The following is a 56743-nucleotide window of genomic DNA, read 5'->3' on the forward strand; positions in this document are numbered from 1 at the left end:
ATTGAGTTAAAAGATAAAAATAACCATGTTCCGGAACTGGAAGTTTCCCATGAAAAATACATGCACTTTATTGTCGTAAGTTCAGATTTACAAGAGTACCATCATTTACATCCAGAGAAAATGGGAGATGGAATCTACAAACAGAAAGTAAGTTTAGAGGATAATTCATATAAAGCGTTCGTTGATATAAAACCAAAAGGTCTTCGATATTCAGTAATGCCTATTGAATTCCATGCTGGTGAAGCGCATCATGAACACGGTAATAACGATCTCGCTGCCGATAGGGATTTTACAAAGACAATCAATGGTAAAACGGTTGAATTAACTGCTGAATCCTTTGAGGTCAACAAAGAGGTAACTCTTAATTTTGATTTGAAGGATGCAAAACCTGAGCCTCATTTAGGCGCCTTAGGCCATGTTGTTGTCTTGGATGAAGATGGAGAAAAATATATCCATGTTCACCCTGTGGCAGATGATAAAACAGTATTTGACACGAAATTTGATAAGCCGGGCATTTATAAGATTTGGGCTGAATTCAAATTTGAAGGACAAGTGAATGTCTACCCATTCGTTATAGAAGTTAAATAAACAAAAAAGGAGAAGTGATTATTATGACAAAAGTTCAGCTTGAGCTTTATACAAGACCTACCTGAACAGACTGTCAGGCGGGGAAAGAGTTTCTTTCCCAAAATAAAATATCCTATATTGAATACAATTTAACAAAACAACCGCATAAAGAGGAAGATCTAATTAAAATTACGGGTACTAGAATTGTTCCAGCTTTTGTGTTTAAAAATAAATCCTTATTAGGATGGATGAGTAAGCCTAAGGTCCTTATTGGGTTTGAACAAAATATAGGTAAAATAAAGAAGATACTAAACATATAAAATTAGATATTTCCTGCAGCTAGATACTGAGAAGGTTATACTTTTAACCATTTATTATACCCTCCTTGGTAGGGTAAATAAAGGAGTGTAAAGGGGAGAAAAAATGGAGAATGATTCAAAAAAAATAAAACTAGCTATAAACGGAGGAATTGGATTTGGTGCAAAACTCTCCTCTAAACAACTATTGATGATTTCAAAGTATATGGATGAAGATGAGGAACTTGAGTTAACAACTTTTCAACAACTCTATATAGAGATTCCAGAAAATAAAAAGGAAGAGATTATAGCGGAATTCCAGCATGTCGGATTAGCATGTTATCCAGTTGGATCCTTTGTTAAAAGCTTGAGGACCTGTAATTTTTGCAAAGGGGAAGAGGAAGAGGGAATGCCAGTAGCAAAAGAGATAAATCGCCGTATAGCCGGCAAGCCTGTTCCCTTTACCTTAAAGGTTGCGTATACTGGCTGCCCTATTGGCTGCGGTGAGCCCCTGTTAAGCGATATAGGTATTATGAAAATTAGAGAGCATTACAATTTATATGTTGGAGGCAAAGCAAAAGGCAAGGACGCTGAGGTTGGTTCCTTGTTGGTGGAGAATCTTACGCCAGAAGAACTGTACGCTGTTGTAGAAAAGATTATATCTGTCTACTCACAAATGGGTAAAAAGCGGGAGACATTCTATAAATTTTTGAAACGGATTGGCAGAGGTCAATTAATCAGTTAATAAAAACTGAATATAGCTGTCAATTAACCTAACAGGAATTTTCATTCAATCTCTATAGTGATGAAAGATCAAAAGTATCCTGCTTTTGCTCAAGATGGAATTTCTTTTGGAGAAGAGTACCCCTTTGTATTTCAATTAAGTTCTGATGAAAAGGCCCATTTCAACATTGCAGATAGTGGCAGTTTCTAATTTTTTTATAATCAAGAAAAACATGACTGGATTGTGTACTGTGATTTTTATTAGCCCTTTTTAAGTTAAAAAGAAAGCCATCTGTATTAAATACAGGCGGCTTTCTGTCAGCTATTAATCTCTATTTTATCTTCTTTATGAATATCTTCCGTTCCGGCTTCCAGTGCAGTCTTGTAATATAGGCATTTATGCTCGATGACTTCCATTGTTTTTCTTAGTTCTTCCATTTGTGCTTCTACATTTGCTCTTCGCTCCAGAAACATGTCATATCTTTGCTGCAGTGTGGCATCCCCTTCAGAACACCAATCAATGAAATTTTTAATCTCCTTTATAGGCATCCCGGTGGCTTTCAGGCATTCTATTACTTTTAGAGCGCTAAGGTCGGATTCTTTAAACAAGCGGTTTCCGCTGGGGGTCCGTTCTACAAAAGGCATCAGACCTTCCTTATCGTAGTAGCGGAGGGTATATACTGTCAGATTCAATTCCTTTGCCACTTCACTGATCGTGTATGTCTTCATTATTTATCTCCTATTCTTATAGATATAGACCTAGAGTTAACTATAAGGTTTGACGTGAGATTACCATGGTATTTTGTAAATGTCAAAGTCACTTTAATGAGCATGAAAAAAATTTTAAATTTATCGCTTGACCTAGAGTTAACTATAAGCCTTAACATGGTTGTGAAAAGAGATAAATGATGGGACATAATTGAGTACTATTTTAAATCTATCATTCTCTTAAAAAATACAGGAGGTCTTATTTATGATAACTGCTAAAGCGCGGGCTGTTGATGGTCCCGACAAGCCGTTTAGAGCGGCTGAAATTAAAAGGCGTGATCTGGATTTGCATGATGTTCTGATTGAAATTAAATATGCCGGCATTTGCCACTCCGATATTCATACTGCTCACGGGGAGTGGGGGCCTGTGAACTATCCACTCGTACCCGGGCATGAGATTGCAGGAATTGTTGCGGAAGTAGGAGCTGAGGTGACAAAGTACAAGGCAGGAGACCGGGTAGGAGTCGGATGTATGGTTGACTCCTGCGGTGAGTGTGAAAACTGCCGTAAAGGAGAAGAACAATACTGCCTCAAAGGAAATATCCAAACCTATGCGGGTGTGGACAAATACGGCGAGCCTACTCAAGGCGGCTATTCTACGCACATTGTAGTACAGGAAGAGTTCGTACTCAGAATTCCTGATAGCATTGAGCTTGATGCGGCAGCCCCGCTGCTTTGTGCGGGTATTACTACTTATTCGCCGTTAAATCATTGGGAAGCTGGGCCGGGCAAGAAAGTAGCGGTTGTCGGTATGGGCGGCCTTGGCCATATGGCTGTCAAAATTGCACATGCCATGGGTGCAGAAGTGACAGTCCTTTCGCAAACATTGAATAAAAAAGAAGACGGCCTGAAATTCGGAGCAGATCATTACTTTGCCACAAGCGACCCGGAAACTTTCAAAAAACTTGCCGGAACGTTTGACTTAATTATTAACACGGTAAGTGCGAAAATCGACATAGATGCTTACTTCTCACTGCTCACGCTTGACGGAACATTGGTTAACGTGGGTGCTCCTGCAGAGCCATTGTCAGTCAATGTGTTCTCACTCATCGGCCATCGCCGTTCCTTTGCGGGTTCAATGATTGGAGGCATCCGTGAGACTCAGGAAATGCTGAATTTCTGTGCAAAACATAACATCGTTCCAAAGATTGAAGTCATTACAGCTGATCAAATAGATTATGCTTACGAACGAGTATTAGCTTCAGATGTGAAGTATCGATTTGTAATTGATATTAGTACAATGTGATGTGTGAATGATAAGTTAATCATTGTAAGGTGTCTTGAAAGGCTGGCTTTCAAGACACTTTTTTTTTCGAATGATCGTACAAAAAGTAGCGTTGAAGCCATTCTCCAATAATCCCCCAAACTACAGATAGATCCCATATGAATAAAGTGCTGACAAAAGCAGGTCAAAGTTTCGCTGTCCTTTTTTATTTATAAGTCTTTTAAATTAGATCCTAAATCTATGAAAATGAGAATCTTTTTAACGCCTATTTCAAGATCCTAACCAGTTCATCAATGAAAAATTAATCGATATTTTTAATAGGTTTTTACTAAAGCCTTACATATATTTAATATTCATTTAAGAATAGTCTGATAACTTATGATAGTGGACACGGAAGCAAAGGATCATAAGTCATCAAATTATTTATCAGGAGGCGGATGAGATTGAACAATAGCGGCATGAACAGACGGGACTTTTTAAAAGCTGGAGGAGCAGGTACGTTAGCAGTTGCTTTAGGAGCGTCGGGTGTCTATTCTTTAGGCGGCATCACAAAGACATTAGCTGCAGCACCAGGCAACAATCCAACTAGTGGTTTTGGCGGATATGGCCCATTAGTAAAAGATCCAAACGGAATATTAGATCTTCCTAGAGGGTTCCATTACAAAATTATATCCAAAACGGGCGATAAAATGTCAAACGGGGACCTCGTGCCTGCCATGCTAGATGGAATGGCTGCTTATAGAGGAGAGAAAAACACGACCATTCTTGTACGGAATCATGAAAACAGCACAAATTCTCAATACCCTGTAAACGGAAAAAATCCTTGGAGCAAAGGTGCTGCAGGAGGTACAACTGCATTAGTCGTTGGTTCGAACCGAGAGGTTATTCAGGAGTATGTGACAAGTTCTGGTACAATCCGCAACTGTGCCGGTGGCTCCACAACCTGGGGGACTTGGTTAACATGTGAAGAGACACGGGAATTGGGACATGGCTTTGTTTTTGAAGTCAACCCGCTTGATCCGGAAAACGAAATGTCGAAAACCCCAATCCGTGATATGGGTTACTTCTCTCATGAAGCCTGTGCAGTCGACCCTGCAACAGGGATATGGTATCTGACAGAAGATGCGAGCCCAAGCTTCCTTTATCGGTTTACTCCAAATGACCGTACCCGGACTCTCGGCTCCCTTCAAAAAGGAGGGAAATTGGAGGCATTGGCAATCGATGAACTTCCGGCATCTAAAGCAAGTTCGTTTGAAAAAGGACAAAAATTTGGCGTCGTGTGGAAGGAAATCAATCCAGAACGCGCACAGCAGGATGCCAAAGACAAAGGCTGTATTCAGTTTAGCCGCTTAGAAGGTGCGTTCTTTTCTGCTGGTGTGTTCTGGTTTGACGATACGAGTGCCGGGGATGGCAGCCTTGGCCGTGTTTACCGCTACATTCCTGCTACAAATACATTAGAACTTTTTTATGAATCCACTGATAAAAATGATTTGGAAATGCCAGACAATATTTGTATGAGTCCCTGGGGTGACCTTTGGATTGCTGAAGATGGCGGCGGGAATGACAGAATCATTGGCCTGACACCTGAGGGAAAGGTTTATACCTTTGCTGAGAACACATTGAATGGCTCTGAATTTGCCGGACCGGCATTCTCCCCTGATGGAAATACGTTCTTTGTAAATATTCAAACCCCAGGTATCACATTTGCGATTTGGGGACCATTTGCGAGGCGAAACTCTGCCCGCCAAAGGGCCATGGGACATGCTGCTCCGCCTGCCGGCCTCGGCCCGATTGTGTCCGGCAAAGTCGCATCACTTGCCGAAGAGCAAGGAATGAGCATACTGGAAGCAGCTGCATTAGAGCGTCATGGAATGCCAATTCTATAAGTGCTAAATTTATATGAGTTTTAATGGGAATTCTCTGGAGGATAATAGCCATCCAGATTACGGAGGTGCAGGATGCTGCAGAATATCGGGATACCCGGGCTCATTTTAATCCTGGTGATTGCGTTAATTATATTTGGACCTTCAAAGCTTCCGGAAATTGGACGAGCTTTTGGCAATACGTTGAAGGAATTCAAGAAAGCGACCCGTGACTTAGCAAATGGTGCTGAAGAGAATGAAGAAACGAAAAATGTGAAAGAGAAAGCCCATCTAAAGGCAATAGAGACAAAGGAAAGTAAGACTGTGAATTAAAGCCTGCTTTTTACCGGAATTCTCGCTTTTTTTAAAGAACAGGGAGGGGGATAGAGACAATTTCTCTCCCTGTTTATCAAATGAATTGAAAAATTTCAACCTGTGTCCAATAGAAAGGGTGTTCTTTTAATGACTGCCACTAGTCCACTCAAATTAAAAGAAGAAAGCAAGGAGACTTCCGTAAAAGAGATTCATTGCAATAAGTGCTTCACCTGCCGTCTTTGTTCCAAAACAGGAAAGAATATAGCAAAAGTGATGGAGGCTGTCCCTGAAGATCGTTAAGTTACGATCTTTTATGGACAGCCTTTAATTTTTTTTAAAACCTATACGATATAGAACCAAAATCATTTGAATATTCGATGGAGAACCAATAGTTGTTTTCGGGCCTGTACGAAAGATAGAAAAGGCAGGACTTATTCAACTTCCCTTAGTCCCTTCCCTTCAAGTATCATTTGACCTGCCTTCTTCACAAATCCATATACGCCAGGAACAACTTTTACATTGGCAATCAGAGAGTTCGACATACTCTTGAAGGTGCGATTTAATGTCCATAACAGAATGGCCATTGCGGCCTCTTTCCTTTGTTCGAACCAGAATGAGAAACAAGTACTAAGAGGGGATTATGCGGGTGTAATATTATCTTAAATAGTTCTTATATTGGGCGCTGCCGTGAAGGCGGCTTTTCTTTTGGACTAATGAATATAAAAATTGAAAAATATGGAACCCTCGACAATGAAATTCGTAATAGTAATAAAGAAATGTATAAGGGGGGATTACATGGTCTGGTTACTCATGCTTCCAGTGGTTATCTGGTTTATTTTATTTTTGCGAAAAAAGGTCTCATTTAAATTTGGTTTATCTCCAAAATCATTAGATATAAAGCCGATTAAAGGGTTAAAAAAGCTAAGTGATCACCTGGAGAGATCTCTTAGTAAAACTTATATGGGGAACGTAGAAGAGAGGGTAATGAAAGAAATTAAACTAAAAGAAAATGAGTACAGCTGGCGTTTGCTGGATTTAAAACGCTACTTTATTTTGACTTCTCTTTTAAAAGAGTCCCCTATGTTCAGCGAAAAGGTTGATGATTTGTGGCATCAGATGCTCATGTTTACCCGTGAATATGATGATTTTTCAAAAGAATATTTAGGAAGCACTCTTCATCATAGTCCGAATCTAAAAAAGTCGCCTGAACCTGATTTACGCGGATTTTTTGATTGGGTGTATGGTGAGCTCTTTTTCATAAGAAATGAAAATATCCATCTTTATAAGGGATTTTACAGATTCCCTGTACCTCCAAATATAATTGATGAGTTTAAACGTTTGCCGGAAAATGAACTAATAGAGCTCTATTTTAAGAGTGATAGCAAGTATATGGCTACTGTGATCTCACTTATTTCTGCCATGAAAAAAACAGCAAAGAAAGTAAAAAATTACGAAAAAAGCGCTATACAAGAAATGATGAGAAAAAGAAAAAATCAGCAAAATTATAACGCAATGCTTGTTCCTTTTTTATCTGTGTCCTATTTTCATTATGATGATTTTTCCAGTTACATGAAAATCAGCAGCAAGCTTTTATCAAGCAGTACAAGCTGCGGGTCGGGCAGCTCCTGCAGTTCCTGCTCATCCTGCAGTTCCTGTTCAAGCTGCGGCGGGGGCGGAGATTAATAAAAAGAGAGCCGAGCTGGTCGAAAGGTCAAGCCCGGCTCAGCTGCCGGTAAAACATTGACTGGGGGAACATCGCTCACACAAATGAGGGGGAAAACTTATTTATCCTGAGCAAGCTCTTTTCTATTGGGAGCAAGTGGCGGCTGTTCAAACCACTTGTTTTTCGCCATGATACCGAACCATTTTCTGGTGATTCCCAATGTCTTTAGATTGGCTTCTTCATAAGCTAAGGCCAAGTCTGTTCGCTTGGATTCGGCTAGGCCTGTTCCGTAATATCCTTGAGCCGTTTGAGCCAGAAAACCCATATGGTACAACATTGGTGCTTACCGTCGAGTTTGATACGGCACCACCATTACGCAACCCTTAAGTTGCTTGTGTTGACAAGTAACCACAAGGTTGCTTATAATCGAAATATGAATTGGGACAAAGACGCTATATTCAAAGCACTTGGTGATTCGACTCGGCGGCTTATATTGGACGAACTGTCCGAACGTAAAGAGATGACGCTGTATGAATTAACGGCTCGTCTCATTATGAAGCACGATCTTTCCATTTCGCGGCAGGCAATAGCTAAACATCTTTCTGTATTGGAAGATGCAGAGCTTATAAAATCCGAACGAAAGGGAAAATATCGCGTAATTATTTTCAATAACCAGCCACTTAAAAATTTGCTGAAAGGATGGCTAGAGTAATTTACTAAAGGCGGAATAGGTATTCTAACTAATGTGCGGGCTTGTTTTGCTGGGGCTCAGATGGTTAGTACAGAATCATCCGTCACAAATATCAAAGGAGGCAAAAACATGATGAAAGTAATTGTTACCAGTATTTTCGTCCAGGATCAGGATAAGGCATTAAAATTTTATACAGAAACGCTGGGGTTTGTAAAAAAGCATGACATTCCAGTCGGGGAACACAGGTGGATCGCCCTTGTTTCTCCAGAAGATCAAGAAGGTACGGAACTATTGCTGGAACCGAATGCACATCCGGCCGCCAAAGAATACCAAAAGAAGATATTTGCAGAAGGAATTCCGGCAACAATGTTTGGCGTTGCTGATGTTCACGAAGAATATAACCGATTAATAAAACTGGGAGTGAAGTTTACGATTGAGCCGACAGTAATGGGCGATGTCACATTGGCTGTCTTCGATGATACATGCGGCAACCTTATTCAAATAGCGCAGAATTAGCTTGAAAAAAAGGCACTTTTTGTGATCTTTTTTCTCATTATGTCGCGTAATATTTACTCAGACAAAATAGAACACATTATTTCAAATTAATGGATTATACAGGGCCGAACGTTGTGATTCTGCTTTCTATACACGAATAATGTCATTTCCTCCCGAATTCTTTTATGTAAAAAGAAATTGGGGAGGATTTTTTATGTTAAAGAGATGTAGAAACATGCTAATGGTTCTTGCGGCTGGAGTTCTCATGCTTGCCGCTCCTTCCTTTACAGAAGCGGCACTTGGAGATCGGACACTTGCCAATGGATCATCAGGGTCAGATGTTGCCGAATTGCAGGATTACCTGATGACAAAAGGGGTTTTCCCGTACCATACATCGACAGGATACTATGGATCTATCACAGTGGAAGCCGTCAAGGATTTTCAGCGTAAGCGGCATCTGAAGGTTGATGGAATTGCAGGATCGCAAACAAGCCATGCGTTAAAAGTGCTGAGATATGGAGACATTGGGAAGCAGGTCATCCAAATTCAATATCAATTGAAACAAACAGGTCACTATGAATCTAATTTAGATGGAATTTATGGAAATGGCACAGTGAGCGCCGTCAAGAGCTTTCAAAAACAGCGAGGTCTAACTGCAGACGGAATTGCCGGCCCGAGAACAAGAGCAGAGCTGGACCGAAAGGCCAAGCGCGGTTCAGCAGCCGGTAAAACATTGACTGTGGAAAGCACAGCGTACACGGCAGATTGTGAGGGCTGTTCAGGTGTGACACGGATGGGTCTGGATTTAAATAAGTACCCTGATGCGAAAGTGATTGCTGTCGATCCCAGTGTCATTCCGCTAGGATCTATCGTAAAAGTTGAAGGCTATGGAGTTGCGATAGCAGCGGACATAGGCGGCGGCATAAATGGAAGTTCAATAGATGTGTTTATTCCTAATCGCAGCGATGCCCTCCAATGGGGGCGAAAAAGCGTGCGTGTGGAAGTAATCGAATAGGTATGGGCTGTCCCGCACAATCATGCGGGGCAGCTTTTTTGTTTTGGAAAGTCCTTAAGAGGTCAATACGTTTAAAGCAGTAGAAAATATCATCCATATTGTGGACGAAATATGGATCCGTTACTGGTATATTAATGCTAAGAAAATGAAGGACAGGAGTGAAAAAATGATTAAAGGACTGTACGAAGCACATTTACCGGTAAGTAATATCAGCAAGACAATTGAGTTTTACAGGGGCTTGGGAATGGAATTAGCCATAAAATATGAGAAAACTGCATTTTTTTGGATCGTTAAGAATGAAAGCTGGCTTGGGTTATGGGAATGTGAACAAGTACAATTTTCTTATCATCCATCCATCAGACATATTGCATTTAGAGTAGATTTAGAAGATCTAAAGAATGCCAAAACGTGGCTGGAAAAGCGCGGCATTGAAATGCGTGAAGAATTCGGCTTTAAACCTCTTGAACCCATTGTAATGCCAGACCAGACACATGCAATGGTTTATTTTCATGACCCAGATGGAAACTCATTGGAGTTTATCTGTAAATTACCATCTAAGCCTGAAGATAAATCTATGATGTATCTAAGCGATTGGGAAAGGTATTTGAAGAATAAAAACTAAAATTTTTCTTTTTTAAATGAAATGGGCAGTGGAGTGGAACAAGGGTTATAATTGGAGAAACAGCTCATTGAAAACTTGTACAAAAAAGGGTGCGTTCCATGCCGACTAATTCTTTTGAAAACTATCCTATGACGTGGAAGCCATTCATTGATAAAACAGAAAAGCCCATTTATCAAGCGCTGGCAGGGCAATTGGAACAGGATATTTTAAACGGAGTGCTATTGCCCGGAACCAAGCTCCCTCCACAGCGGGAATTGGCTGATTATTTAGATTTAAATTTGAGCACTATTTCAAAAGCATTTAAAGTTTGTGAGTTAAAGGGCTTATTAAGTGCAACGGTCGGAAGCGGCACTTTTGTATCGTATGGTGCGTTATCGAATGCGTATTTACTAGAAGATACAAAGCCGAAGCACTTAATTGAAATGGGGGCAACACTTCCGGATAATGCTTCTTTCGAGCCGCTGATGCTCCAGCTGAAAAGTATGCTGCAGGAGACAGATTATGAAAAATGGTTTGGTTATGGCAGGGGAGGAGAAAGCCATTGGCAAAAGGATGCAGCGGTAAAGCTAATCCGCAGAGGCGGGTTAGAAACTACCGCTGATCACATTTTATTTGCGAATGGGGGTCAAAATGCCATTGCTGCTGCACTGGCAAGTCTATGTATGCCCGGAGACCGCATTGGAGTAGACCAGCATACATACCCTGGCTTAAAAACGGCTGCAGCAATGCTTAGTGTGCAGCTGGTGCCAATAAAAACAGAGAACTATGAAATGTGTCCAGCGTCTTTTGAATATGCGTGTAAAACTGAAAATATTAAAGGCATTTACTTGATTCCGGATTATCATAATCCAACAGCTTCCTTTATGTCGGTTGAGACTCGAAAAATGATCGCAGCCATTGCCAAAAAGTATAATCAGTTCATTATCGAAGATGCTTCATACCATCTTCTCAGCAAAGAACCACTGCCGGCAGTCGCATCATTTGCACCAGAACAGGTCATCTATATTGCAAGTTTATCCAAATCGTTTGCACCGGGTCTGCGGCTGGCCTATGCTGCAGTGCCGAGTCAATTCAAGGAGCCAATTTCAAGGGCACTTTATAATTTGAATGTTTCCGTTTCGCCATTATTGGCAGAACTGGCAGCACGTACAATTGTATCAAATCAATTTGAAGCCTTGATTGAGGGCCATCAGGAGCAGACGATTCGCAGAAATCAACTTGTAAACAGGTACCTGGCAGACTTTACGTGCTTAGGTGCTGAAACAGGCATCTTTCGCTGGCTGCTATTGCCAGGCAAGATTACAGGGGCTGAATTTGAAGCGTTAGCTAAACAGCAAGGAATTCAGGTATTTGCAGCAGAACGGTTTGTAGTAGGAAACAGTTGTCCGGAGAGGGCAGTAAGAGTTTCTGTTTGTGCCCCGGAAACGCTTGAAGAGCTTGAGAGAGGATTGATTATCCTTAAACGACTGTTAGACAGTCTTATCTAATATTGTTTGCCATACAATTATAATATTGTATGGCTTTTTTGCACGTGTTAAGATGATTGAAATCTAGTTGGAATATTATGAAAATAAGGGAGGTTAGATTTTGCCGGTTAAAAATAGTGAAAAAGTTTTAGCCCCCCAATCTGCTTGGCTGCAGAGCTGCATAAATTCTTCAGAAAAACAGCAGCAACTATACAAAAGAACATTAATTGTCATTGTCATATCCCAGATTTTTGGTGGAGCAGGACTTGCAGCCGGGATAACAGTAGGGGCACTTCTGGCGCAAAACATGATGGGGACAGATAGTGTAACGGGAATTCCAACAGCGTTATTTACTTTAGGGTCAGCAGGGGCTGCGCTGCTGGTAGGACGGCTTTCTCAGCGGTTTGGCCGCCGGCCTGGACTTGCCGCCGGATTTTTGGCTGGAGGCATCGGTGCCATTGGGGTAGTGGTTTCATCATTAACAAATAGCATTCTGCTATTATTTATTTCACTGCTCATCTACGGGGCTGGAACGGCTACAAACTTACAAGCACGCTACGCTGGAACTGACATGGCAAACCCGGCACAAAGGGCAAAGGCTATTAGCCTGGCCATGGTCTCCACCACATTCGGAGCTGTTGCCGGGCCAAACCTGGTGGATGTAATGGGGGATTTTGCTATATCCATAGGAGTTCCTGCTTTAGCAGGTCCCTTTATATTAGCGGCTGCAGCGTATATACTTGCTGGTTTCGTTCTATTTATGTTCCTCCGTCCTGATCCCTTTATTGTGGCAAAAGCAATATCAGATGCACGAAATAAAACGAATCATTTAGAGAAAAGTTCTAATTTGGCATCGATAAAAAGGCGAGGCATTTTTGCAGGAGCTGCCGTAATGGTTTTAACTCAATTTGTGATGATGGCCATTATGACGATGACACCCATTCATATGGGACACCATGGCCATGCTTTGAATGAAGTTGGGCTTGTCATTGGATTTCATATAGGTGCGATGTTTTTGCCTTCGTTACTTACTGGTTTCCTTGTTGATAAAATTGGCCGTGCTCCTATGGCTATTGCTTCTGCTATTACGCTGCTTGCTTCTGGCATTCTGGCTGCAGCGGGACCTGCTGATTCAATGGCCGCACTCAATTTAGCCCTTGTTTTACTCGGACTTGGCTGGAATTTTGGCTTAATTAGCGGAACGGCCATTCTTGTAGATTCAACTCACGCTTCTACTCGGGCTAAGACGCAGGGTTCTATCGATGTATGGATTGCTTTATCAGGAGCATTAGGAGGAGGTGTGTCGGGAATAGTTGTAGCATATTCCAGCTTTGCAGCCCTTTCAATTTCTGGTGCTATTCTTTCATTACTGTTGATTCCCATTGTTTTTTGGGCAGGTATCCATCAAAAAGAGAAAAGTATAAGTATAAGTGACTGAATTTTCAGTATGATCATTAACTCCAAAAAATATAAAAGGAATGTTTATAAATGGAACATAAATTTGCTGAGAGAGCTCGATTTGTAACATCTTCTGAGACACGTGAAATATTAAAAGTAACAGAAAGACCAGAAGTAATCTCTTTTGCGGGAGGACTGCCAGCTCCAGAGCTGTTTCCTGTAGACCCTTTAAAGGATGCTTGCAGTGCTGTATTGAACGAAGAAGGTGCGGCTGCCCTTCAATATGGTACGACTGAAGGATATATTCCTTTGAGAGATGCTATTTGTCAGAGAATGAAAATGGCTGGGATTGACTCTAGCCTTGAAAATGTTCTTATTACATCAGGATCCCAGCAGGCAATCGACCTTACTGGAAGATTATTTATCAATGAGGGAGATACTATTATTTGCGAAAGTCCGACTTATCTAGCTGCCATTAATGTATTCAAGTCATATAAGGCCCAATTTATTGAAGTGGCAATGGATGATGATGGAATGCTGATGGAAGAGCTGGAGAAAAGGCTGCAGGAGCATCCCAATGCAAAATTTATTTATACGATTCCTGATTTCCAAAACCCTACTGGCCGGACCTTAAAACTCGAAAGGCGAAAAAGAATGATTGAGCTTGCTAATCAATATGATGTGCTGATTGTTGAGGATAATCCCTACGGTGCTGTAAGATTTGCTGGAAAGGAACTCCCTCCAGTAAAACATTTTGACACAGAAGGCAGAGTCATTTATTTAAGCACTTTCTCGAAGATTTTCACTCCCGGTCTTCGGCTTGGATGGATTTGTGCACACCCATTTTTCATTGATAAGTATGTTGCTTTCAAGCAAACAGCTGACTTGCACACTGATAGTTTTGCTCAAAGAATTACGGCAAAGTATATGGAGCTTTACGATATCGAAGAGCACATTCATAAAATAAAAGCTGTTTATAAAGAAAGATGCACAGCTATGTTATCTTGCATTGAAGAATTTTTCCCCAATAATATATCTTACAGTAGGCCGGAAGGCGGATTATTTATTTGGGTTGAGCTTCCAGAGGGCATTGATTCAGCACATATATTTACAGAGTGCCTGAAAAACAATGTTGCTTGTGTACCTGGTGCTCCCTTTTTCCCAAATGGCACACAAACAAATACATTGCGTTTAAATTACTCTAATATGCCTAAAGAGAAAATCATTGAAGGGATGAAGCGCATGGGAGATGTATTGCATCGGGAATTAGCAAATGATTCAATGCTGACAGTCTGACGGAAACAAGATGCTGTGTCACAATCCTGTATAGTTTATTGTATGTAAGCCTCAATAACTACTCCATTCCTGCATTCAATCTGAACCTCAACAATATCGACAAAATCGGGGGTACATTCATGGAGTTTGAAATTTGGATGAGCGGGAATACTCAATCAGAAAGAGGCCCATCTTTCACACGTGCATTCATACAGCATAGACACTGCAAGAAAGAGGAATGTAAAAAAAATCCTGGAAGACCCATAAGTTTCCTCACCCAATAACTGGCCATCATTAAAGGTAAGGTGCCGTGTATATTGTTAAATAATGATAAGAAAAGAAGAGCCCAATTTTTTCATAAAAGCGGGCTTTTCTTAATTAAGTTAAAAAGCGGCAGTTGGAAATGATAGTGAAATTCCGATATCCATTATTTCCTTATCTGCAAAAAATACTTCAAACATTATTTATAGTGCTCCCAATAAAATCACTTTTGAAAGTATTGAAGGAGACAGGAGGGTTTTAAGCCGTGTGAAATCAGGATTTTAAACCGTTGAAAACTGTTCTCTCTTGAAATATGGACTCTATTAGAGGATTCGGGAGTTATATTAAGATTATGTCCTATAGAATCTTTCTGAGCAGGGAATGAAAGTCTAGAATCCCAAATAAGCCTCTTTTTTGTATGTGATTGGTTTAGCGCATTTTGTTAAAATTTAAATATTCCCCAACAAGCCTGTAAAATAATTCACAACCAAAATACCTCTGCCGTATTTATCTATCTATCTATTTTTCCAATACCCAAAAGATGGACAATGGTGATTTTATGTTAGTAAGAATGACGAAGATAATAATAAATGAATTTTCGCAAATTTTTTAAGGGTGCGTTTCGTAATACTTCACAAAAAATATTTTTGTTTGTTTTGCATTTTTATTTGTTCACCATTCGAAGTAACCCACTGCGAATATATCAAAGATGGGAGTTAAAACTTTATATGAAAAATGCTTCAACTGTTTTTTATGTATCATTAGCAATAATGGCTGGTCTTGTTCTTATGGGAATTACAATGCCAGCGTCGTTAGAAAAGGTCACGAGCAGTACACAAGGCGTGATTACGGATTCTTTTGGGTGGTATTACCTAGTGATTGTTTCGCTATTTGTGTTCGTCTGCTTCTATTTATTAGTAAGTCCAGTTGGCCGGATAAAGCTCGGGAAGCAGGAGGATAAGCCTGAGTTTTCCCGTCCAACTTGGCTTGCGATGCTTTTTAGTGCAGGTATCGGGATTGGGTTAATTTTCTATGGAACATTTGAACCCATTAGCCATTACATGATAAGTTCTCCTACAGGCCAAGAGGGTACTGATCAGGGAATTAAGGATGCAATGAGATTTACCTTCTTTCATTATGGGGTCCATGCATGGGCTATCTATGGTTCGATTGCGATGGCTCTGGCTTATTTTACTTTCAGAAAAGGGGAGCTGAGTTTAATAAGCCGAACCTTACGACCGCTGATTGGAAAACATGCGGAGGGGGCAGTCGGGAAGGCAATTGATGTCATTGCGGTTATTGCTACGGTTTTAGGGGTATCTACCTCTTTGGGATTCGGTGCCATGCAAATCAACGGGGGACTGTCCTACCTTTTTGATGTACCTAGTACGATAACAAACCAAACCATTATTATCCTCATTGTGACAGTCTTATTTATGATTTCGGCTTTAACAGGTCTAAGTAAGGGAATTAAAGTGCTAAGCAATTTGAATATGGGGCTTGCGGCTGTCCTTTTCTTGATTGTCTTTAGCTTTGGACCGACACTTTTTATCCTTAATTTATTCACCGATACGATCGGGACTTATATGCAAAACTTCATTGACATGAGTTTTAGGATAGCACCCCTGAATGAAGAGGGACGCAGCTGGATTAATGGATGGACGATTTTTTATTGGGCATGGTGGATTGCCTGGTCTCCATTTGTTGGTGTGTTTATTGCCAGAGTCTCAAAGGGCCGAACAATTCGTGAGTTTGTTGTAGGTGTCCTTCTCGTTCCGTCACTAATAGGATTCCTTTGGTTTACAACTTTTGGGGGGACAGCCATTTTCACTGAATCTACAGGGCTGCTTTCGATTTCGTCATTATCTCCCGAGGAATCTCTTTTTGGCGTGTTAGAAGGGTTTCCGCTCAGCATGGCAATATCTCTGTTAGCCATTTTGATCATTGTTACGTTCTTTGTGACATCAGCTGACTCTGGTACATTTGTTCTAGGGATGATGACAACGAATGGATCGCAAAATCCAAGTACACCCATAAAAGTAACTTGGGGAGTTCTTCTCTCGATTATTGCGATTGCTCTCCTTTATTCTGGGGGCCTGCAGGCTCTTCAAAACACCATGATCATCGCAGCTCTTCCATTCTCAGTCATTTTAGTGTTAATGACAGTCAGCTTGCTAAAATCTTTAAAACAGGAAGCAAAACAGCTCGGACTAGGTCAGATTAGAATGAATCGGAAGGAAAAGCAAAGCAAAGAGGATGTTCAGGAAGCTGGATAAACAATATTTATTAAACTGGCAACATGTCAACTTCGGTTGGGATGTTGCTTATTTTTTTAGTAAATCAATAATTTGATCGTATATCGTATAAGTCCTCAATCTGTTTCCAAATGGCCTTCTCTTTTGTACAACCGGGACAGGTTGGTTAATATAATATGTGAGTCTATTAATTTCCAATATTAACAAATTATGAAAAACAGAACGAGAGGTGTATTATTGAATGATTTTAGATTTAAAAGGCGAGCTAACAATGGAACCTATTGTAGGGCTGCTCTATTCTATGGTGGATGGGAATTATCGACGGCTGAAATCTATCGTGGGAGGTATGTCCCAAAGGGAGTTGGATTATAAAGGCCCTAAACAGAATTATAACAGCATAGCCCAATTGCTTAGACATCTAGCTTTGGTCGACCTGAACTGGGTGTTTAGAATAAAGGGTGAGATAATGCCGTTAAATCTGGAGAATAAATATGGACCAATATTGGATGAAGACAACCGATTACCGCAGTTTGATGGAATCCCCCTGGATGTGCTGCTTAAAGAATACGATGATGTTATGGATATGATTAAGACGTTATGTCAGCAGTTAACAGATTTGCAATTAACTCGAATAATTGAATATGAAAATGGAAACCAAGCAACAATCCAATGGGGTATATGGCATATAGCAGACCATAGCAGGTATCATCAGGCTCATATAAATCAATTACGCAAATGGTTTAATGAAAGTTGAAATTTTCACTTTGATCAACATAAGGGGTGAGTCTTCTATAATGGAGGAATCACCTGTATTATTATCCTAATGGGCTGCATTCCTTTAATAAATGAAGTATGGAAAATAATTAGAACATTCTCTTGTAATCATTAATCAGAAATCGGAACTATACAGTAAATGAACAATCAGGGAAAGGGGATAATTTACATGATTTTAGAAGCAGTAATGCTACAAGTAAAAGAAGGGATGGAGGAAGAATATGAACAAGCATTCCGTGAGGCATCAAAAATTATTGCTTCCATGAAAGGGTACATATCTCACGAGCTGCAGAGATGTATGGAAATTAAGGGGAAATATCTATTACTTGTGAAGTGGGAATCATTAGAGGCCCATACAGTTGGGTTTAGACAATCGAAAGAGTATCAGGAATGGAAAAGACAGCTGCATCATTTTTATGATCCGTTTCCTGCAGTTGAACATTTTGAAAACGTTCCTCTTTAATTGGTTTTTAATTAAACAGCCTCCATACAGACATAAGGAGGCTATCATTTTAATATTTAGCTAACCCCATTGGCGGATCATCCAGTTTCTCTCGTATGAAGGAAACCTCATCATTGTCTGAGATCATATAGGAGGTCCTGCTATTCTGGTTTATTATTTTGGGTCAGGTGTAAAACTTGGGTAAAATTCATCGTCTCCATGATTGGAGATTTCTCTACTGGTTTTCCAGTCTTGCTTACGACCCGAAGAAGTGGCCGTAAAGGTACAAAGGTTATCCTTCATTTTCTTGGCCAGATTTGTTGAAAAGTGCCATTCATAGTTTTTGTCGAGTTTATATATCTAATATACAATTAATAATATATGATACTGGATCAGAAACTGTTTGGAGGAATTATTTTGACAGCAGATAAAAGTTTAAGGGTTTGTGAAAAGGGACATAAGTTTTACAAAAGCAGTGAGTGTAAAAGCTGTCCTATCTGTGATAAAGAGAATAAGCCTAAAAGTGGCTTCCTTTCGAAGCTCAGCGCTCCTGCAAGGAATGCATTGGTTCACGAAGGAATAGACACTTTGAAAAAACTGTCAAAGTTCACTGAAAAAGAAATATTAAAAATTCATGGTATTGGACCAGCTTCCTTACCTATTATGAGAACTTCCTTAAAAGAGGAAGGGCTATCATTTAAAGAATAAAAGCTTCACTGGCAGGTTTTTCAAGAACTGCTGCTGATCAGGCAGTTTTGTTCTTTTTATACTAAAGGGCAAGATTGTTGAACACTTTATGATTATTGTTTTTTTAGTTAAAAAAATGTTTTGTAAAAGAAACAATTCTGAATATAGTGATGTTTTTTCTGAACCTATACAAATTTTTAATTTTATTTGTTTTAGCAAAACCTCAAGGATTAGAAGAAGGAGGATGAAGGGATGAATGAAATTGGTGCATTACATGAGTCAAATGGCAGTTATGCTTTAAGATTTGAGCGATTTTTTTCCCATAATCCAGAAGATGTTTTCCTTGTCATTACAAATCCCAATTCCTTCTCTCAATGGTACCCTTTTGCAAAAGGGGAGATGGATCTCAGACTGGATGGAAAAATTGCCTTCGATGATGGGGAAGGAACAACATATGAGGGTACCATTACAGAGTTAGAAAAGCCATATTTGTTTGGTTTCCGTGAAGTTGATGATCTGATTAACATTTCATTGCAGGAAGAGGGGAAAGGATGTCGAATGATCTTTACCCATACTTTTAAAGATGATTCATGGGCAGTTAATACAGCGGCAGGATGGCATAGGTGTCTGGATGTATTGGTCCAAATCGTCAATGGTGAACCAATTAAGTGGGACGATAACTCAGCTAAGCTGCGTAAAATCTATAGTGAAGCATTTAATATGGAGCATTAAAAAATATGATATTCCTTTATAGGGCGCCTTCCTTAGAAAGAAGGCATATTTTAGTATCCCCTATACATTAAGGGACTAGTTATTATTAAGGGAGAGCAATTTAGTGGATATTTCACTTAATCAAACGGTGGCGTTTCTGCAAGAGTGGAGACACCATTAAGCTTCAGGGCAGATAAGATGAACAAGGGTGAGCGGTATTCATAGATGAATCATAAAAAGGTCTTAAGGTGTTTTCCTGTTAAAAGGGGCAGGTTTATTATTTGCAATGACTATAAAAAACAGATCCAGCTGCCATCTTAGGCCGATTTTCTATTGTGCTGACAGTAAGCAGCTTAACTGTATTATTGACATTACGGTCACGTTTCCACAGGACGTGTCTTTTTTATTTGGGCCAAATTATTGAAGATGAATGGGGAATGATAAAGAAAATATATGTTAAGGAAACGATATTTAAGGAGAAGGTAACAGATGATCCTTGATATGTTCCTTTTTAAGGAGTGGCTGGGATGGACCTGCTAACTTTTACAGAGGAATTTTTTAATTATATAAGGGAGTTTTTACTTTTAAGATTTACTCTATTTGCTTTGGTTCTCATCACCTTTTCATTTGTCATAAACCGTATGATTGATTGGTTCTTTAGGAAGTCTAATTTCTTTGATGAAGAGGTAGAACAGACGATACAAGGTGTAACCCGATCTATTTTTAGGTATGGAATTGCGATTAGCCTTGTTATTTATCTAATTAGTCAATTTGTAGATATAAAAGGTATTCTTGCAGGTGCAGGAATTGCCGGTGTGGTCATCGGTTTTGCAGCACAGCAGATGCTAAAAGACGTTATTTTGGGGTTCGCAAGATTAACGGATAAAGAGTTTCGGGTCGGCGATTTTGTTACTTTCAACGGGACAAGTTCAGGTACCATTGAGGAGATAAGTATTCGCTTTATGCAAATTCGTGAATGGTCGGGAAAGCTCCTTACGATCCCGCATGGAGAGATTAGAGCGATACAAAATTTTAATAAAGGCTGGATGCGGGTTATTGAACGGATTACGGTAAGTTATCAGGAAGATCCAGCAAAAATAAAGGAATTGTTAGAGAAAGTAAGTGTGATCTGCAATGAAAAATTAGTTCATAGCCTGTATAGGCTAGGGGACGAGGCTGTTGAACCCTTTCAATATATCGGGATTACAGACTTAAATCCAAACCATAAACATGTCGGGTACGAATTTTGTATTGTTGGCCTGGTTAAGCCTGAAGAGTATTTTGAAACGTCCAGGCAGGTAAGATTTGAACTAATGTCTTTATTTCATAAGAGTCAAGTACAAATGCCAACCGCGAACATGTTCGTTCAAACTGAGAATTCACAGGACACTCTTGAGCAGCCTTCACCCAGCACGTAAAAGAACCAGCTGATTTGGGAGCCCAGCCGTTTATGAGGAGCGGCAGCAAATTATTTAAAGTGTGGATTTCTGCAGTGATCTTGGTCTATTCACAGTTTTAGAAAGCACTTTTGAACATAATTTATGGTGATAAAATTTTGTGAATCAGAAAAAATAGGTTTAGGAAAGGAGGGATTGCGAATGTCTGTGAAAAAGCGGGTAACAGGATTGGCCTTTGTGTTTGCAATGCTTGTGGTTTTGTCAACTCCAGGCTCATTCGGCGTATTTGCCGAATCCGATGTTTCAACTAAGGGGAAATCGATTGAGGTCGAGTTGAACGATGATTACTTTAATCCGAAGGTCATCACTATTCAGAATGGAACATCCACAACATTAATATTGAAAAATAAAGGTAAGAAGGAGCACACCTTTACAGTAGAAAAGCTCGGAATTGACGCCGAGATTCAGCCAGGAAAAGAAACGAGTATTTCCGTGAAGCCAAAACAGCCCGGTACATATGAACTGATATGCCGGTACCATTTCCAGGAAGGAATGGTTGGAAACGTAATAGTCAAATAATAACCGGGGCCAATAAGGCCCTTGTTTTTTTATGGTTGCAGGTATTTGCATAGTATTATCCAGATAGCACCATAACAGCTAACTTTCCTCTGCAAATGGATCATAAAAAGTTGTTCCGCCTCTATAAAATGCAAATATAATGTAGGGTAACATATAACCATTATAGAAGAGGTGAACAGGTGTATTTTTTAAAGCCTATCACGGATGAGGTTTATCTATTTCAAAAAATATTGAATAAATATAAAAAAACAATGAAGCTCATTCTAGTGTCTATTTTTACCTGTATTGCTGCTATTCTGCAGGCTGCTGGCGGCCTCTTGCCAGGTATAGGATATTTTTTAAGTCCGCTTGCCACTGCACCTATTCTGTTATGTTCCATGTTTTCCATTCCATTTGGAGCAATGTCCTATTCTCTGACAATTATGTTGTTATTGATCCTGCAGCCATCTGAACTAATTATTTTTCCTTTTACTACAGGATTGTTAGGGCTTGGCATCGGGGCATCTTTTTCCTTTTTCAGGATGAGAATAAGTATTATTGCTGCTGGTGCAATCCTTTTAATGCTAGGAATTATGGGTTTACTATTTATTTTTCACTTTCCAGTTTTAGGTCCAGCCGTCTCTGATTCCTTTTCATTTCTTTCAGCGGGAGGTATCTTTTTATTTGTTTTCCTTTATAGCTGGTTATGGGTTGAGATTGCTTTAATCATTATTAAAAGATTAAAAATGATGATCATGTAGTGGTTTTCATTTAGATGGCAATCCATATAAGATATTTATCAGATTAAGCAAAATTCTATCATTATACTTATGGAACTATTTCAAAAACAGTGCCTTGATGTAAATCAGTCACTTTCATAGAGCCATAAACCCCTAAATATAATCTGGTCTGTTTCAGATTCGTCCCCAAATTAACATAATAGGCTGATTGCGACCCAAAATTATAATCGGTTTGTATCACACTAAAGTCATTTTGTTTACCATTAGGTCTAATGATGGTATAAGCTAAAGCCCCTCTAACCTGAGGCTGTGATTTTTTCCGGGCAAGATCGGTAAACACAACGCTTCCTGTTAAAGCAGGGATTCTTTTCCCCATATAGACTTGCACTCCTGTCAGTGCAGTTCCTCCAAACTTATCGGGTCTGGGATCTTTATGAAAATAACTAGTTAAAGGCTGAAGACGACTCGCTGAAAGTGCTGCTGCTTCATTGTAAAAAGCCATTGTCTTCTCATCCAAATTCTGATTATTAGTGCAGTCTCTTATAATCGAAGCAGGAAAATCACCTTCCCAGCCCCGCCAGCCAAAGTTTATAAATCCTTCCTTGTCAGGTTCAGAATTCATCAAAGATGCTTGAATAAGCTGAGTAACCGGTATGGGTTTATAATCAACAAATGAATAAATCGACTCGACCAAATCCTGGCCGACATTTCCTGCATATTTAATATACTGATTATAAACCCTTTGAAATGAAATACCTGGAATATTGCGAACCCCTTTGGCCATTACCGTGAGGGTTTCCTGAATCGCTGCGGGAAGTTCATTAAAGCGTGTGACAATAGGGGGATCTATGATATAAGTATTCTTATCTACATCAATTTCAATTATTTTACCGGCAATCTCCAGATCATCCTGGCTTAAGTTAAATGGATCATAGCCTGATCCGCCATCTCCGGTTGTTAAAACAAGTCTGCCTGTTTCTGGTGAAAAATTTAAACTATTGACCCCATTATGATTTGAAAATGGCCTTCTTAAGTTAAGTAAAGTCCTTCGTTTTTGGGGCCCGCCATTGGATTGTATAATCCATTCTTCGATTGTATCAATATGGTCATATTGTGTTTCCCTATTCATCCACCTTAGGTTAAAAGTTTTAGGATCACAAGGGTCAGGATTAAACGATTCAGAAAGTGCACCCGGTCCTTGTGCTCCGGCTGCTGAATAATGAAGATAAAACAGACCGTTATAATAAAATTCGGGATGAAAGGCTAGTCCCAGCAATCCCCGTTCATCATATCCGCCACCAGAAGCACCTAGTTTTAGGATTCGAGGGCGAATATCTAAAAAAGTCCTGATGCTTGAGTCTCTTATGTAAAAGATCTCTCCTACCTGGGTTGCAATAAATAGCCTTTCCTTGGAATCACCAGGAAGTATAGCTGTTTTCAAAACAGTAGGTAAATTTATCTTACTGGCAATGGGCCGTAAACCAACCTTAACTTTTATCAATTGACTTTGCACCCCTTCATTTTTTTTCTTTTATAAGAATATGATTAGAACTGGCTATTAGTACCAAATTAGGCAGGGAACAAATCGGAACAAGATAACGGATGTAAGTTCTCGTGTTAAAATGAAATAAAAAAATCAAGGAGCAGCAATGTTTATGAAAAAGGATTACATAAGTTTAAAAGAACAGTTCATTGCATGGCCACGCTGCGTTTAAGTGACAGAAGGCAAGCATCGGATTGTCATTTTAAGTGAGGAGGAGCCTGCAGGCTTCTTCTATTTACCTTCAACAGAACGAGTAAGGAAGTATTGAGATAATCCGAACACTATAATTGCACTGCACTATCTGTTAATCATGGGAAAGTCTTTAACTATTTAGCGTGAAAAATAATGTCTAATGACTTAAAATCGCAGGGGGCAAATAACATAGAGGGTGGGGGAAGTCGAATGAACATACATAATATATTGGTTGCAGGAAGCTATGAAAAGGAATTCCAGGAACAGCTGCCAGCTAATACATCTCAGAGCTTTCGTTTTAAGCAGGTTGCTGATATTACAGAAGAGGATTTATCATGGGCAGATGCCTATGTCGGTTCCAAGCCGTGTCGTGGCTTCCGCTTGGCCGATATGAAATGGGTACATTCCTTTAATGCGGGTGTAAATAATTATTTGGAAATTGATGGATGGAAGGGACATGAGATTCTTCTAACCAGAACTGTTTGCTCGTTTGGACAAAGAATAAGCGAGTATTGTTTAAGCTATATTTTAAGAGATCTTCAAGCTCACCACTACTTTGAAGGAAAACAAAGGGAGAAGGAATGGGCTCCAAAAACTCCGCAAATGATGAAGGATCAAACGATTGTTATCTATGGTACAGGGGAGATTGGGCAGGAGGCGGCCAGAGTATTCTCAAGTTTTGGATCCGCCGTCTATGGCGTCTCTCAAAGCGGGCAACCAAAGGATTATTTCGAAAAGGTGGTGAGAACCAGCTCTGCAAGCACGCTGGCTGCAGAGGCAGATTGGATTATCAGCACATTGCCTTTGACAAAAGAAACAAGTAAGCTATTTAATCGTGAGTTTTTCAGTCATTTAAACGGAGCGGTCTTTATCAATGTCGGCAGAGGCCATACAGTGGACGAGCAATCCCTTATTGAAGCGCTCAATTCCAAAAAAGTCCGTTACGCTGTGTTAGATGTTCTTGAAACAGAACCGCTGCCAGAGACTTCCGAGTTATGGGGAAGAGACGATATCATCATCACTCCTCATATATCGGCTGTGACAGAGCTGAATGAAGCGATCTCATGCTTTTGGGATACATTAAAGAGAATCGAAAATAATGATGCTATACCTAATAGGGTGGATTTTTTGAAGGGGTACTAATAAAAGGCAAGTATGCCGATTGGAAACTGAAAAAAACGAAGCAGATAATAAAGGTAAGGTGAATTAATAACTGTTATAAAAATAAAAGGAGGAAGCCCTTCTCATTTGAGAAGGGCTTTTTATGTCTAAAAAAACGAAATGGATATTAGTAAGTATATGAACTTAAAGGGAGGAAATATTAAATAAAAAAGGAGGTGTTCACATGAAAAAGATTAAACCCATTAAATTAAGTTCTTACAAAACAAACACCTCCGAAAAACTAACATCAGCAGAAATGGGAAAGCTTTGGGCTACTTATATGGGAAATAGCATGGCATCATTTATTTTAAAATACTTTCTGCAGCATGTTGATGATAAACATATTAAGACCTTATTAGAAAATGCCTTACAACTATCAGAAGAATTCATGAAAACCATTAAAGGTATTTTCGAGAAAGATGGATTTCCCATCCCTAAGAGTTTTACGGAAGAGGATGTGAATTTAGGTGCTCCCAGACTGTTTTTGGATGAATTCTATGTCCACTACTTGAAGTATGCATCAAAAGCTGGATTGAGTATTTACAGTATTGCAATACCTCTTGTGTTTAGAGAGGACGTAAAAGAATTTTTTAGGCATTGTATGGATTCCACCATGGATTTGATGGAGCAAATCAAAGAAATATTAATGCATAAAGGGCTAATAAGTAAACCCCCATTGATTCCAGTTCCAGAAAAAGTGGAATTTGTTCATAAGGATTTTTTAAACGGCTATCTTGGAAATAAACGCCCTTTGCATGCTATGGAAATCACCCATCTTTACGATAACATAGAAAATAATGTAACAAGTAAAGCACTCATTATGGCATTCGCACAAGTAGCAAAGGATGAAAAGATACGCAAATTGTTCGAACGAGGAAAAGATCTTACCACAAATAATATTGAGAATTATAAGCAAAAACTGCATGATGAAGATTTGCCTTCCCCACCTTATCTGGATGACTTAATAACTAATACCACTTTTTCACCTTTTTCTGATAAGTTAATGCTCTTTCATAAGATGGATATGTTTTCAATAAAAGTTAGATCCTTCGGAAATTCTGTGGCTGTAAATGGCCGGCATGATATCGGGATGGTTTATTTGAAGGCAATTATGAAAAATTCATATTTTGTTGAGAATGCTGCAAGAATTATGATTGAGAAAGGATGGTTTGAACAACCTCCAGCTGCAGCTGATAGAGACAAGTTATCCTAATTACTGCTATGATTTTGAGAGCCCCCTCGCCGGAGAGGGGCTTTCTTCGCATTAAATGGTGCAGTATAGTTAAAAAGGTCTTCTCCTAATAAAGTCCGTCAGAAATCCTTTCTCTCCACGACCCCTATTCGCCTCGTATATTACGAACGGGTGCATTAATATAGAGTTCCAGCTGCCAATTGGCGGCTTTTTTTATTGTACAAATGGTGCAGGCAGTTCAAGAAGGTAATGGTTTCATTAAACAAGAATATATATAATAACCCGAGACTAAGACGAGGTGGATAAAAATGGATAAAAGAGTGATATTCGACTTTGAAATCGAATTTACTAATGGCGGTGGATTACAAGGACAGGATTTTCGTCTTGATATTGATGGTAACGACATTACTGATGAAGAGTTAGCGAATTATATTGTAGAGGATATGAGGTTGCTTATGGTTGGAGAAGTTAGAATACTTAACAAAAAAATAATTATTGAAAAACACAAACGTAAATCATAACAACTTACAAGACATGGAATTAAACTTTTACATCAAGCTGCCAATAGGCGGCTATTTTTCTTGTCTAATTAAAAGGGCAGGCTAGTAAAGGAGGGAATAGAGTGTATCGCTCTTGTTTTTTTATATTTGTAAATGTTGGTATGGCTTTTGGGAATAATACATGTATCTGACAGCTATTTAAAGGATGATCACTATGTCAATCGCTGTTTTAGCAATGTTTGCCTGGTTAGTAATGATTGTATTCGCTATTGTTCCCAAAGGATTTACTCTTACTGAGATGGTTTTTTTGTACTTCATCATCGGAATATTAACTATTACCCAATTCACCATACTTGATGTCAATCTGCACTGGGTTCCAGTCACCCGAAGTGTGGAAGGGTCTTTCGCGATTTATATTTGCCGCTTTATTGTGATACCTTTTCAAATTCTTTTGTCAGTATGCATACTAAATTCGCACATGAAAGCAAAATGGCGATGGGTTTTATCAGCCACAATCGTAATCTCCCTATGCTTGGGAGACCGGATATATTTGTGGGCTGGCCTCATTACTTTCCAAAGGTGGAATCAATTGTACTCTGCTCTTATGTATGTGGTATCTATTGCCTTAGTATGGTTGATAGCCCGCTGGTTTGTTTGCCTGGAAAAAGGAGAATTTAAAAAAACATGAATGGAATTCGTTATTATGATCATAATTTTAATGCTAATGAGTGGTTTATCGTCATTTCGCTCATTGTTGGAACTTTAGTGGTGTTAAAACTGCCAAAACGTTTTACAAATAAGACAACCTGTGTGTACCTTTTATGTGGCGTGTTTACTGGTTTCTTTTTCGATCACATTTTAAGTGTGCTGCCAGTTAGTTATTATGATATTAATGATAATTCTTCCTTTCAATTGATGGATTTTTTATCTCATGTGATGTATGCACCATTCAGCTATCTATTCTTTTATATATATGACTTCACTAGTGTTGTATAAATAATGTCATAATTTTCAGTTTAATCATCTTTCTTGATTAGAGCCAAAAAGGTAAATACCCTATTAAAGGTGGCTCCATCCATTTGGATTTTATTTACAATTAGACCTGTGCGACAACGACAATTTGTTTATTTAAGGGATGGCTTTTCCTTCAATCTTTCGAAGCCAGATATTCGCTGGTTTCCACAATGCAGCCCTTAAATAACGGCTAATTTGTAAGGTTTTTCGCTTACTTTTTGTTTCGATTTGTACGAGAACATGTAGGCAAAAAACAATCAGTGCGATAAACACTTGATTTTGAACTGCCCATTCGCTTTGACCGTAGAATTTTTTGATGCTGAGATGTTGTTTAATCCACTTAAAAAATAGCTCAATTGCCCAGCGAGATTTGTACATCTCCGAAATTTCTTCGGCACTCAAATCAAAACGATTCGTAATAAGCTGGAGTTCATTTCCTTTTGAATCCATCACTTTTAGAAGGCGAAAGTAATTTTCAGCACGGTTTTGAGTCGTACCAATCAATACCATTTGGTCTGACAAAACAGCCGCTTTCTCTGGTAGGTTAAAATCGAAAACTTCCCGTATGACTGCATTTTTACGTAGTCTGGAAAGAAAAAAGTAGCCATCATCAGTCATGCGATCAAAGCGCTCGTAGTCTAGATAGCCACGATCAAACACATACATGCATTCCTTGTCATCCACCATGATTTCAAGCTGACCACGGTCATGTTCTTTTGCAGTTGTCATAACGGCTTTTTCAGGATAGGAAGTACCTTTTTCCATAAACACAAGACGGAGATGCAACTTTACTCCCGCCTTTGTTTTGCGAAATTTTGCCCATTTATGATTGGTTAAATTGAGTGGCAGCGTGCTTGAATCAATAATTTTTAACGGCATCACAAGTTTCGTATAGTACGTTTTGGTATGAATTTGTGATACTAAATCAAGGAAAAGCCTTTGGAATATATCTGGATTCATCCCATTCAATCGGCGTGACAGCTGAGAAATACTGATAGAATCAAGGTCGATTCCTTTTTGAAGCTGGTCATCGAATAGACTATCGCTTAGTGCATGCAGACTTTCGATTTCTTGTAGTTGCGCAAAAAGTAGTAATTTAAGGAATGACTCAGTCGTTAGTTTTTTCGTATAGTAATCTAATTTCATCGTTTTCACCTGTTCTTCAAATAATTGAAGGTTTATTGGTGAAAACCATTGTCCAAATGAATTTTTTCGTGTAATCTTGTCCATGCGTATGTCCTTTTATAGTGGATTTGGACGGGTTACCACCTGACTTATCCATTATAAAGGACTTTTTCTTTGCACAAAATAATAAAATTGAACATTTTAAGTATTTCCAATAGTCAAATTAAATTAACGCAACACTAGTGATATGACTTCTTTAATATAAAGCCAAATTTATCTCTGTTATTCATTTTGGGATGGGCGTTTATAAGTGTTGGGATAGAGCTATTTTCTGAGTACATAGGGATCTTTCACTATCAGAATGGATATAACAGCTATTATTCTTTTGTTATTTATTTGGTGGTCCAAAGTTTATGGGTGAGATTTTACAGGATTATTAAAGCATATGGAGAAAAACAATTTTAAATGAAATGGAGATGTTTGGGAATTGCCAGGAATTATTTATAGAAAAGGTATTCTTAAGCTAATCATATATTGAAATAGAACAGCTCTGCCACAATTTCCTCCAAAGTTCTTTTAGTTATGGCATATCTATATTGTTCCAAATCTTTGTTAGCAATTTGCTTTGATAGCATTTTCCCTCTTTGCTGCATCCATAAAAATACAGAAAAATAAATCAAATTCATTATGATCTGCATCTAGAGCCGATATGATAAGGCTGCTTTTATCTTCCTTAGTAGTAGGAGCATTTTCATTATTAATAATTAAATACAAAGAGTGCAGCAATAAAGACAAACATCTTCATTCCTATTTATAAATGGGCAGGTAACTTCCAAAGCAATTATGGGTTTCTATTGTGAAGTGAGTTGAAAAATAGTATTCGCTCTGGATATAAAAGGTAAAGTTGGAAAACCTATAATGAATGAATTCTAAAAGGAGGGATTCGAATGAAAGACAATGAGCAGGAAACTAGCGAAGGACTGAATCAGATATTTGAAATAATAAATGCCAAAGGCGATGTTGGCGAAATCAATGAAATTCTGAAAAATAGAAGTTCTGACTCTATAGCGGAAAACTCCTCTCCTAATTCCTAAGACAAAGAAAACCCGTTAAAAAAGAACCGGCCACTGCAGCAATGGTTTTTGAGAATATAGATAGATGCAGAGAAGCTGCCTTTTTTTATCTCTTTAACGACTTTGTCAATACTTGTACTTAATCTAATGGTGCTTATGCTCAAGATTAGCTGCCAAGTAAGGCAGCTTTTTCTTATTTAACCAAATCTTTTACATAACGGTTCCTTTTACTGAACAAGAAAAATTTTAATAAATTTGTTTATAGTATAATAACCATTTTGCTGAACAATAATAGTAGCCCAACGAAATGATTAAGGTTTCCTATTTCAAGTATTTTAAATCTATTGCTGCTTGATAGGGTTTAATAGGGTGTCCTTCTTTTATCTTATGAACAAAATCAGGATTAGCTAGTAGAGGGCGTCCAAAGGCAGCAAGGTCAATTGTACCATCCTTAATCGCCTTAGAAGCAATCTCTGTATTTAGATTTCCCACCCCAATAATAATACCATCCCAATGTTTCCTCACTAGTTGATGAAAAGTCATGCCACTAGCCATTTTTTCAGTAAAATTATTTGTTGAGGGGTGTATAATTTGAATTCCCACTTCTTTAAACACTTGAACTAAAGCCTTTATATTCACTTCAGGATTGGTCCACTTATAACCGGGGATATCATCTTTTATTTCAGAAAATCTAATAATAGTTCTATCTTGGCCGACCTCTTGAATAACCGCATGTAATACTTCCTTCATAAATAATAACCTGTTCAATATATCCCCACCATACTCATCAGTCCGTTTATTGGTAACTTCAGAATTAAATTGATCAATTAAGTAACCATGAGCTCCATGTATTTCAACTCCATCAAATCCAGCCTTAATTGCGTTTCTAGCAGCCATAGCATATTCTTGGATGACATTTTTTATATCATTCAAAGACATTTCTTCAGGTGTCTCATAAGGTTTTCTCAATCGGTGAACTAAACCATCAGCCTTTATAACGGAAGGTGCTTGTGGTGGGAGTCCTCCAGTCAGTTCGTGATGTGTTAATCTTCCTACATGCCAAAGCTGTGCCACAATATTTCCTCCTTCCTCATGAACAGCTTCAGTTACTTTCCTCCAAGCATCTACTTGGCTTGTTGTGTATAGGCCAGGAACACCAAAAGTTCCTTTGCCTCTAGGGGAAGGGTTAATACCTTCTGTAATAATGAGACCAATACCATCTTTAGCTCTTTTGCGATAGTAGGTGACAATATCATTACCAACAGTACCTGTATTGTTATTTGCAAAACTTCGTGTCATTGGAGCCATCACAATTTTTGTTTTCAAGTACCAGTTACCGATATTAATTGATTTTAATAACTCAGTGTTTTCCAATTTGCCTTAACTCCTTTATAGAAGTATTAACTTCGTAAATAATCTTATATAATTTTAAAAAGAAGTTATATAGAAAATTTCAGTTAAAATGTCTTAATTAGTTTTAAATTAATTTTATTTTAAATATTTTACTTAGAAATTAAAGGTGGGGATCATTATGGATAAACTGGATAAAGAAATTCTTTTGGTATTACAGGAGAAAGGAAGAATATCCATGACGGAACTGGGGAAAGAGGTAGCTCTCTCTCAGCCGGCAGTTACCGAGAGAGTACGAAGAATGGAGGAAAAGGGAATTATTGATCACTATCGTGCTATTGTAAGGCCAGAAAAAATAAACAAACCTATAACAACCTTTCTGTTATTCCATACTAAGAGCTGTGAAAACTTTGTGGACTTCTGTAATAATTCAAATGAAGTAGTAGAATTACATAGAATAAGCGGTGAATATAACTTTTTGGTAAAAGTAGTTACTGAAACACTTCAGTCGCTAGAGGTTGCAATTAACGAGATGGGTACCTACGGAGATTCAACCACATTAATAGTACTATCTTCACCAATAGAAAATAAGAAATTGATTCCAATAATAAACAACTAAATCACAATAAATACTGAGTGAACAGATATAGTGGCGGATAAAAATTACTATTTTCTAACGAGTCAAGGTTGAATAGATTGTGAAAAATGCACTTAAACAAAACGGTGCATTACCTTAAGATCCAGTTGCCACTTAGTGTTTCTATTCAAAAAGTGATTAGCTTAGCAGGAGTTACAGACTTAGTAAAGATGTGGAATATACATGAACAAAGGAAAATAAAGAGTCACATAGCTGCACTATTAGAGGGTCCCCTGAAGAAGTCCCTAAGCGTTATAAATTATCTTCTCCAGCTGAATTATTGCCAATGAATGTTGAACAAGTATTAATACATGGTGAAATGGATCGACATGTTCCAGTAGAATTAAGTAAGGATTATTACAAAAGTGCTGTTGAAAAGGGGGAAAATGTAAAGATAGTTATTCTCCCAGATATAGACCACTTTAAAATTATTGAACCAACTTCTTCAGCATGGACTTCGGTTATTAACTCGATATAGTTGCTTTATTGAACTAAAGAAGCAGGTTAGTGAAAGAAAGCAAAACAGGTAAAGAGATCACTGTAACTATAAAAGGGAAATGGGGAGAATCAAATGTCGCAAGATGGAATTGTTCTAGTAGCAAGTGTGTCAATTTTTAATGACGATAAAGTCTTGATTATAAAAGAGAATAAACCTACTGCTATTGATAAGTGGAACTTTCCAGGTGGTCATATCGAAAACGGTGAGGACATTATTTATTCAGCTCAGAGGGAAGTTAAAGAGGAAACAGGGTTTGAAGTAAAACTGATTGGAACTACTGGAGTATATAATTTTGTTAGTAGTACAAACGATCAAGTTATTTTATTTCATTTTGTTGGTGAGGTTACAGGGGGCTCCCTAAATCTCGAAGAAAATGTAATTTCTGAAAGCAAGTGGATAAAAGTAAATGAACTTGTAACATTTCAAAACAAAGACCTGCGAGAACCCAGTGTAATAAAGCAAATAATTAATAACTTATTACAAGAGAAAATACACCCAATTAGCGTGTATAATGAGCAAATAATTTGAATCGCCCTTGGTCAACTAAAGGGTGCAAGAGTTGAAGATCAATTTGGATCGGCAGCTCTTTTTTCTTATTCGACTAACCGGGCAGGTTTGCTCAATAGAAATGTAGAATGAACTAATAAATGGAAAAAAGAATTGATAATTCCTTGAGTGGGGTCATAATTTGGTTCAAGAGAATTGGTAAGGGGTTCATACTGATGAATAAAAATCGTAAAATAGAAGCAATATTTTTAGACCGTGATGGAACAATTGGTGGTGATGACACTGTACACTATCCAGGAACATTTGAATTGTTTTCCTATTCTCAAGAACTAATTAGGAAATTGAAGAGAGAAGGGATAAAAGTATTCTCATTTACAAATCAACCAGGAATATCAGAAGGAAAAGCAATCTTACCAGAATTCATTGAAGAACTAACTAAATTTGGTTTTGATGATATTTTTATTTGTCCTCATAGTCAAAGTGAGGGTTGTAATTGTAGAAAACCTAACACAGGTATGCTGATTGAGGGTGCAGAAAAATATAAATTAAACTTAGAAAAATGTGTTGTTATAGGTGACAGATGGAGTGATATGCTAGCTGCTTCTAATGCTAATTGTTTTAAAATACTTGTAAAAACAGGTGCAGGTCATTCAGCATTGAACGAATACTATGACAAAATTAAAGATCTAGACATTGATTACATCGCAGAGAATTTTAAAGATGCAATAGATTGGCTATATTGCCAATTTGATTTTTAACCACTTTTTCTCGAACAAATGGATCTTTAAATTGAATCTCTCAGCTGTCATTTCGGGCAGCTTTTTCTATTGTGCTAAAGGGGCAGGTTAGTGGAATAAAAGGTGAATTAATCCATTATTATTATGTTAACTGCATAAATCATTTGTACAGAGATAATAAAGTTGTTTAATTTGCAATTATTTTGCGGTAATGAAATTAAATATCAAAAATAAAGGACATATCTTTTTGACAGTCGAATATTAGCCTAGAACCATAAATAACTATTCCGATGGGGAGGATTCTTGTGCGTCCACGACCATTATTTATTGAAAATCCAGAGCATGATAGGTATGTTAGTCTTGTGCCAGATGGAGATATTGAAGAAATACTTAGTAAGCAACGAACAAAGACCATTACCCTCTTAAGCAGCGTATCAGAGGAGTCAGCAAGGAAGGCGTACGCACCAGGGAAATGGACTTTAAAAGAAGTGATTGGGCATATGACCGACTCGGAACGTGTGATGTCGTATCGATTGCTTGCCATTGCACGAAATGAAAGTGCACCACTCCCAGCAATGGATCAGGATCAATACGTTTCTGCGGCAAACTTCAACAAATTATCCTGGGAGCAGTTACTAGCTGGTTTAGACACGATACGCTCCAACACTTTAAGCCTTATTTCAACCATTGATGATGCAGCGTGGGTTCGTAATGGAACTGTAATGAACAGCCCAGTTTCGGTAGGTACCATTGCATATGGCATTGCCGGGCACGAGTTACACCATATGAAAGTGATTCGTGATAAATACTTATAAGTCTTTTTCTATTAATAAAAAAACCTAATTTCTCATTTAATGCTGAAAAATTAGGTTTTTTAATATTGAAAATTCCTTAACGTTGTTTTCCTGACGCTACCCTTTATAGCGAACTTATTATACTTTCAATTAGAACTAAAGAGATAATTTATGATGGATTTAGAATACAAAAGAAAAAATCATTGCCTTAGATGAGTCAGAAGTTAAATAGCATTAAAATGATGACCGCCGCTTATTTGGAAATGGCAAAAGACGGAGAAGGTGGTGATTCAACTTAAGGATGCTTATATTCGAGATTAGCTGCCGAATTGGGCAGCTTTTTTTATTCAACAAAACGGACAGTTTAGCACAAGAAGGATAATGTTATATCCAGTAAAAGTAGGAATAGATACCTCAATATTACGGAGAGCGAATTATGGGAATTTTAGCACTCGAGAAGAATATAGAATAATATTTATATTTAGAAAACGTCTAATGATATGGTTATAACAAATTAAATGAGCATCTCTAGGGGAAAATTGCGTTAGGAGGTACGCTGCGAAACCATTATAAAGGCATTGAAAGAATCCATACGAGGCCTTTTTTTAGGTAAAGGGTTAGTAAAAGTAAACGCTCCGAACTTTGCCGTGAACTTTGAAAGCTCATATAAATTCGGAAGTTTACTTCAAAGGTAAGTACTGCACGAGAGTTATAACAAATTAAATAGGCCACTCGTAACCTATGTTATAATATTAAAATTCTCCTCCTGGCCGCTTTTTAAATTAAAAAATGGTCGGGACCATTCCTCCATCCATACGGATTGGTGAGCCTTTAAATGCAGATGCATAGGGACTGCATAAGAATGCAACTAGTCTTCCTATTTCAAACGGTCTGATAAATCGCTGTATTTCAGATTGTGGCAGATTATTGACCATGAATTGTTTTTCTTTTTCTGAAAAGGTTATGTTTTCATTTCTGTAAATACCCTCAATTATATCCTGGACATTTTCAGAAAGTGTTGGTCCCGGCATAATCGTATTGACGGTAACTTCTGTTCCTTTTGTTAGTATAGACAAGCTTTTTGCCAATGATAGCAGCATTGATTTTGTCATACAATACTGAGGCATTTGTCCGGAGGGCATTACTGCTTCTTCACTTGCAATAAAGATGATGCGGCCATCATTATTGTCCAGCATTTTTGGCAGATAATGTTTACATAATCCATTTGCGGCTAATACGTTAGTTTCGAAGTATTTTTGCCATAGTTCATCCGTAACATCCTCGTATTGCATGATTTCGTAAATACCCATATTGTTAACTAAAATGTCTACATTCGGGAATTTTTTAAATAATTCCTCTCTTTGTTGAACATCCACAATATCGGCTGCAGCATTTTGAGGAGAAGTTAGCGGGAATTCTGATTTGATTTCCTGTACAGTTCGTTCTACCTCCTCATAATTGCGTCCATTTATGAGAATATTAACTCCTTCTTTAGCCAATTCTTTCGCTATTGCTTTACCTATGCCTTTTGTTGAGCCTGTAACTAAAGCGGTTTTTTTCAATAATTCCATTTCCAAGATACATTCTCCTTTAAGCTGGTTATCAACTTAGTTCGTTTATAAGTGCATATTCAGCGCGCCAATTTAAAGGGGTCATACCTTCCCAGCTACGGAAGGCTCGATAAAACGAGCTCTGATCTTTATATCCAACAAGAAATGCCACTTCTTTAATATCTAGATTAGGATTAGCCAAGTACTGTCTTGACTGTTCATGACGGGCTTCCTTAAGCAGCTCCTTAAAACTGGTCTCTTCATTAGTAAGCTGGCGCTGTAAGGTTCGTTCGCTCATGCCGAGCTCACTTGCTACATCTTGTATGTCGAGTCGTTCTCCTGTTAAATTGCGTTTCAATATCCACTTAACTATCTCCGTTATGGAGTGACTGTGTCGCTGTTCCTCTAATGTTTGCTCCAATACTGGTGTTAAGATCTCCAGTAAGTCAGCGTTGTAGGAAGTAAAAGGGCGATTAAGGTCATCACTTTGCAATGTAAGACTATTACGTTCTGCTCCAATGTGGATAGGGCAGCCAAAGTATTCTTCAAGCGCCTGTACTTGACCAGATGAATGTGTAAATTCCACTAATTCCGCTTTTATAGAATAACCGGTGCCTCGTCGTCCAAGTTCCAATAAAAACGCGAGAGTGGTCCCAACAAGTAGGGGTGGTCCCGCATGCTCCGTATCAAACCATTCCAGTTCAATTACACAATTTGTGTCTTCCTCCATAATGCGTAATTTTTCAGGTGGACACATTTCTTTGTACCGAGCCATTCTTTCAAGAGCATCCCGATAATCGCGGGCATGGTAAGCTGCCAGTACAGACGGGGGATACTGCGTTGTTTCAAATACTGTCGGAAGTTGCAGCATTCCAACTTCCATGTCACCGATGATATCGGAATATGCTTGCCATAATGCGTAATATTGGTCAACAGTGACAACTTGTTCAGTTATTACAGTAAGAGGCAATTTTGATTTCCGAACCAAATCATGAGCATTAATTCCAAGTTTTTTTAGCCCCCTCCAAAGTCCATCCGGTATTCTAATACGAGAATTTATAGTCATTCCTATTACACCTCTCTATCTATCAGCACATTACAGCCAGCTCTGTTAACGGGATAGTTATTTCATTTTACTTATATATTGTCTTTCTGTAATTAGCAAGGAACGACAATCCATTTGCAAAAGACGCCAAGAATGAGGAATTCTATTGTAATTATAACAACTTTAATAATTGCTTAAAGCTACTCACTGAAGATATAGATGTCATTTCACTTAATAGTTCAGTAACCAGTAAATTAGAGGAATACTTAATTTGATTTTGTTATGTTACGGTAGATATTACTGTTTATTCGATGAATTAGAAGTTTTCGAGTGACACGATATATTTTTTATTGAATTTCCTTCTGATTAGAACATAATATACTGTTAGAAAGTAAAGTTAGCGAGGTTTCTTCATTATCTAGTTACTTATTTGGCAAAGTGGCAATCAATTAGTATTCCTTTAATAACTGAAAATATTTTTGAGTTTGTGAATTAATGTACTTAAACAAACGGTTGCCTTACTTTTAAGATTCAGCTGCCAATTGGCGGCTTTTTTAAATTGAACAAACGGGGCAGGTTTTTTGAATAAGAGTTTTTAATAATGTTAAATTTTAACTAAGGATAGTTGGCAAAACGAGAGGAATGAACCAATGGATAAGGAGATGTTTATACATATAAGTAAATGTAAACTATATGCTAAATTGGTGGGAGAAAATAAAGGAAAGCCAACAGTCATAATGGATGCTGGATATGGAGACTTTTCTAAGGCCTGGAATTCAGTATTAAGGGAGATTTCAATGCTCTCTAGTGTACTAATTTATGATAGAGCTGGACTTGGGAAAAGTGAATCAAGTTCTAATCCCAGAACCAGCCGTGAAATGGTAAAAGAATTAAAGGAACTGCTTAGTGAAGCCAAGATTAAACCTCCCTACATATTAGCAGGTCATTCATTTGGTGGAGTAAATATGCGGATGTTTGCTACAGAATATCCAAATGAAGTTTGTGGACTAGTCTTGATTGACTCTACTCCCGAAGATTACAGAGAACGATTTCTCCCTACTATGTCACAAGATTTTCAACAAGCATATAACAAGCAATTCGTTTACGAAGGAAATTATGATGAATTTATGGAAAGCCTAAAGCAGTTGAAAGACACTAGACAAAAATTAAATGTACCATTAATTGTTCTTTCAGCGGGTAAGAAAGCTCATTATTCTGTGGAATCGCAAAATTTATGGAATGAAATGCAGAAAGAAATTCTTGAAATATCCTCTGATGGAGAATTGGTAATTGCTGAAAACAGTGCTCACTATATACAAAATGATGAACCGGAAGTGGTAGTCTGTGCGATAAAAAAGTTAATTGAGAATAATTAGTTCAGCTGCTGATCAGGCGGCTTTTTTCTTAATTAACAAAAGGGGAGGTTAGTACAATAAGGTAAAAGAGTAACGCTCTTGATAAAACTTAGTTAATTGGAGTAATAAATAGAGTGAGGAGTTTTGATAAGTGCTCAAAAATAGAAAAATAATCGTAACAGGTGCGGCCTCTGGGATAGGAAAAGAAGTTGTCAAGCAATGCCTACATGAGGGTGCTTCAGTTATTGCATGCGATATTAATGAACATTCCTTATATGAAATGAAACGGTCAATGGATGATCGCTCTGATCTACATACATATCAATTAGATGTAAGTAACTATGAAGAGGTCGCTAAATTTTTTGTATATGTTGAAGCAGAACATTCTGATGTAGATGGTTTAGTTAATAACGCGGGGATTTATTTGGCGAAAAATATATTGGATTATCAAGTAGATGAAATTGATAAAGTCTTAGATATAAACGTTAAGGGATTTATTTATTTCTCACAAATGTTCGGCAAAAAGTTGTTCCAAAGCCATCGTAAGGGAGTCATCATAAATATGTCTTCAGTGTCAGGCATGGAGGGCAGCTCAGATGCAATTTATGGGTTATCAAAAGCTGCCATACTAGGTTTAACTAAAAGCTGTGCCATGAATTTCTCACCATACATCCGGGTTAATGCTGTTGCTCCTACGATGGTTAATACGCCAATGATGGGTATGATACCTAATTGGAGAAAAGAGGAGTATTTAGGTCATCAACTCATCGACACGCCTGTCCTGCCTGAAGATGTGGCTGATACTGTTATCTTCTTATTATCAGATAATGCCAAACATTATACAGGCGCAACGTTCGATATTAATAATGGAGGTTATCTACGGTAGTTCTGGTTCTTGTTATACTAACGGGGCAGGTCTGGTTAATTAGAATTAAGATAAGTATTTAGATGTAAGAGAAGGGTCTTTTATGGAGAATAACACGTTTAAAATAGAACAAATAATGAATGCTTTGTCTAAATCTTGGTCTTTAGAATCAAGTTCAAAATGGAGTAAGTATAATCCTGCAAAGGGGCAATGTGGTGTAACCACATTAGTAGTAAATGATCTATTAGGTGGAGAAATAAAGAAAACTAAATTACCTGATGGATGGCATTTTTATAATATTATTAATGGAAGACGACAGGACTTTACAGCTTCTCAATTTATAGAAGACATCTTATATATGGATATTCCTTCAAATAGAGAAGAAGCATATAAAGATACTAATGATAAACAGTATAATTATCTAAAACAGAATGTTTTAATCAATTTAGATACTTTATTCATCTAATGGTGAGTTTTATTTCAAGAACAGCTGCCAAGTAAGGTGGCTTTTTCTTATTCAAGTAAAGGGGCAGGTTAATTCAATAAGCGGAAGGAAAAAGGTATATAGAAAGGGAACTATTTGATTTACCGGATTAAATAAAGGAGAGAAGGCTATGGGTAAATCATTTATTGAACAAGTACATTATATTAGAATTCCCGTAAAAGATTTAGAACTGTCTGCACAATGGTATAGAGATATATTAGGGCTCCAGTTACTAAACAATACTGAGGAACTTGCAATTTTAAAAGTAAATGAAGGACCTTTCTTACTTATCTTAGTTCCTACCGAAGATGAAACATTTGCACATTTTACAATTGATAATGAACAAGAATTTAGCATTGGCTTTACAAGTCCAGAATTATCTAAATTTCATCAACACTTAATTGATAATCAAGTTAAGGTCGAGGATATAAAAGAAGATAATGGTCATGCCTTTTTCCACTTTTATGACCCAAATGGTAATAAACTTCAAGTACATTGGTAAGATTACAATAAATTACCTTATTTCATTAACGGGTCCTTTAACGGAATATGAACGGGAACGTCCAAATCAGACGTTCCCATATTTTTTGCCTGAAAAACAACAATACTATTTAACAAAGCCTTTCTTTTTAAACAAACGGGGCATTTAGTTGAAAAAGGATTACTTCAACTAATATAGAATTTTTAACCTCAGAATTATACTTTGGGGAAAATAAATGACAATTCGAATGGACGTATAAATTTGTAATGCATGGGGAAATTTTCTCACCTGCATTATTAGAAAAGAAAACAGGTTGGATACTATCTTGAAAAGATTTTGAGTGTGCAATTTTTTGTCCACCGAAAAGTTTGTCTAGTAGTGATGACGGAGAAGCAGGCTTGAAGTGGATTGTGAAAAAAGTTGGTGCGGGTATAAGTACCATAATACAATGTGGTGCAGAAGACAATTATTTAGACATTGCCGTATATTTCGAAGGACAATGCAACGTGGCTTTTGAACCAATTTCAGAACTGAAGGTCCCCTTTATAATAAGTTGTTATGAAAATAATGAAGATGAAGTATTAAAATAAAGGGGCTGTTTAGTAAAAGAGGAATCTAAGGATAGGAGTTGAAATACTCATATAATTGAAATCAAGGGAGTGAATAAATGGGTTAGCTATGAAAAACTAGTGATACTTTTGGTAATTCTATTTGCAATTATTATCCTTGGTGACCTCGTTAATAAAATCGGTGCAAATGAAAAAATGACAGTAGAAGGATATATCTTAAATAAAGAAGGAGTATGGTATTTGATTACAGATGAGGATTTTGATGTTAAAACTGCTAAGGAACAATCAAATCAAGAATTCATCCGAAGCTATGGAGGAATTTATAAATTAGATAGTGTTCCATTTTCTTTTTCCCCGTATATAGACGGTCAAAAAATGAAGGTTTGGTTCGGTGAAGTTTTGGAATCACATCCTGCCAAAATAAAGGTTCTTAAAGTCGAGAAGAAATAATAGGGAAAGTGGTTAAAGAATGATTTCTTGTTCAACTAAAGGGACAAGTTTGTTGAAGAAGCTAATCCAAAGGTAAGTTCAAATGCTTAGGAACTTATGATAAGTGATAAGCGTCTTGTTAGAAAGGAGGTAATGAATTGAAAAAGGGTGGAATGATTTTAGGTTTATTTATAGCCGTTATTGCAGTGTTCGTATTTGTAAATAAATTGCATTACCCTTCTCTTCCGATAGCTGATACGTCTGCAAAAGAAGCGATTGATATACTGAAAGAATCGGAAAGTAAAATAGCAGAAATTGCAGTAGAAGGCGATTCTATTTGGTATATCACAAGTAGTGAGAACCAAGGTGTTTCGATTGCTGATGAAAATATAAAACAAATGATTAGTTCAAATGGATGGGAATTTAAAGAAAGAGATGGTGCTGGTCTGTTCTTTGAAAAAGACGGAAGGATATTAATTGCCACCACTCAAATGTGGACTGGAAATTATGTTCTCGTTAAAATCCCAGGTAATTTCAAAAAATCTTGAGAGGCTTTTTATTAACCTATCGGGTGCGTTGATCTAGGGGAGGATTAACGCCTTTTTTGTTGAATTCCTTTTTGAATTAAAGGGGCAGGTTTGTTGAAGTAGAAATGTTAAAATAGTGATAAAAAGGGTGATAGTAAAATGCCTAAATTTCCAGAAGAGAACGACTTTCTTTCTTTATTTGAATGTGAACCAACATTATTAGATACTACTTCAAAAGACTTACCATTCTATTATAATGAAACCACATACCGATTCTCTAATGGAGAGGAGGACTTTATTGTTAAGCTTTCCCCTTCCTATGGTGAAGTTAAAATACAAGTAACTCAACGTATTTCAAATAGATTGATATCAATTTTAGACCTAAAACGGGTCAAAAAATTTGAAATTACAGCAGATAAAAAAGAATGTGCCAGTATACTATTAACAGTCATTAATGAGGACTCTCAACAAAGTATTGAAATTGATTTTAAACCGTATTTCAAACAGATCTTCAAAGAAAAATTAACTCAATAAGCATAACTTCTAGCTAAATATACCAGTGCTTAGATCAAGACCAGCTGCCGAACCAGGCGGCTTTTTTGTTTAGCTTAAGGGTTGTTTGCAGAATCTGAAATGACAAATAAAAGGATTGTAGAAGTCTTTGGAGAATAACTTCAAGAATCTCAATTTTAAAAGGAGAAAAGTTGAGTTGTATTCTTTTAAAAGTTTAATCAAGCAACTTATCGGTTTTTTTCTATTGCTCATATTAGCTGCAATTCCTTTGGTTTTCCATAATACAGGGGATCCCTTACAGTCTCAACAACAAATTATATTTCACCCCCAACAGATTGTAATTCTAATAAAAGACTTTATAGCAGGAATTTTTTCATTGGACGCTTTTTATTATAAAACTGGTAGCAATACAAGGTTTTTTCCAGCTGATATTGTTGCCTATTTTAAATCGTCTTATTTTTATTTAACCTCGTCTGGATTGATTGTGATTACTTTATCTTTTCTGTTTGGAATATGGTTTTGGAAGACGAGTGTCAAGTACCTGAACGGCACATTGAGTTTTCTGGGGATGATCCCTGACTTTATCTTTATTTTACTAATGCAATTACTAGTAAACTTTATTTATAAAACTACAGGGATCAAGACTGTGAAGGTAGCTTCGCTCAGCATGGACGACCCGGCATTATTTCTTCCGATTGTTACTCTTGTTCTTATCCCCCTTATTTACTTAATAAGGGCACTGAATGAACATACACATGAAGTGATATCGGAGGATTATATACTAACCGCAATAGGAAAAGGGTTAAGCAAGCCGAGAATATATTTATTTCATGTAACAACCAATGTCCTTCCCTATTTAAAGGCGGATTTGAAAAAAATTACAGGAATCATGATCAGTAATCTTTTTGTGGTTGAATATCTGTACAATACCAGGGGAGTTACAACTATGCTGTTTCAAATTCAAGTGAAGTTTGGATATCAGTACAATTTAGTTGTTCTTTGCTTAATAAGCATAATGCTGCTTTATACTTCCGTTTTCTATACATATAAACTGTTCATATCTATCATAGAGAGGATTCTGAGGCATGCTTAAGAGTATGAATATAAAGTTAGTCCTTGGTGTCCTTTTATTTGGTGGTTTTATTCTGATTTCATTAATAGGCCCACTGATTGCTCCATATGAAGTTGACTACAATAAGAAGATTGGATATACCCAGACTGCAGAAGGCCAGCAATTGGTTTCCTCTCCATTCCCGCCATCACAGGAATTTAAATTCGGAACAGATAAATGGGGATACGATATTTTGACACTAATGCTTCACGGTGCAAAGTATACAGTGCTCGGAACCTTATTAATAGCGATTGCGAGAGTTTTACTTGGAGGTATTGCAGGGATATTAATGGGTCTTCATAAAAAGAAAAGAACACTAAGAAAAGCGACAATTTCAGTTTGGTCAGGCATACCAACCTTTGTTATTATCTATTTCATTATGGTTGGGATTAATATTAATCCCAGCATTCCTATATGGGGACTGATTCTGATTCAAAGCGTATTAATGATTTTCCTGGGTGTAAGCAGCGTTTATAATGTGATCTTTTCGAAAACAGCTGAAATAAAAAAAGAATTATATGTCGTTGCTTCAAAATCCCTTGGAGCATCAAACAACCATATAATGGTGAAGCATATTTGGCCCGCTTTAAAAGGGAACATTATGATTATCTTAATAAACGAAGCCATACTGGTTTTACATTTAATTGGACAATTAGGCATATTCAATTTGTTCTTTGGAGGCACTCACCAGCAATTCTTCCCCACAATTTACCTGTCTGTAACTCACGAGTGGTCAGGGCTAATTGGTCAGGCGAGAGGCTTTATGTATCATTCTCATTGGATTATCTTATTCCCTCTTCTGGCCTACATTCTGTTCTTGTTCTCCCTATACCTTACTTCGTCAGGACTAAGTGATTTACAGGTTAAAAAGGTTAGGAAAGCAAGCTTGCTGTAAATTTCATGGTATGGGCCATCAATAGCTAACGGGTCAGGTTAGTATAATAAAGGATATTTGAAGTTGACTGGGATTCATAAAAAGAGTGGAGTGGTGTTTATGTTTAAAAAAAGTTTCGTTTCAATTATTTCGATTATTGTTATCTTAACTACTGTTGGGTGTACAAATAAGAATAAGGAAGCCATAACTACAAATGTGGAAAATAATCTAGCACAAAAATGGAATCAAAGCCCTCTATTCAAATCTGGTAATTACACAATGATTGGTGAAAAAGGGCGCTTAGGTTTCATTTATGATGATACTGAGGTTGTTAGATTTTATCCAAATAAAACTCAAAAATATATGTGGCATTTTTGGGGAGAAGAACAAGAGTTTAACGGAAAACTTAAAATAGTTGCTATACATGAGAATGATGAAGAAGAGCAAATAACTGTGGCAGAAGGCGGACTAGGTGGTGATAATAACGGAGCAGACCGACACGCTCCATCTAATATGTCATTGCCAAAGAGTGGTATGTGGAAATTAGATGCTTATATTGGAGATAAACTATTCGGAAGTGTGTATGTTAAGGTCCATAAGAAATAAACTTCTAAAAAATGGTCGTTGTAGTTTTAAAAAAGTAAAATTTACTTCAACTAATGGGTGCACTGCTTAAAGAACGGCTGCCATTACAACTGTCCTTTTTATTCAACAAAAGGGGCAGGTATGTTGAAGAAGGATTTTTAATATATTCTCGAGAAAGCTCTTAAATCAAATAAAGCTTTTTTCGGAGGAAGATATGGAAGAGTTTAAAGTGAAGCAATTAAAAAGTCTGTTTTATATTGATTTAGCCCATTTAGTTAATGAAAGCAAAGAAGAGGGTTTTCGGTTTCTTGAAAGATTAGTTAAAGATTTTGAAAATGGCACTAATAAATTTAATAAGCCTGGGGAATCTTTATATGGTTTGTTTAACAAAGAAGGTGTTCTAATTGCTATTGGAGGGCTTAATATAGATCCATTTTCAAATGATGAAAAAGTAGGACGGTTAAGAAGGTTCTATGTTTCTAATGATTATCGAAGGATGGGTCTTGGAAGACTTTTGTTAACACAAATAATTAACGATGCAAAACACTTTTATAAGGTTTTAGTACTTCATACAGATACAGAACAAGGAGATAAATTTTATACCTCTCTTGGATTTTCAAAGGAAAATATTTATCCGAATTCAACACATTATTTAAGCCTATTTAATATGTGAAGTGTTATTAAAAAAATGGTGCGTTATATGATCCAGCTGCCAAACCAGGTGGCCATTGAACAAAAGGGGCAGGTTTATTCAATAAGGCATTGGATTATTATGGTGAAATAAATTATAAAGGGGGGCAAAGTTTTATTATGAAAAAAGGTTGGGTTTCGCTTATTAGTGGCTTAATTTTAGGTTTAATAATTTCGTTCTTTACTCTTGATTATAATGGCTGGAAAGTTCAACGAATAGGGGAAAAGGGTGAAGTTATTAATACAATAAATGAGTTGGATTTTGATTTAATAACCAATTGCTTTTTTATAGTGCTTATTTCAATTTTAGTTATTTATATACTCTTGACAGTCTTAGAAAAAATAAGAAAAACATAAATTTACTTATTTAGCTAACGATGCAATTGTGAAGAAACCGGCGCCATTACAATTGGGTTTTTTCTTGTTTAACAAACGGGGCAGGCTATTGCGGTTATCGTAATGTTTTTCCCTTAAATTTAAATGCGATATATAGTACCTTATATAAAATATTACAAATGCTAAAAAGGAGAGAAATGATGGGGAAAATAAATTATTCCATTGTTGATGTTTTTTCACAAGGAAAATATACAGGGAATCAACTTGCTGTTTTTAAAAATGCTGGAAACATTCCCGATGATGAGATGCAACAAATAGCTAAGGAAATTAATTTTTCAGAGACTACTTTTATTTTATCTGACAAAGAAAAAGCTGGCGGCTACGACGTTCGTATCTTTACGCCTAACGAAGAAGTCCCTTTTGCTGGGCATCCAACTTTAGGAACCGCATATATCATTCAAAGCGAAGTATTAACCGACCCCTCCGATAAACTTATATTAAATTTTAAAGGCGGACAGATTCCCGTCTCGTTTGATAATCAAGAAGAAATACTATGGATGAAACAAAACAAACCAACTTTTGGTCGGATTTTAGATGCAAATAAGGTTTCTGATGTATTAAGTATAGATAAAGAATTCATAGATAATAGATTTCCTATCCAAGAGGTTTCAACTGGACTTCCAGTGATTGTTGTGCCTTTAACATCTTTAGAAGCAGTTAAAAAAGTAAGCGTAAATAAAGAAAAATACTTTGAATTAATTGAAGATACTAATGCAAAAGCCATTATGGTGTTTTCTCCTGAAGCGTATAATTCCGAAAATGATTTAAATGTTCGAGACTTTGCAGATTATTATGGTGTTCCTGAAGATGCTGCTACTGGAAGTTCTAATGGATGTTTAGCTTCTTACTTAGTTAAATATCGATATTTTGAAAAAAGTGAAATAAATATTCGCGTAGAACAAGGATATGAAATAAAAAGACCATCCTTATTGTTTTTGAAAGCAAGTGAAGATAACGGGGAAATCATTATATATGTAGGTGGAAAAGTAGAAAAAATTGCCCAGGGTGAATGGTTTCTATAATTTTTCCTCCTTCAACAACGAGTGCATTAATTTAAGATACGGCTGCCAAATTTGGTGGTCTTTTCTTATTATACAAAAGGGGCAGGTTTGTTTAAGGAGGGAAAAATTTAAATTTTACAGGTTTGGTGCAATGATGATACCTTCTATCGTCTTAATCGTCTAATTAATCGTAAGGCGTAAATATTGTTAATTTGTTTATAAGTGGCTTTTTTACATTACTTATTATGTTTACCATAGGTAAGATCCCTATAAAGTGTAAAAAATTCAGAAGCGAGGAGGGGATAGGAAGGTCATACTAAAAAGAAATTATATGGTTGGTTGTGGCAGAAGGGTTTGGCCTGGGCAACAGCAACTCGTAAAATGGGGAAATAATCGTATCAACTTTAACTAATAAGAAGTACAATTCGAAAAGGATACTTCGATATTTTATAAAAAATTTCTAAATATTGTAATTTATATCGTCAGAAATGTATCATGGAGATATTACATCTTTTCTTAAAGGGGGATTTTAAATGAAAGTAATATTGCCTTTTGCAATAGCCCTGCTTGCACTAACAGGATGTTCTGCATTAGCAAGTGATGAATCTACTGAAACGAAATGGTTTGAAACCAAAGAAGAAACAATTGATTATGGCATTAAAGAAGAAAAGATTAAAAAAGAAGACATTATTGGGAAAGTTAGTGAAAACGGAGAAACATTTATTATTTATAAGAAACAATTAGAGGAAGGCTTAGGCGTAGGTGTATCAAGCATAAGTGAAAATGAAGGGCAATATGCCTGGTATGATCCTGATCAAGATGTACTTGTTAAGAATGATGAGGTCAAACAATATTCTTCTCAAATAAGTTGGGGAACAGAAACACAGTCAGGAAAAACTTTTACAATTTATACCGGAGTAAGTGAAGCAGAAGCTCCTGTCGTTAAAACAAAAACTGGCGAAGTAAGTCCCACAATTGACAACAAAACAGGAATTTATTTTTATATCCAACCAACTAAATAGGCCCAAAGACCCTTTACCAAATTTTAACAAAATTGGATAATTTAGATAATTCTGGTAAAGGAGGAAAAGTATGAGAAGAAGTATTAAAAATGTTTTTGCTGTCTTAAGTTTGAGTGTTGTTTTTTTAGGGGGATTTGGAGGATCTACATTCGCTGCAGGGTCGAAGGATGCTAATAAACCTGTAAAAATCGAGAAGAGAAATGCCATTTATGATGAATCTCTAGGAAAGTATGTAACACCTCTTAAGGAAGTAGATGGACAATTAGTTCCAGTTTCAAAAGAAGAATATGTAAATGAGATTGAAAATTCTGAAGAAGTTGACACTGAGGGTATGTTTACTGATGAGGATGCAACTGGTGATGGTGATGTATCAATCTTAAGGGATTATTACGAATACTACAGATACACTCCTTCTTCAACTACCAATGTGACTGGTGGTACTAAAAAGGTAACTGCAGACATCGGTTGTACTACATCTACTTGTAGAATTGATAAAGCAGTTAGTGTAACAGTATCCGCTACGTATAGTGTTTCTCTAACAGCAGAAAAAGATGCGATTAAGGCTAATGCAGGCTTTTCATGGACTAGTAGCGCATCTGACTCTAGCACATATTCTTTCACACTATCAAAAGGTGACTCTGGCTATATTGGATTCAAGCCATACTTAAAGAAAACTTCTGGAACTTTAAAAAGATATTCAAATTGGGATGGTTTACTATCTAGTAAATCAGCTTATGCTTATTCTCCGAGAAAAACCTCATCTGGTGAAGCAGATGGTTATTACTACTTTGTACATTATTAATAGCTGAACAAAAGGGTGTCTTGATAAGGACACCCTTTTGTGTTTAAATAATTCGAAAAAACAGCTAGTTCCAATAGAGGATGTTATACAAAAGGTAAATGTAGGCATTACTTTAACATCAAGCTGCACAATGGTGGCCTATTCTTACTTAACTAACGGGGCAGTTTTGTCGAATAAGAACTTGTTATAACATTGCATATTTATTAGTGGAGGATTCTTATATTAGCAAATTAATTAATGGCAGGTTATAAAACAATCAGGTATTTTAATAAAGGAGTGGGGCACAATTTTTAGAAAGTTATTCTTTAAAATATGAAGAGATTGCTTCTGAAATGGGCTTTCCTGATTGGAAATCAGCTTGTGAATATACATATTTTGTCTTCCATATTCCTGAAGATGCTCAATGGAGTGTCACTGAGCTGCCAAATAGAACTTGGGCAGTTTGGAATGACATAGGTGAACCTCCATATTCATTTCACCTTTTCTCAACTTGGCGAGAAGCAATTACCTTTTTAAGAAGTATTTTTGAAAAAGAGAAATACTTAGAGGATTATTGGGACCCAGAAGGATATGATCCAGGAGAAGATGTATTTTTAAAACCACCAGATAAACACAAAAAAGACGATTAATTATTTATTTTTTGATTGAATCCCTTATTCAATAAACGGGGCAGTTTAGTGCAAGAAGAATAAAAGTAAAATGTTATAATGAATTTATTATTTTTTTAAAGGGGCAGCATAGGAATAAAAATCTTATGTCTTATTCTATTATCTTCTTAGGATTATGTATTCTTGTAGGTTCTTGGTTTATTTTACAATCTATACAATCCAATCAATTTAAAACATCACAGAAAGAACAATTTCGGTATGAATTAATTTCCCCAAATGATAGTAACATCATTATTTTTGATAAACAAAGTGGAGACTATTTTTCGAAATATATTGAACCTAATGAGGGACCGACCGAATGGCAAAAACAAAAATCACCAATATCTACTTCACCAAAGTTAATCTGAGATTTTATTGAGCTATGGAATGCCCTATGTACAAGGACTGCTGCCGAACTAGGCGGCTATTTTTTTGTTGAACTACAGGGGCAGGTTAGTGAAATAAGGTAGGACATTGGAATAAGACTTGAGAATATATATTTTTAAAAAGAAATATAGGGGTGATTACAATACAAAAATGCGATACTTGCAACAATCCATTTAAGTGGATTAAAATTTTTAGAGCTAATTGGTTTTACAGCACAATAAACTGCGACAGATGCGGCACAGAATATAAGATAGCATTTCCTTCTAGGTTTATTTGCGTCTCTTTTACAATAATACCAATGTGGATATATGGTTTGTTTGCATCTCCTTTCAGTAATGTTTTTACTACAATTGTTATATGTATCGCCACTGCGATTATTGGTTCTTTGTTCTCGCCTTTTTTAGTAAAATATAAGAAAGTTGCGAAGGGTTCACCGTAAGCTAAAGGGTACTTTTGTCAAAATTAACTGCTAATCGAGCAGTTTTTTCTTTATAAACTAACAGGGCATTTAGTGAAACACCTTGGCTTGGAAATGCGGGTTGGTTGTTGTGGATAAAATTAATTGAAGATGCGAAATATAACTGTAGATATTTTATGGGAGTGAGCATCGTGAAGAAAACAATTGTTCCTTTTACTATTTTATTAATGTTTGCCACAGATAACTTGGTTAATGCCAAATCTCCAGAGCCAAAGGAAATTAAACCATATGCAGAAGATTGGTATGTTACACCAGAAGATATTATTCGGGATATTATATTTCCAGTCATTGATAAAAGAGTGATGCAAGAGTATCCAGGTAATGATGCTGCTACCTTTGGTTGGCAGTCACAAAGGATTGTTGGTATTGTTTATAACAATAATCATTCTTATGATATTTCCATAAGTATTCACGTTCCTGACGAAAAAAATGCACCTGGCAACTATGCACATGACTTGGTTAAAGTAAGAGTATCTCCATCCTGCGATAGCCCCAAAATTGGATGTAGTCATGGTTTCAAAGTGGAATTATTAGATTATGAGCATTTAAATAAGGAAGAAGTGGAATAGGGTGTTGACTTATTGGTAGCACTTAACTTATATTCGACCATGTTCAACTTATTAAAATAAAGGCTGCAAAAAGGCAGCCTTTTTCTTATTGGACTAACAGGGGCAGGTTTATTGAATAAGGGACTGCATCAAAAACCACTCTTTAAGAACCTATCAGGAGCTTCTATAGAAAGCAAGTACCCCGTTTCTTCTCCGATGTTTATTTTTTATTCATAAAAATAATCTAAGCCCTAACATCAACAGGGTGGATTTTTACTTTAAAATTGATACACCTAAATCCAATATTTATTCTTTTTCATTTTGTTTTTGCTCATTAAGGGAGTTGGCAGCATCTATTAATTCCTTTTTAGCTTTAATATATCTACCGTTTCATCACTACAACATTCAAAAATAATATCGGAAGATGCTTCATCATCTTCTTGAAAACCACAATACTTTTTTAAGTTTTTTTCAAAAAATATGTAATTATCGTGGTTTCTGAATTCATCTATAATTTCCAAGCCTATACTTCTTAAGTAATTATTTATATCTTCCCTCTGTGTCGTGTACTTATTTATAACTTTTTCTACAACTAAACTTATGTTCAGAAAGCTTTCAATTGCTTTAATTAAGAATATAGTTTTTTCGTTTTTATCAATCTCATTAATACACCTGATTTGTTCCTTTAAAGTAAACTCCATATAAATCCCCCTTCATATTCGATGATAACCAGTAAAAATGAGAATTGTATTAAAATTGAATTAGAATTTAATGAAATTAATCTGATTTAGCTTAAGAAATTTACAAAAGGAAAAGGCATTACACGTTAGGGAAGTGATTTTAGAAACTTATGGGTTCTAATCCTGTTTCTTATTTTACAAAAGGGGCAGGTTAGCATTCCTGTAGATCGTTATTTTTGAGCTTTGAAAAAAATAGGGCTCCTCAGTAAGATATGAGTAAGACACGACTCTAACTCAAACTTAGGAGGAACCCTTACTATGAAGTTTAAAATGCAGGACAAACAAAATCAACTAATAGAAAGAATTACTGAAAAACATCTTGTGGTTGGTGTGGATATTGCTCAACAATTTCACGTAGCCAGAGCAGTGAATTTCCGTGGGATTGTAGTAGGAGATCCAATCACTTTTCCAAACAACGAAGAGGGATTTTCGTCCCTGTTAATCTGGATTAATAGCATTAAAAGTTTACATAAACTTGAGGCTGCCATAGTTGGTATGGAACCTACCGGTCATTATTGGATTAATCTTTCTAAATGGCTGATGAAACAAGATATTGAGGTAGTGACAGTTAACCCTCATTTGGTGAAAAGAAATAAAGAAAACCGTGATAATACCCAATCAAAGAGTGATAAAAAAGACGCTCTTGTAATAGCAGATATGGTGAAGAACGGTTACTATTCCTTTGTAAGAGATACTTCTGAGTCGTTTGAAAAGCTCAGGGTACTTATGTCGAATCGGGATGTCATTGTTAAGAGGCTTGTAAGCTCGATTAATCAATTGAATCGCTGGGTGGATATTGTCTTCCCCGAGCTTAGACAAGTATTTAAAGACATCACTGCTAAAGGGGCCATCGCAACACTTCGGCTTTTCCCATCTCCGATGGAACTGGGTTCCATGAAGCCTGAAGAGATCGTGGCCGGGTGGAAGTTATTGATGAAGCGACAGCCTGGATTAAAGAAAGCCTATTTACTCCTCAATGTAGCCAGGAAATCAGTTGGTACAAGGCAAGCATTAGAAGCTTATAAATTTCATCTTGAACAATTACTCGAAGAGTATGACCTTGCGATTCAACAACTTGAAAGAGTTGAGCTGGCAATCAAGGATGAACTACCTAAAATTCCTTTCGCGAATAAGTTACTTATGATTAAGGGAATTAGTGAAATTTCGTTAGCTGGTATTTTAGGGGAAGCAGGAGATTTAAGTGGTTTTTCACACGGCAACTCTTTACTTCGCCATGCAGGACTCCATCTAGCCGAAGCCAGTTCAGGGAAGTGGAAAGGGCAAATTATCATTTCAAAGCGTGGAAGATCAAGGTTAAGACGTTTCCTCTATTTAGCTACTATGAGTCTGGTAATGAACAACCCGGAATTTAAAGCCCTCCACTCGAATAATGTTAAGCTCAAGAAAATGAAAAAAATGAAATCTATAATGAAGCTGATCGGGAAGTTAGCTAGGATCTTTGTAGGGATAGCGCGAAAAAACGAAGCTTATTGTGCCAAGAAGGTCCAGCCGTTAACTGAGTTGGCAGCGTAGTCCAATTCACTTTTTCTCGAAGAGAATCATTACCCCTTATATTTTTAAAGATCGAGTGTTGGCTTATTCGCAGGATTTCAAATATGTACGGAGTACCAGGTTTGTTCAACAAAAGGGCACTGACCCATCAGGTTAGCATAACTGGCCTCCACCCCTTGGATAGGCATGACGAAGGAATGAGAGGGCAATTGACCCGTTGAGACATGGGAGGGAAAGCCTCCAAGGGCTGGCGTGGAGAAGTACATCATATGGTAGAATTTGGAGTATAATCCTACTCCTCTATTTAACTATGTCTTCATGTAGCCATTTGTCCAGAATCTACTCTTTTCAATTTAGAAATATATATCCATGGAGGATGAAATCCTGCGAATAAGCGAGCATTCGTGAGTAAACCGTATTAAACTGAGGGAGTTGAAGAAGGTATTTGTTCAAAAAGAGTCGAACTATTTAATGGAATTTTATGCTTATGATTTGCCGATAGAATTTTCTATCGGTTTATTTTTTTTGGGTGATAGGATTTTTAGTCAAATTACGTATTTAATATATGAATACAAAAAAGTGACAAGGGGGGTTAAAGTTGAGTCTTGAAGAACAATTTCTTGTTGAACAAATAAAGTTAAAAAATGAAAAAGGCATTTCTAATATACTTGATAAGTATGGCGGATTGCTAAATGCAATAATTCAAAAATATCTTCAGAAAAATCGTCAAGATACTGAGGAATGTATGGCAGATGTTCTGGTATCAATCTGGTACCATATTGATTCATTCGACCCTTCAAGAAACGAATTTAAAAATTGGATTGCAGCTATTGCAAAGTACAAAGCAATTGATTATCTGAGGAAATCAGAACAGGAAAAGCAATATTTGAGTAAAGCTGAATTGTCGGAGGGAAATTTGGGACAACTCGTTTCCGATAAAAACAAAGTTGATACGGAAAATTTATTAGATGAACTTCCTGAATTAGAACGGTCAATATTTGAAAAATATTATATAGAAGGGTTTCCTTCAAGGGAAATTGCAAAGCAGTTTAATACAAAAGAATCCTGGGTGCATAATAAGCTCTCCAGGGGTAGAAAAAAATTAAGAAGTATATTAATGAGAAATGAGGTGAAAAAAAATGACTATTTATAACAAGCTTAACGATGTAGAAATCAATTTGGATGAATTTGAAGAAATTGAACTTTCAAAATTGGAAAAGAAACGAATTTTGAAGAGAGTTAAAAAGGACATCTCTTTAGGTGGAACTCGAAAAAAATGGGTAACTATAAGCGTGGGTGTGGCTGCTATTATCATGAGTGCTGTTTTAATAATCGATAAAGAGACTGTTGCAGATATGCCCTTTATTGGAGAAAAGATAGAAAAATATATAAATATTAACGAAAATCTTGATTATTCCTCATATAAAACAAACATAGGGAGTACTGCAGAAAATGGGCTTGGTAAATTAACATTAAATGAAGTAATTGTTGACGATCAACGTATATATGTAAGTTCTACCTTCCAGCCAACAAAAAATGTTGATGTGGATTACCAAACTGCTATTACACCCAGAGTAAAGATAAATGGGCAAGATACTTCACTTACAACTGGTGGAGAAACAATTGAATTAAGTAATAATATGTTTACCATATTTAACGATATAGAATTAAGCCAGGAAATTAAAACAGAGGAAGTTGATATTGAAATTATTTACGACAGATGGGATCGTACAATTATTGATCAACCTTGGGTCTTTAAAATTGGAGTCAGCCAATCACGGTTAATGAAAGAGAAAAAAGTGTTCGATATGAATACGCAATTAACGCTGAATAATGGGGAAATTGTTACTCTCCAAAAAGTAGTCACAACACCAATGTCAACAACAGTTTATTATAATTTGTCCCAAAGCAGCAGTGAAGATATACGTTTTAAAATCCAAACACAAGAGGGAACAATTGGGGAGTTTAGCTCGGCTTTTAATTCAAATAGTCCAGGGGTTATGTCCTATGCTAGGTTTAATGGAATTACATTGAACAGTGGGGAATACTTCCTGATGGCTTATGATTCGAATGATAACGAACTAATTAAAGAAGCAGTTCCAATAAAATAGTAGGAATGAAAGTTAAAAATCAGCTGCCAATCGGCGGCTTTTTCTTAAACAAACGGGGCAGGTTTGTTTAATAGGACATATTAACTGGGATTCCTTTTTAGAGAAATTAAAAACCGCTCAATCATCAATCGTGTTGAGCGGCAAATAAGAATATTATTTTTTTACAGCGTGGATATAGTGAATTGTTTCGAATGCAGTCAAATAATCCGTCCGATTACTAAAGAAACGGTCATTTATCTGAACTGGTGACAAATGTTCATAAATCAGTAACCCTGATTTTTCTAACATATTCTCGATCTCATTATAAGTGAAACAGGATTTCATTGGTTCTCCACTTGCCGAAGCCATTTTCACCATATTTTCGACTCTATTAGAGATTCCTTTTTCTTCAAAGAGGTTTTCATCCGCATAGTCAAAAACGATAGAACTTCCTATTGGGGCTTTAGCAAATAGACTACTTATTAAACGTGAATTTTCTTCTTTAGTCAAATAATAAGACACACCCAAAAGGCTAAAGAAAGTCTTTTTGTTTTCAAAGCCTTCATCTATAAGTTTTTGAAAGGAGAACTTTTTGGTAAAGTCCATTGAAACAAAATGTAGATTCCCCGGGGTTATAAGGTTGGCATTATCAAGCCTTTTCTTTTTAAATTCCTGTGTAGATGGATGGTCAATTTCAAATATCTCTAATATTTTTTCTAATCCAGGATGTCTGAAACAAAAAGTATCTAAGCCGGCTCCAAGTATTACGTACTGTTTTAATCCTAACATTATTTCATTTAATAATACTTTTTCGCAATACGCTGCACGAGCTAGAGGTGTAGGAGAAAGCTGGACTTGTGTAATCCATTTTAAGACTTCTTCCGATTTACCTTGCAACGTTTGAGCAATACCTTCGTTAAAAAATTGTATACCATTAATCATATTCTCACTGATTTCTGAAATCTCTTTTTTGGAAATTAGTTCTTGTGCAACATAATCATCAAAAATTTTAGGTGTGTCATATTGACTGTGGTATGCTCGACCAAACGCTGATATTAAGGACGTTAAACTGGATTCATTGGGCTTCATTCAATTGCCTCCTCTTAAACGAAAATAAGATTCCCCGGCCAGGAGAATCTTATTATACACAGAGGTTTGTAACTTGTAAATTATAGCATAAATAGGATTTTTTGTCAAATCATTTGACTGTGCTGTATCCTGAAATAAAACAAAATTTGTGAATGCTCCTAAACAATAGGGTGCATAACTTTAAGATCCGGCTGCCGAACCAGGCAGCTTATTCTTATTTGAAAAAGGGGCAGGATAATTCAATAGATGATAGCAATAGTAAGAGTGATTAACGTAATGGTAGGAAGTGATGTAAATGTCGGTATTCATTCAAAATAGTCATAAAAGCATAATTAACTCAATTAAGTTTAGAGAGAAAGATTTCGCAGTTTTGAGTATTGGTGTTATGTTAAGAGATTTTGAAGGGTTTACCTATAACTTTAT

At 36.9% G+C, this 56743-nt stretch carries 66 protein-coding genes and 1 pseudogene (2 of these 67 only partly in view); 56 read left to right on the forward strand and 11 right to left on the reverse strand.

Annotated elements, in window-relative coordinates; all coding sequences use genetic code 11:
* From AC0VZ9_RS03675 to AC0VZ9_RS03685, 3 genes and pseudogenes are all read left to right on the forward strand, one after another.
* Positions 1-588, forward strand: partial view of a hypothetical protein gene (locus tag AC0VZ9_RS03675; protein ID WP_475397026.1) — the 3' portion only. Its footprint begins 228 nt before the window's first position; the window shows 588 of its 816 coding nt (coding positions 229-816); its start codon lies off the left edge, out of view; it ends in the stop codon at positions 586-588.
* A gap of 80 nt (positions 589-668) precedes the next feature.
* Positions 669-887 (forward strand): annotated as a pseudogene (locus AC0VZ9_RS03680) (glutaredoxin family protein); the annotation flags it as partial.
* 103 nt (positions 888-990) lie between these two features.
* Positions 991-1608 (forward strand): nitrite and sulphite reductase 4Fe-4S domain-containing protein, encoded by a 618-nt coding sequence (locus AC0VZ9_RS03685; protein WP_009335320.1) that lies wholly within the window; start codon positions 991-993, stop codon positions 1606-1608.
* A gap of 296 nt (positions 1609-1904) precedes the next feature.
* Here the strand turns inward: AC0VZ9_RS03685 and AC0VZ9_RS03690 are convergent, their stop codons facing one another.
* The gene (locus AC0VZ9_RS03690) at positions 1905-2315 is read right to left on the reverse strand and encodes a MerR family transcriptional regulator (protein WP_009335319.1); all 411 of its coding nucleotides are present in this window, start codon (positions 2313-2315) and stop codon (positions 1905-1907) included.
* Positions 2316-2559: 244 nt separating this feature from the next.
* Here AC0VZ9_RS03690 and AC0VZ9_RS03695 point away from each other — a divergent pair, with 244 nt between their 5' ends.
* From AC0VZ9_RS03695 to tatA, 3 genes are all read left to right on the forward strand, one after another.
* A complete protein-coding gene (locus AC0VZ9_RS03695) occupies positions 2560-3600 on the forward strand; it encodes an NAD(P)-dependent alcohol dehydrogenase (RefSeq protein WP_475397027.1) in 1041 nt (346 codons plus the stop codon).
* 416 nt (positions 3601-4016) lie between these two features.
* A complete protein-coding gene (locus AC0VZ9_RS03700) occupies positions 4017-5465 on the forward strand; it encodes an alkaline phosphatase PhoX (protein ID WP_226280678.1) in 1449 nt (482 codons plus the stop codon).
* Positions 5466-5537: 72 nt separating this feature from the next.
* Positions 5538-5774, forward strand: coding sequence for a twin-arginine translocase TatA/TatE family subunit (gene tatA, locus AC0VZ9_RS03705; protein WP_009335316.1), 237 nt, complete (start codon positions 5538-5540; stop codon positions 5772-5774).
* A 413-nt stretch (positions 5775-6187) separates the two neighbouring features.
* Here the strand turns inward: tatA and AC0VZ9_RS03710 are convergent, their stop codons facing one another.
* Positions 6188-6340: a hypothetical protein gene (locus tag AC0VZ9_RS03710; protein WP_009335315.1), complete on the reverse strand. Its 153-nt coding sequence runs from the start codon at positions 6338-6340 to the stop codon at positions 6188-6190.
* A gap of 211 nt (positions 6341-6551) precedes the next feature.
* Between AC0VZ9_RS03710 and AC0VZ9_RS03715 the strand changes: the two genes are divergently transcribed.
* A complete protein-coding gene (locus AC0VZ9_RS03715) occupies positions 6552-7439 on the forward strand; it encodes a glycine-rich domain-containing protein (RefSeq protein ID WP_192908143.1) in 888 nt (295 codons plus the stop codon).
* A 98-nt stretch (positions 7440-7537) separates the two neighbouring features.
* Here AC0VZ9_RS03715 and AC0VZ9_RS03720 read toward each other — a convergent pair whose 3' ends face one another.
* Complete coding sequence (locus AC0VZ9_RS03720) at positions 7538-7756, reverse strand: DUF3231 family protein (RefSeq protein ID WP_009335311.1); 219 nt, start codon at positions 7754-7756, stop codon at positions 7538-7540.
* A 96-nt stretch (positions 7757-7852) separates the two neighbouring features.
* Here AC0VZ9_RS03720 and AC0VZ9_RS03725 point away from each other — a divergent pair, with 96 nt between their 5' ends.
* The 15 genes from AC0VZ9_RS03725 (at position 7853) to AC0VZ9_RS03795 (ending at position 22227) form a co-directional block, all read left to right on the forward strand.
* Complete coding sequence (locus AC0VZ9_RS03725) at positions 7853-8131, forward strand: ArsR/SmtB family transcription factor (protein WP_009335310.1); 279 nt, start codon at positions 7853-7855, stop codon at positions 8129-8131.
* 111 nt (positions 8132-8242) lie between these two features.
* The gene (locus AC0VZ9_RS03730) at positions 8243-8626 is read left to right on the forward strand and encodes a VOC family protein (protein WP_026041539.1); all 384 of its coding nucleotides are present in this window, start codon (positions 8243-8245) and stop codon (positions 8624-8626) included.
* A 193-nt stretch (positions 8627-8819) separates the two neighbouring features.
* Positions 8820-9620 carry a peptidoglycan-binding protein gene (locus AC0VZ9_RS03735; RefSeq protein ID WP_217026143.1) on the forward strand — a complete coding sequence of 267 codons (801 nt, stop codon included), beginning with the start codon at positions 8820-8822 and terminating at the stop codon, positions 9618-9620.
* A gap of 166 nt (positions 9621-9786) precedes the next feature.
* A complete protein-coding gene (locus AC0VZ9_RS03740; protein ID WP_475397028.1) occupies positions 9787-10242 on the forward strand; it encodes a VOC family protein in 456 nt (151 codons plus the stop codon).
* A gap of 98 nt (positions 10243-10340) precedes the next feature.
* A complete protein-coding gene (locus tag AC0VZ9_RS03745) occupies positions 10341-11729 on the forward strand; it encodes an aminotransferase-like domain-containing protein (RefSeq protein ID WP_251157286.1) in 1389 nt (462 codons plus the stop codon).
* A 100-nt stretch (positions 11730-11829) separates the two neighbouring features.
* Positions 11830-13146 (forward strand): MFS transporter, encoded by a 1317-nt coding sequence (locus tag AC0VZ9_RS03750; protein WP_251157287.1) that lies wholly within the window; start codon positions 11830-11832, stop codon positions 13144-13146.
* 50 nt (positions 13147-13196) lie between these two features.
* A complete protein-coding gene (locus tag AC0VZ9_RS03755; RefSeq protein WP_475397029.1) occupies positions 13197-14402 on the forward strand; it encodes an aminotransferase-like domain-containing protein in 1206 nt (401 codons plus the stop codon).
* Between the two features lie 968 nt (positions 14403-15370).
* On the forward strand, positions 15371-16918 hold the full coding sequence (locus AC0VZ9_RS03760; protein WP_192908151.1) for a glycine betaine uptake BCCT transporter: 1548 nt from the start codon (positions 15371-15373) through the stop codon (positions 16916-16918).
* A 220-nt stretch (positions 16919-17138) separates the two neighbouring features.
* Entirely contained in the window at positions 17139-17651 is a 513-nt protein-coding gene (locus tag AC0VZ9_RS03765) for a DinB family protein (RefSeq protein ID WP_342025930.1), read from the forward strand.
* A gap of 189 nt (positions 17652-17840) precedes the next feature.
* Positions 17841-18134, forward strand: a complete 294-nt coding sequence (locus AC0VZ9_RS03770; protein WP_009335300.1) for an antibiotic biosynthesis monooxygenase family protein — start codon at positions 17841-17843, stop codon at positions 18132-18134.
* A 360-nt stretch (positions 18135-18494) separates the two neighbouring features.
* The gene (locus AC0VZ9_RS03775) at positions 18495-18821 is read left to right on the forward strand and encodes an RNA polymerase alpha subunit C-terminal domain-containing protein (protein ID WP_374940680.1); all 327 of its coding nucleotides are present in this window, start codon (positions 18495-18497) and stop codon (positions 18819-18821) included.
* 231 nt (positions 18822-19052) lie between these two features.
* Positions 19053-19532 (forward strand): SRPBCC family protein, encoded by a 480-nt coding sequence (locus AC0VZ9_RS03780; protein ID WP_251157291.1) that lies wholly within the window; start codon positions 19053-19055, stop codon positions 19530-19532.
* 506 nt (positions 19533-20038) lie between these two features.
* Positions 20039-20929: a mechanosensitive ion channel family protein gene (locus tag AC0VZ9_RS03785; RefSeq protein WP_342025932.1), complete on the forward strand. Its 891-nt coding sequence runs from the start codon at positions 20039-20041 to the stop codon at positions 20927-20929.
* Positions 20930-21109: 180 nt separating this feature from the next.
* Complete coding sequence (locus AC0VZ9_RS03790; RefSeq protein ID WP_475397030.1) at positions 21110-21487, forward strand: cupredoxin domain-containing protein; 378 nt, start codon at positions 21110-21112, stop codon at positions 21485-21487.
* Positions 21488-21666: 179 nt separating this feature from the next.
* Positions 21667-22227, forward strand: coding sequence for a hypothetical protein (locus AC0VZ9_RS03795; RefSeq protein WP_258753779.1), 561 nt, complete (start codon positions 21667-21669; stop codon positions 22225-22227).
* A 67-nt stretch (positions 22228-22294) separates the two neighbouring features.
* On the opposite strand, the gene AC0VZ9_RS03800 is transcribed toward AC0VZ9_RS03795, so the two are convergent.
* Positions 22295-23707 (reverse strand): PQQ-dependent sugar dehydrogenase, encoded by a 1413-nt coding sequence (locus AC0VZ9_RS03800; protein ID WP_475397031.1) that lies wholly within the window; start codon positions 23705-23707, stop codon positions 22295-22297.
* A gap of 444 nt (positions 23708-24151) precedes the next feature.
* Between AC0VZ9_RS03800 and AC0VZ9_RS03805 the strand changes: the two genes are divergently transcribed.
* The 5 genes from AC0VZ9_RS03805 to AC0VZ9_RS03825 all read left to right on the forward strand — a co-directional run bounded on the left by AC0VZ9_RS03805 (position 24152) and on the right by AC0VZ9_RS03825 (position 27790).
* Positions 24152-25084, forward strand: coding sequence for a D-2-hydroxyacid dehydrogenase (locus AC0VZ9_RS03805; protein ID WP_475397032.1), 933 nt, complete (start codon positions 24152-24154; stop codon positions 25082-25084).
* A 202-nt stretch (positions 25085-25286) separates the two neighbouring features.
* Complete coding sequence (locus tag AC0VZ9_RS03810) at positions 25287-26315, forward strand: DUF3231 family protein (protein ID WP_475397033.1); 1029 nt, start codon at positions 25287-25289, stop codon at positions 26313-26315.
* Between the two features lie 287 nt (positions 26316-26602).
* Positions 26603-26815, forward strand: coding sequence for a cyclase (locus tag AC0VZ9_RS03815; protein WP_192908159.1), 213 nt, complete (start codon positions 26603-26605; stop codon positions 26813-26815).
* 193 nt (positions 26816-27008) lie between these two features.
* Positions 27009-27482: a hypothetical protein gene (locus AC0VZ9_RS03820; RefSeq protein WP_034297412.1), complete on the forward strand. Its 474-nt coding sequence runs from the start codon at positions 27009-27011 to the stop codon at positions 27480-27482.
* On the forward strand, positions 27479-27790 hold the full coding sequence (locus AC0VZ9_RS03825) for a hypothetical protein (protein WP_475397034.1): 312 nt from the start codon (positions 27479-27481) through the stop codon (positions 27788-27790). The genes AC0VZ9_RS03820 and AC0VZ9_RS03825 overlap by 4 nt, the downstream gene beginning before the upstream one ends.
* 132 nt (positions 27791-27922) lie before the next feature.
* On the opposite strand, the gene AC0VZ9_RS03830 is transcribed toward AC0VZ9_RS03825, so the two are convergent.
* Both AC0VZ9_RS03830 and AC0VZ9_RS03835 read right to left on the reverse strand, forming a co-directional pair.
* Positions 27923-29038, reverse strand: coding sequence for an IS4 family transposase (locus AC0VZ9_RS03830; protein ID WP_115596674.1), 1116 nt, complete (start codon positions 29036-29038; stop codon positions 27923-27925).
* 507 nt (positions 29039-29545) lie between these two features.
* The gene (locus AC0VZ9_RS03835; protein ID WP_217026133.1) at positions 29546-29728 is read right to left on the reverse strand and encodes a hypothetical protein; all 183 of its coding nucleotides are present in this window, start codon (positions 29726-29728) and stop codon (positions 29546-29548) included.
* A gap of 152 nt (positions 29729-29880) precedes the next feature.
* Between AC0VZ9_RS03835 and AC0VZ9_RS03840 the strand changes: the two genes are divergently transcribed.
* Positions 29881-30027, forward strand: a complete 147-nt coding sequence (locus AC0VZ9_RS03840) for a hypothetical protein (protein ID WP_175502173.1) — start codon at positions 29881-29883, stop codon at positions 30025-30027.
* A 300-nt stretch (positions 30028-30327) separates the two neighbouring features.
* On the opposite strand, the gene AC0VZ9_RS03845 is transcribed toward AC0VZ9_RS03840, so the two are convergent.
* On the reverse strand, positions 30328-31380 hold the full coding sequence (locus tag AC0VZ9_RS03845) for an alkene reductase (RefSeq protein ID WP_009335286.1): 1053 nt from the start codon (positions 31378-31380) through the stop codon (positions 30328-30330).
* Between the two features lie 157 nt (positions 31381-31537).
* On the opposite strand from AC0VZ9_RS03845, the gene AC0VZ9_RS03850 reads away from it, so the two are divergent.
* The 5 genes from AC0VZ9_RS03850 to AC0VZ9_RS03870 all read left to right on the forward strand — a co-directional run bounded on the left by AC0VZ9_RS03850 (position 31538) and on the right by AC0VZ9_RS03870 (position 34551).
* A complete protein-coding gene (locus AC0VZ9_RS03850) occupies positions 31538-31975 on the forward strand; it encodes an Lrp/AsnC family transcriptional regulator (RefSeq protein WP_009335285.1) in 438 nt (145 codons plus the stop codon).
* Between the two features lie 304 nt (positions 31976-32279).
* Positions 32280-32471, forward strand: a complete 192-nt coding sequence (locus AC0VZ9_RS03855) for an alpha/beta hydrolase family protein (RefSeq protein ID WP_050807837.1) — start codon at positions 32280-32282, stop codon at positions 32469-32471.
* A 93-nt stretch (positions 32472-32564) separates the two neighbouring features.
* Positions 32565-33020 (forward strand): NUDIX hydrolase, encoded by a 456-nt coding sequence (locus AC0VZ9_RS03860; RefSeq protein WP_009335284.1) that lies wholly within the window; start codon positions 32565-32567, stop codon positions 33018-33020.
* Between the two features lie 194 nt (positions 33021-33214).
* A complete protein-coding gene (locus tag AC0VZ9_RS03865) occupies positions 33215-33757 on the forward strand; it encodes an HAD-IIIA family hydrolase (protein WP_192908163.1) in 543 nt (180 codons plus the stop codon).
* A gap of 284 nt (positions 33758-34041) precedes the next feature.
* On the forward strand, positions 34042-34551 hold the full coding sequence (locus tag AC0VZ9_RS03870) for a DinB family protein (protein WP_192908164.1): 510 nt from the start codon (positions 34042-34044) through the stop codon (positions 34549-34551).
* Positions 34552-35312: 761 nt separating this feature from the next.
* Here AC0VZ9_RS03870 and AC0VZ9_RS03875 read toward each other — a convergent pair.
* Both AC0VZ9_RS03875 and AC0VZ9_RS03880 read right to left on the reverse strand, forming a co-directional pair.
* On the reverse strand, positions 35313-36101 hold the full coding sequence (locus tag AC0VZ9_RS03875; protein ID WP_374940685.1) for an SDR family NAD(P)-dependent oxidoreductase: 789 nt from the start codon (positions 36099-36101) through the stop codon (positions 35313-35315).
* A gap of 31 nt (positions 36102-36132) precedes the next feature.
* Positions 36133-37146, reverse strand: coding sequence for a helix-turn-helix transcriptional regulator (locus tag AC0VZ9_RS03880; protein WP_192908165.1), 1014 nt, complete (start codon positions 37144-37146; stop codon positions 36133-36135).
* Positions 37147-37775: 629 nt separating this feature from the next.
* On the opposite strand from AC0VZ9_RS03880, the gene AC0VZ9_RS03885 reads away from it, so the two are divergent.
* The 19 genes from AC0VZ9_RS03885 to AC0VZ9_RS03975 all read left to right on the forward strand — a co-directional run bounded on the left by AC0VZ9_RS03885 (position 37776) and on the right by AC0VZ9_RS03975 (position 50910).
* Positions 37776-38501 (forward strand): alpha/beta fold hydrolase, encoded by a 726-nt coding sequence (locus AC0VZ9_RS03885; protein WP_009335280.1) that lies wholly within the window; start codon positions 37776-37778, stop codon positions 38499-38501.
* Positions 38502-38631: 130 nt separating this feature from the next.
* Positions 38632-39366 carry an SDR family NAD(P)-dependent oxidoreductase gene (locus AC0VZ9_RS03890; protein ID WP_475397035.1) on the forward strand — a complete coding sequence of 245 codons (735 nt, stop codon included), beginning with the start codon at positions 38632-38634 and terminating at the stop codon, positions 39364-39366.
* Positions 39367-39448: 82 nt separating this feature from the next.
* Positions 39449-39811 carry a YunG family protein gene (locus tag AC0VZ9_RS03895; protein ID WP_192908167.1) on the forward strand — a complete coding sequence of 121 codons (363 nt, stop codon included), beginning with the start codon at positions 39449-39451 and terminating at the stop codon, positions 39809-39811.
* 148 nt (positions 39812-39959) lie between these two features.
* Positions 39960-40331, forward strand: coding sequence for a VOC family protein (locus tag AC0VZ9_RS03900; RefSeq protein ID WP_475397036.1), 372 nt, complete (start codon positions 39960-39962; stop codon positions 40329-40331).
* A gap of 377 nt (positions 40332-40708) precedes the next feature.
* Entirely contained in the window at positions 40709-40900 is a 192-nt protein-coding gene (locus AC0VZ9_RS03905) for a hypothetical protein (RefSeq protein WP_034297392.1), read from the forward strand.
* Positions 40901-40969: 69 nt separating this feature from the next.
* Positions 40970-41329, forward strand: coding sequence for a DUF3221 domain-containing protein (locus AC0VZ9_RS03910; RefSeq protein ID WP_475397037.1), 360 nt, complete (start codon positions 40970-40972; stop codon positions 41327-41329).
* A gap of 137 nt (positions 41330-41466) precedes the next feature.
* On the forward strand, positions 41467-41856 hold the full coding sequence (locus AC0VZ9_RS03915; RefSeq protein ID WP_251157295.1) for a hypothetical protein: 390 nt from the start codon (positions 41467-41469) through the stop codon (positions 41854-41856).
* Positions 41857-41994: 138 nt separating this feature from the next.
* Positions 41995-42369 (forward strand): hypothetical protein, encoded by a 375-nt coding sequence (locus AC0VZ9_RS03920; RefSeq protein WP_192908171.1) that lies wholly within the window; start codon positions 41995-41997, stop codon positions 42367-42369.
* A gap of 355 nt (positions 42370-42724) precedes the next feature.
* Positions 42725-43441: an ABC transporter permease subunit gene (locus AC0VZ9_RS03925; RefSeq protein WP_226280679.1), complete on the forward strand. Its 717-nt coding sequence runs from the start codon at positions 42725-42727 to the stop codon at positions 43439-43441.
* Between the two features lie 4 nt (positions 43442-43445).
* The gene (locus AC0VZ9_RS03930; protein WP_251285002.1) at positions 43446-44354 is read left to right on the forward strand and encodes an ABC transporter permease subunit; all 909 of its coding nucleotides are present in this window, start codon (positions 43446-43448) and stop codon (positions 44352-44354) included.
* Positions 44355-44453: 99 nt separating this feature from the next.
* Positions 44454-44939, forward strand: a complete 486-nt coding sequence (locus AC0VZ9_RS03935; protein ID WP_061794368.1) for a hypothetical protein — start codon at positions 44454-44456, stop codon at positions 44937-44939.
* A 193-nt stretch (positions 44940-45132) separates the two neighbouring features.
* Positions 45133-45591: a GNAT family N-acetyltransferase gene (locus AC0VZ9_RS03940; RefSeq protein WP_071157472.1), complete on the forward strand. Its 459-nt coding sequence runs from the start codon at positions 45133-45135 to the stop codon at positions 45589-45591.
* A gap of 137 nt (positions 45592-45728) precedes the next feature.
* A complete protein-coding gene (locus AC0VZ9_RS03945; protein ID WP_071157474.1) occupies positions 45729-45965 on the forward strand; it encodes a hypothetical protein in 237 nt (78 codons plus the stop codon).
* A gap of 179 nt (positions 45966-46144) precedes the next feature.
* Entirely contained in the window at positions 46145-47026 is an 882-nt protein-coding gene (locus AC0VZ9_RS03950) for a PhzF family phenazine biosynthesis protein (protein ID WP_071157475.1), read from the forward strand.
* Positions 47027-47538: 512 nt separating this feature from the next.
* Positions 47539-48027 (forward strand): hypothetical protein, encoded by a 489-nt coding sequence (locus AC0VZ9_RS03955; RefSeq protein ID WP_071157477.1) that lies wholly within the window; start codon positions 47539-47541, stop codon positions 48025-48027.
* A gap of 70 nt (positions 48028-48097) precedes the next feature.
* Complete coding sequence (locus tag AC0VZ9_RS03960; protein WP_019379510.1) at positions 48098-48829, forward strand: DUF6060 domain-containing protein; 732 nt, start codon at positions 48098-48100, stop codon at positions 48827-48829.
* 332 nt (positions 48830-49161) lie between these two features.
* A complete protein-coding gene (locus AC0VZ9_RS03965; protein ID WP_019379509.1) occupies positions 49162-49458 on the forward strand; it encodes a hypothetical protein in 297 nt (98 codons plus the stop codon).
* Positions 49459-49996: 538 nt separating this feature from the next.
* A complete protein-coding gene (locus AC0VZ9_RS03970) occupies positions 49997-50302 on the forward strand; it encodes a TIGR04104 family putative zinc finger protein (RefSeq protein WP_159865337.1) in 306 nt (101 codons plus the stop codon).
* Positions 50303-50472: 170 nt separating this feature from the next.
* Complete coding sequence (locus AC0VZ9_RS03975; protein ID WP_475397038.1) at positions 50473-50910, forward strand: hypothetical protein; 438 nt, start codon at positions 50473-50475, stop codon at positions 50908-50910.
* A 335-nt stretch (positions 50911-51245) separates the two neighbouring features.
* On the opposite strand, the gene AC0VZ9_RS03980 is transcribed toward AC0VZ9_RS03975, so the two are convergent.
* The gene (locus AC0VZ9_RS03980) at positions 51246-51590 is read right to left on the reverse strand and encodes a hypothetical protein (RefSeq protein WP_159865344.1); all 345 of its coding nucleotides are present in this window, start codon (positions 51588-51590) and stop codon (positions 51246-51248) included.
* A 297-nt stretch (positions 51591-51887) separates the two neighbouring features.
* Between AC0VZ9_RS03980 and AC0VZ9_RS03985 the strand changes: the two genes are divergently transcribed.
* From AC0VZ9_RS03985 to AC0VZ9_RS03995, 3 genes are all read left to right on the forward strand, one after another.
* Positions 51888-53162 (forward strand): IS110 family RNA-guided transposase, encoded by a 1275-nt coding sequence (locus AC0VZ9_RS03985; RefSeq protein WP_009336805.1) that lies wholly within the window; start codon positions 51888-51890, stop codon positions 53160-53162.
* A 577-nt stretch (positions 53163-53739) separates the two neighbouring features.
* A complete protein-coding gene (locus AC0VZ9_RS03990; protein WP_159865350.1) occupies positions 53740-54294 on the forward strand; it encodes a sigma-70 family RNA polymerase sigma factor in 555 nt (184 codons plus the stop codon).
* Complete coding sequence (locus AC0VZ9_RS03995; protein WP_159865353.1) at positions 54281-55252, forward strand: DUF4179 domain-containing protein; 972 nt, start codon at positions 54281-54283, stop codon at positions 55250-55252. The genes AC0VZ9_RS03990 and AC0VZ9_RS03995 overlap by 14 nt, the downstream gene beginning before the upstream one ends.
* A gap of 153 nt (positions 55253-55405) precedes the next feature.
* Here the strand turns inward: AC0VZ9_RS03995 and AC0VZ9_RS04000 are convergent, their stop codons facing one another.
* Complete coding sequence (locus AC0VZ9_RS04000; protein WP_192908174.1) at positions 55406-56320, reverse strand: class I SAM-dependent methyltransferase; 915 nt, start codon at positions 56318-56320, stop codon at positions 55406-55408.
* A 295-nt stretch (positions 56321-56615) separates the two neighbouring features.
* Here AC0VZ9_RS04000 and AC0VZ9_RS04005 point away from each other — a divergent pair, with 295 nt between their 5' ends.
* On the forward strand, positions 56616-56743 hold the start of the coding sequence (locus AC0VZ9_RS04005; protein ID WP_159865359.1) for a hypothetical protein. The gene runs 304 nt beyond the window's last position; the window shows 128 of its 432 coding nt (coding positions 1-128); its start codon is at positions 56616-56618; the stop codon falls past the right edge of the window.

The sequence above is a fragment of the Cytobacillus sp. QJM3NY_8 genome, from assembly GCF_056173585.1.

Excerpts from the sequence above, each read along its gene's own strand:
- AC0VZ9_RS03685 (WP_009335320.1), top strand. The coding sequence starts at position 991 with ATGGAGAATGATTCAAAAAAAATAAAACTAGCTATAAACGGAGGAATT.
- AC0VZ9_RS03690 (WP_009335319.1), bottom strand. The coding sequence starts at position 2,315 with ATGAAGACATACACGATCAGTGAAGTGGCAAAGGAATTGAATCTGACA.
- AC0VZ9_RS03695 (WP_475397027.1), top strand. The coding sequence starts at position 2,560 with ATGATAACTGCTAAAGCGCGGGCTGTTGATGGTCCCGACAAGCCGTTT.
- AC0VZ9_RS03700 (WP_226280678.1), top strand. The coding sequence starts at position 4,017 with ATGAGATTGAACAATAGCGGCATGAACAGACGGGACTTTTTAAAAGCT.
- tatA (WP_009335316.1), top strand. The coding sequence starts at position 5,538 with ATGCTGCAGAATATCGGGATACCCGGGCTCATTTTAATCCTGGTGATT.
- AC0VZ9_RS03710 (WP_009335315.1), bottom strand. The coding sequence starts at position 6,340 with ATGGCCATTCTGTTATGGACATTAAATCGCACCTTCAAGAGTATGTCG.
- AC0VZ9_RS03715 (WP_192908143.1), top strand. The coding sequence starts at position 6,552 with ATGGTCTGGTTACTCATGCTTCCAGTGGTTATCTGGTTTATTTTATTT.
- AC0VZ9_RS03720 (WP_009335311.1), bottom strand. The coding sequence starts at position 7,756 with ATGTTGTACCATATGGGTTTTCTGGCTCAAACGGCTCAAGGATATTAC.
- AC0VZ9_RS03725 (WP_009335310.1), top strand. The coding sequence starts at position 7,853 with ATGAATTGGGACAAAGACGCTATATTCAAAGCACTTGGTGATTCGACT.
- AC0VZ9_RS03730 (WP_026041539.1), top strand. The coding sequence starts at position 8,243 with ATGAAAGTAATTGTTACCAGTATTTTCGTCCAGGATCAGGATAAGGCA.
- AC0VZ9_RS03735 (WP_217026143.1), top strand. The coding sequence starts at position 8,820 with ATGTTAAAGAGATGTAGAAACATGCTAATGGTTCTTGCGGCTGGAGTT.
- AC0VZ9_RS03740 (WP_475397028.1), top strand. The coding sequence starts at position 9,787 with ATGATTAAAGGACTGTACGAAGCACATTTACCGGTAAGTAATATCAGC.
- AC0VZ9_RS03745 (WP_251157286.1), top strand. The coding sequence starts at position 10,341 with ATGCCGACTAATTCTTTTGAAAACTATCCTATGACGTGGAAGCCATTC.
- AC0VZ9_RS03755 (WP_475397029.1), top strand. The coding sequence starts at position 13,197 with ATGGAACATAAATTTGCTGAGAGAGCTCGATTTGTAACATCTTCTGAG.
- AC0VZ9_RS03760 (WP_192908151.1), top strand. The coding sequence starts at position 15,371 with ATGAAAAATGCTTCAACTGTTTTTTATGTATCATTAGCAATAATGGCT.
- AC0VZ9_RS03765 (WP_342025930.1), top strand. The coding sequence starts at position 17,139 with ATGATTTTAGATTTAAAAGGCGAGCTAACAATGGAACCTATTGTAGGG.
- AC0VZ9_RS03770 (WP_009335300.1), top strand. The coding sequence starts at position 17,841 with ATGATTTTAGAAGCAGTAATGCTACAAGTAAAAGAAGGGATGGAGGAA.
- AC0VZ9_RS03775 (WP_374940680.1), top strand. The coding sequence starts at position 18,495 with ATGATACTGGATCAGAAACTGTTTGGAGGAATTATTTTGACAGCAGAT.
- AC0VZ9_RS03780 (WP_251157291.1), top strand. The coding sequence starts at position 19,053 with ATGAATGAAATTGGTGCATTACATGAGTCAAATGGCAGTTATGCTTTA.
- AC0VZ9_RS03785 (WP_342025932.1), top strand. The coding sequence starts at position 20,039 with ATGGACCTGCTAACTTTTACAGAGGAATTTTTTAATTATATAAGGGAG.
- AC0VZ9_RS03790 (WP_475397030.1), top strand. The coding sequence starts at position 21,110 with ATGTCTGTGAAAAAGCGGGTAACAGGATTGGCCTTTGTGTTTGCAATG.
- AC0VZ9_RS03805 (WP_475397032.1), top strand. The coding sequence starts at position 24,152 with ATGAACATACATAATATATTGGTTGCAGGAAGCTATGAAAAGGAATTC.
- AC0VZ9_RS03810 (WP_475397033.1), top strand. The coding sequence starts at position 25,287 with ATGAAAAAGATTAAACCCATTAAATTAAGTTCTTACAAAACAAACACC.
- AC0VZ9_RS03815 (WP_192908159.1), top strand. The coding sequence starts at position 26,603 with ATGGATAAAAGAGTGATATTCGACTTTGAAATCGAATTTACTAATGGC.
- AC0VZ9_RS03820 (WP_034297412.1), top strand. The coding sequence starts at position 27,009 with ATGTCAATCGCTGTTTTAGCAATGTTTGCCTGGTTAGTAATGATTGTA.
- AC0VZ9_RS03825 (WP_475397034.1), top strand. The coding sequence starts at position 27,479 with ATGAATGGAATTCGTTATTATGATCATAATTTTAATGCTAATGAGTGG.
- AC0VZ9_RS03830 (WP_115596674.1), bottom strand. The coding sequence starts at position 29,038 with ATGGACAAGATTACACGAAAAAATTCATTTGGACAATGGTTTTCACCA.
- AC0VZ9_RS03840 (WP_175502173.1), top strand. The coding sequence starts at position 29,881 with ATGAAAGACAATGAGCAGGAAACTAGCGAAGGACTGAATCAGATATTT.
- AC0VZ9_RS03850 (WP_009335285.1), top strand. The coding sequence starts at position 31,538 with ATGGATAAACTGGATAAAGAAATTCTTTTGGTATTACAGGAGAAAGGA.
- AC0VZ9_RS03855 (WP_050807837.1), top strand. The coding sequence starts at position 32,280 with ATGAATGTTGAACAAGTATTAATACATGGTGAAATGGATCGACATGTT.
- AC0VZ9_RS03860 (WP_009335284.1), top strand. The coding sequence starts at position 32,565 with ATGTCGCAAGATGGAATTGTTCTAGTAGCAAGTGTGTCAATTTTTAAT.
- AC0VZ9_RS03865 (WP_192908163.1), top strand. The coding sequence starts at position 33,215 with ATGAATAAAAATCGTAAAATAGAAGCAATATTTTTAGACCGTGATGGA.
- AC0VZ9_RS03875 (WP_374940685.1), bottom strand. The coding sequence starts at position 36,101 with ATGGAATTATTGAAAAAAACCGCTTTAGTTACAGGCTCAACAAAAGGC.
- AC0VZ9_RS03880 (WP_192908165.1), bottom strand. The coding sequence starts at position 37,146 with ATGACTATAAATTCTCGTATTAGAATACCGGATGGACTTTGGAGGGGG.
- AC0VZ9_RS03885 (WP_009335280.1), top strand. The coding sequence starts at position 37,776 with ATGGATAAGGAGATGTTTATACATATAAGTAAATGTAAACTATATGCT.
- AC0VZ9_RS03895 (WP_192908167.1), top strand. The coding sequence starts at position 39,449 with ATGGAGAATAACACGTTTAAAATAGAACAAATAATGAATGCTTTGTCT.
- AC0VZ9_RS03900 (WP_475397036.1), top strand. The coding sequence starts at position 39,960 with ATGGGTAAATCATTTATTGAACAAGTACATTATATTAGAATTCCCGTA.
- AC0VZ9_RS03920 (WP_192908171.1), top strand. The coding sequence starts at position 41,995 with ATGCCTAAATTTCCAGAAGAGAACGACTTTCTTTCTTTATTTGAATGT.
- AC0VZ9_RS03930 (WP_251285002.1), top strand. The coding sequence starts at position 43,446 with ATGAATATAAAGTTAGTCCTTGGTGTCCTTTTATTTGGTGGTTTTATT.
- AC0VZ9_RS03935 (WP_061794368.1), top strand. The coding sequence starts at position 44,454 with ATGTTTAAAAAAAGTTTCGTTTCAATTATTTCGATTATTGTTATCTTA.
- AC0VZ9_RS03940 (WP_071157472.1), top strand. The coding sequence starts at position 45,133 with ATGGAAGAGTTTAAAGTGAAGCAATTAAAAAGTCTGTTTTATATTGAT.
- AC0VZ9_RS03945 (WP_071157474.1), top strand. The coding sequence starts at position 45,729 with ATGAAAAAAGGTTGGGTTTCGCTTATTAGTGGCTTAATTTTAGGTTTA.
- AC0VZ9_RS03950 (WP_071157475.1), top strand. The coding sequence starts at position 46,145 with ATGGGGAAAATAAATTATTCCATTGTTGATGTTTTTTCACAAGGAAAA.
- AC0VZ9_RS03955 (WP_071157477.1), top strand. The coding sequence starts at position 47,539 with ATGAAAGTAATATTGCCTTTTGCAATAGCCCTGCTTGCACTAACAGGA.
- AC0VZ9_RS03960 (WP_019379510.1), top strand. The coding sequence starts at position 48,098 with ATGAGAAGAAGTATTAAAAATGTTTTTGCTGTCTTAAGTTTGAGTGTT.
- AC0VZ9_RS03965 (WP_019379509.1), top strand. The coding sequence starts at position 49,162 with ATGGGCTTTCCTGATTGGAAATCAGCTTGTGAATATACATATTTTGTC.
- AC0VZ9_RS03980 (WP_159865344.1), bottom strand. The coding sequence starts at position 51,590 with ATGGAGTTTACTTTAAAGGAACAAATCAGGTGTATTAATGAGATTGAT.
- AC0VZ9_RS03985 (WP_009336805.1), top strand. The coding sequence starts at position 51,888 with ATGAAGTTTAAAATGCAGGACAAACAAAATCAACTAATAGAAAGAATT.
- AC0VZ9_RS03995 (WP_159865353.1), top strand. The coding sequence starts at position 54,281 with ATGACTATTTATAACAAGCTTAACGATGTAGAAATCAATTTGGATGAA.
- AC0VZ9_RS04000 (WP_192908174.1), bottom strand. The coding sequence starts at position 56,320 with ATGAAGCCCAATGAATCCAGTTTAACGTCCTTAATATCAGCGTTTGGT.